Genomic DNA, 57,671 nt, shown 5'->3' on the forward strand with positions numbered 1-57,671 from the left:
GGATTTTTTTCCATGAGTTTCCATGGGTGAGGCTAATGGGATAACTTGTGCCATGCCTACTGATGCGCTCGTGTAAAGCCGTCACAAAATTACTATAAGCCATCCTATTGGCTTTTACCGAGGCAATATCTATTTCGTTTGTCTTAGGACGTTCGAGTTCTTCTCCGTCCCTTTCGATAAAGAACGTCACGCTCTTAAGATGGATATGTTTCCTGTCTTTAAAATAAATATCGATGGTATGCCATGTAATATCCGAAAGCCCTAAATGAATTTTATGGATGTCTTCATAATAAAATTTATGTTGTTCTGTCAGACCATTTTTTGTCTGCACTTTACAGTATATGCTATCTTCGTGCAGATAACAGCTGATCCGTTTTCTGTTGCGGGCGATGTAGTGATAGTATATGGGAAATGAATGCTGCATAACCTATTTCCTTCGAAAATAATAAATATTATACTGATTACCGAATGGCTTTCCTGGCATTGGATATTTTTGATCAATATTCCTGCTGGGCTTATTGTTCTACTGTTCAGCAAGCGATTGTTGCTCAAGGGCGATACGAAAAAAGGAAAGATTGACCTTACCTGCGCATTGTTGGCCATCACTGGCCATTCGCTATAGTGCACTTCATTCCTTCTTTTTGGGCATAGCAAACGGAGACATAGACAGGAGATACCCAAGCGTTGTATATTGAAATAGAAGAATGCATATCGTCTATTGCTTATTGATCGTCCGCAAGGCTTTTTTTATGATGTACTTTGTTTCTTTGGTATCATTCTCTTGTTCCCAACGTTTGCAAAGTTGCTGAACAAATGCGGGCTGCGTTTTACTTGCATCATTTAACCAATTCCCCACACTATCCCGTACATATTTTGCTTTATCGGATTTTAACCGATCCAATATAGGCAAACCTAATTCAGGATGTTGTTTGAGCATTTCAATATGTTCGCACCAAACTCCCCTGGGCCGGGTTGCTTCCGTTGTAAATCTTCTTATATTTTCATCTTGATCTGATGTCCAACCGGAAAGCAGATTGATGCTTTCATCAAGATTTTCAGCAATTTTGGCTCTCACGGCCAACCAACAGATCTCTCTTACGCCAAAATGTTTATCCGCCGCAAAAGGCCGAATCTGTTTTAGCGTTTCGGAAAGGTTCAGATTTTTATTTTTTCCGATTGTATACGTTGCCCAGCAGCGAACAAGGTCAGCACGATGACCTGACAGGACTGCTAAAAACTCATTATCATTATTTTGCATCGTTTGCTCAAAAAGCCCTATTCCGATAGCCTCGTTTACCGTATTTACGGTTTGCTTTTTCAGCTGGTCAATTTTTATGCGAAGAGGGCTTAAATAGGCTGATCTTCCATTTTGTGCAAGTAGATTTTCCAATAAAAGTTTTTGGTCTACAGCCAACCATTCCACGAGGTTGACCGTCTCCATTTCTCCACGATTTAATTGTTCCAAAATATCTCTTGGAATATCTTTCGTGCTTCGCTCTCCTTTTCTTTTCATGTCGTTTACAATTGTTCTATCAATTCCTTAATATCTAATCTATTCATGTAATTGGTATCAGCAAACTTGTAGGTAATTTTACCGGTTTTATCTATGACAAAAACAGCCGGAACGGGCAGTTCATTATTATCATTTCCGTTATAATCCGATAGCTTTATTCCCAAATCACCATAAACAGGAATCACATAATCCTGGAGCTCAAAAGAGATACCAAGCCGTTTGGCCAAGGCATTATCTTCGTCCGTCAATACGTCAAAATCCAATTGATAATTGCGTTTTAATTCGTTGCTATAATCTCTTGCTTGCGGGGAGACGGCGACGAGGGTTACGTGCTTATCAGTAAGCTGTTTCAGATTGTGTTGTAAAGCTTTTAATTCGAGATTGCAATACGGGCACCAACTGCCACGAAAAAAAGCTACAATCACTTTTCCTTTCCTCAAAAGCGTATGTAGTTCCACAATTTCATTGGCCGTATTTGGCAGGCTAAAATCAGGAAATATATCGTTTATGCCAGCACTGTTTTCTTCGATATTAATGATGTTCAAATCCGCAATAGATTTAGAGAATGCCGCTAAAACTTCCGTGGGTAGTTGATTGATCAAGTTTTCGTTCAGTTCTTCAATTTGATTTTTTAAATTTTTCATATATTGTTTTATATTTTTGCAAAGTTTTGAAAGTAAATTCAGAACTGCAATACCGCATATAATTATCCCTATGGGATAAAAAAGTCAATTTTATGAAATTAGAGGAAAGAGCAATAGAAGAAAAAATCTGTCCATTGGAATTTGCCGTTAATACGATCAGCGGGAAATGGAAAATCCCGATTGTATGGCGAATCAATGAAGGTGAGAAAAGACCAAGCGAAATGCTACGGGGTATCGCCAAGGTAGACAGACGTGTCTTAAACCAGCAGTTGAAAGAATTGGAGCGGGACGGAATTTTGTATAAAAAGAACTTTAATGAATTACCACCACGTGTCGAATATTCACTTACACCACTGGGCGAAAAATTAGTATCGGTACTTTGGAAATTGAACGATTGGGGAAAGCTTTTAATTGCTCAATAGCCAGTTCAGAAAAAACCTTTAATTTTTGGGGGCACACTTGGTCTACCTTCAATCGTCATGCGATTCGAACCGTCCACTTCCTTGCTCAATGTTGATGCGAAATACGATTAGCGAATCACGGAGTTGCGGGTTTATTGCATGCGCAGGGTGGCGTCCCGGTTCATTTGTATTGGGCATAATGTGCAAGATCAATCCTTGCATGACCTGCTGTCGCTCCATATCGCTCAGCTCTTCAAAATTTCCCCACAGAATGACACTTTTCCACTTGAACATACTCTCTATTTCGTCAACCTGAAAACAAACCCGAGGATTTGCACGTAGCATTTCAATTTTTTTACCCTCTCCTGCCTGAGCATATATCGCATTATTATGGTAAACATAGTTAACCGGGACAATGTACGTCTCGCCATTCACATGGCAGCCTATCCGACCTATAAACTTGCTCTCCAACAAAGTGATAATTTCTCTTTTACTCAATTCTCCTAACATATTGATTCGTATTAAATTATATAAAAACTCTAGCTATGCTCTCCTCATGAGCTTGTAAATTTCAAACCAAAGTACAGATACACCTGCAACGGCAAGAGCAATCGCCAGTTCAGATCCACTGAGCGCTGCGACCTCAAAGAAAGCAGCAACTGGCCTACAATACAAGATGACAAATAGCAAGATCAATACAACTAAAGAAATCCCCAACAATAGAATATTACGATTTTTAAAGCTTTCGATGATACTATAATAGAAGGAGCGGTTGGCATAGCTCAATAATATATTCGAAAAGATCAGGGTACAGAACACCATCGCCCTTGTTTTTTCCTCGCTCCCGCCGTGCTGGACAGTAAGCTGGTAACTAAATAAGACCCCAAGCGTGATCACCACCCCTTGGATGATGCTTATGCCCAGTTCCCTGATACTTAAAAAAGTCTTCCCCATCGCCCTTGGAGGTTGATTCATCGTATTTCTTTCGATAGGTTCATTCTCATAAACGACAGAACAGGTAGGTCCCATGACCAGTTCCAGAAAGATCACATGTACAGGGGTAAATATCTGCGGGTAGATCCACCCCAAAAACAAAGGCAAGGATACTGTCAGAATGATGGGGATATGAATGGAAATAATATACTGCACAGCCTTTTTGATGTTGGTATAAATCCGGCGGCCGGCAGCGATACCAACGATAAGTTTTTGCAAATCATCGTTGGTGATGACCAGTGCCGCCGCTGATTTGGCGATCTCGGTTCCCTTTTTTCCCATGGCCACACCAATATGCGCTGCTTTTAACGCCGGGCCGTCATTTACCCCATCTCCGAGCATGGCCACAACCTCACCACTCTTTTTCAATGCATTGACAACCGCAAGTTTGGCTTCTGGAAACATTCGGGTAAATAGCGTGGTCCGCTCAGCCAGCTTAATAATATCATCTTCGGTATTCCCAATGATTTCGCTACCATTTACAGCCGGCGTACCGTTGACAATTCCTGCTTGCAATGCAATCGCGTTTGTTGTTTCAGCGTTATCGCCAGTAATTACCTTTACCTTGATTCCGGCCGTATAGATTTGCTGAAAGACCTCCCTTATCCCCTCTTTGGGCGGATCATAGAACACCGTGAGCCCTAAAAACTCAAACGTAAAATCTTGCTGTTTTGCAGGGAAGTCATTTCCTTCAAAATGTGATTTGGCAACAGCCAAAATCCGATATCCTTGCTGAGCAAAAGTTTTAATCACCGCCCTTATCTTATCTCGATCGGTATCGGAGAGCCGTGAAACGCTGAGTATTGATTCGGGAGCGCCCTTGGCCGCGATGATCCGCTGCTTTTCGTTATTTTCAAAAAGGTGTGTCATCATCGGCGGCTTACCTTCCAGCGGATATTCATGAAACAGCTGATAACTCCTTCTTAGATCATTTTTTTGTGTTTTTTCGTATATTTTATGCAATGTGATCTCCATGGGGTCAAAAGGCACTGGCTCGCTGCTCCACATTGCATAGTCAATAAGTTCATGAAGTGCTTCATGCTCAAATTCAGCTTCAGTATAAACCCTGTCGGAACGATAATCATACAGGCTTTTTAATTGCATGATATTGGCTGTAATGGTACCTGTTTTGTCGGTGCAGATGACAGTGGTACTCCCCAAGGTCTCGACGATACTGCTCCTTTTTATGATAATGCCTTCGCGCATGAGCTTCCATGCCCCCAGGGCCATAAAAGTCGTAAATGCCACAGGTATTTCTTCGGGTAATATGGACATTGCCAAGGTCAGCCCATTGAGCAGACTCACTACGATATTGTGCGTATCGAGGTAACTAAACAGGCAGACGAGCAGGAAAATAACAATTCCGACGATTGCCATTGCTTTCACAAATTTCTGGATCTGGATCTGCAAGGGCGAGATCTCTTCTTTAATCGTTCGTATGGATTCGCCAATTTTGCCTACGCGTGTTTCTTTGCCTATCCTTTGTACCTGAAAGACAGCTAGTCCCGACACTGTTATTGTGCTGCTATAAACGAAATTATCGGCTGTCGTACTATCCTTGAACACGGAGAAGCTCTCTCCAGTGAGTGATGACTCGTTGACAGAAAAGTCGTTGCTGTGTACGATTACTCCGTCCGCATTAATCATGCGTCCCTCTTCTGTGATACAAAGATCGCCTACGACAATTTCCCGCGTAGGAATCTTGACCACCTGTGCATCCCGGATGACCACACTCAGGGGCTCATTGAGTTTTTCAAGCTCTTCCAACGCTTTCTTGCTACGGTTGTCCTGATAAAACGAGATCGCAGTGACCGCCACGATCGCCACCACCATAAAAGCTGCCTCAGCATAGTCGCCCACAATTACATAGATCAGTGAAATAACTATCAGTAAGATCAGCATAGGCTCTTTTAAAATACCCAGCAGCAACTCCATCCAGGTACTTTTATGAGTTGTCGTCAACAGATTATACCCATATTTTGCCCTCGCCTGACTTACTTCGTTCTGGCTGAGACCTTTAAGATGATTGGGGATATTATACGTCATAAAGTGGATATTAAACTGTTAAAACTAGAACCTGGGGAGATACGTGAGCGCAAATCGATCATCTATTGAACAATCTGATTGGAGTTTTCGCTGGCTTTCATAATAAATTTATTTTATGGTTTGACACATCAAAGTTAGATTTATAATAATTTTCAGACCATGATCACTGCTATTGGTTGTCATGATCCTGATCACTTTATTTCCAGCAGCAGCAATACGATCTGATCCGGAAGCAGCAGATTTTCTACTTTTATCTACTGACTGTATAAGAAACAATATTTTTCAAAATATGTTCTTCAAGAGGATATGCTAAATGAACAATGATTTAAATACATTTAGTTTGAGTAACGATATTTCACCTTGCGCACCGTTCCATTTCAAGGGTTCCATATTCAGGATGATCTTAGCTATTTCCGCTTTAGAAGGCATACTTTCATTCGCGGCATAGTATCTATCCAGACTGCTGAGAAAAGTGTCCTCTTTCAATAATCACTTTTTTTTGAACGATATTGTTTCGAGTACTGTTTATTTTGAAATCAAACTCATAAGCATATGAAAAGAATATTTCTGACCCTAGCAATTGCATTATCGATTGTTGCTGTCCAAAGTTGCGGCGGCGGTGCAAAGAATGACAGTAAGGAAACGGCAGACAGTATCAACGAGGAAAAGTCGCCTGAAAATATGGATGATAATCAGGCGGCTGCGACGCCTCTGTCAGTCAGCGAAGAAGATGCTAAATTTGTCACTGAAGCGGCAAATGGCGGGATGGCCGAAGTAGAACTCGGGCAGTTGGCACAGCAAAAAGCACAGCATGCCGATGTCAAAGCCTTCGGAGAAATGATGATCAAAGACCACAGCAAGGCCAATGACGAACTGACTACACTCGCCCGGGGAAAAAACATTACTGTCCCAGCTACAATAGGCGCTGAACAGCAAAAAGTAAAAGATGATCTGGCTAAAAAGACGGGAAGAGAATTTGACAAAGCCTATATCGATGATATGGTGGAGGATCACGAAAAAGACGTGAAGCTTTTTGAGGATGCCAGTAAAAATCTGAAAGATGCCGAATTAAAGGCATTTGTGGATAAGACCCTACCGACTTTGAGGACACATCTGGAGCACAGTAAAGCGGTAAAAGACAAATTGAAGTAATAATATTTGGTGCCCCGCTCCAAGCTAACTCAAGTTTTAAAGTGTTTATTATATAAATGTCACGAATGGCGATTATTCGTGGCATTTATCATAAATTATGGATCAATTGGATAAAAGCGATTATGTATTTGAATTGATATTCTTACAAACTATCTATGAGATACCAGCTCAAAATAATCCCGACAATAAAAATCAGTACTGCTGTAATGGTAATCCCGAAGGAGCCCTGAACAAAATTTTCATCTTCGATTTGCCTATTTGTTTTACGGTACTTAAAGAAGGCCAATATGACTGTCAATGCACCGATAATCACAATGGTTACCCCCACAACGCCCGAATATCCATGATGTGATTGGGGGACTGCTCGGGTGTTCAAAACCAACTCGATCTGACGAATAAAGAGCGAAAACTTAACAACCACAAATCCAAAGCCCATTATGCCGAGGCTTGTTCGGATCCACGCCAAAAATGTCCTTTCGTTAGCAAGGTGGTCACTCACTTTTTTTTGTACAATACTATTTGCCATAAAAATAAATTTTGTTCAATAACTAAGTTAGGGATTTTAAAAGCTTTGATCCAAATAGATTACGTAGGGAAGATGAAAGGTCCGGCAAGACCTTTCATCTAAAAAAAGGACAGTATACCTACTTATCCAAGGGAAGTTTGACTCCCTCCTTTATTTCGTCATTGGCATGCAACAAGATCTGATCGCTTTTATTTAGCTTACCAAAAACCTCAGTAGAATCATGCGTGGATACCCCTTCTTTGATATCCACAAAATGTGTCTTACCATCTATGAGCTGAATCACATACTGCCTTTCTGTCGAACGTACAATACTATTGGATGGCACCAATAAAGAATTGGCTCCGGCAGACAATGGAATATCGACCTCACAGTATAAACCGGGTTTGAGTTTATTATCCGAGTTGGCGACATCGACCTCTATCGCTTCAGACTGCATGGCGCCCAACGAATTAGCTGAACGGGCTATCATCCCTTCAAACACCTTATTCGGGGTGTTATTAAAACGATAAGCGACCTTTTTCGAAAGATCTACTTTATCGACATAGGTCTCGGGGATCTGCACTTCCAACCGTAATTTATTGAGATCCTGCAGGATCAACAGGGGTTGATCATTTCCTTTTCCTGGCCCGACCAGCGCTCCTTCAGAGACGTTACGCTGCACGATGACACCATTGAATGGCGCTTTGATATTCAGGTAAGATTGCAACATTTCAACTTCTTCCACATTCGCTTTTTCCGACATGGCGACCGCTTCGTCAGCTTTCATCTTTGATAGCGCATTGTCCAGATCAAGTGGTGATACTGCCCCTTCCTCCTGTGCGGCATTTTTGAGCCTTTTATATTTATCCTTACTCGCAGATGCGGTCTCCTGTGCTTGTACAAAACGTGAATGCGCGGCCTGTACTGCAGCGAGCATCTCTGGTGCTTCCAGCTGTATCAGCAGCTGGCCCTTTTTGACAATTGTCCCTCTGTCCACATGGATGTGCTTGACAAAGCTGTTCATTTTGGCATAGATATTTACCTCATTAAAGGGTTTGAGCTTACCGGGTAAACGCACACTGCTGGACATGACTTTCTCTTGTATGACTGTTGTCTGATAGGTACTGGCTTTAGCCGGATTTTTCGGCGTCAGGTCAATCGGCTTTTCGGTATGACCACAAGCGGAAAGTAAGCCTGCCAACAATAATAAATAGCCTATTTTTTTCATCCGTTTAATTTTCTTATTCATTACTCAATTTTATCTTTAGGGCATACATGCTGCCTTTGGCGGTTATATCTTTAAATACGATTCTCATCCTGTTCTGCATTCTTTCTTTATCATCGCAGTTCCTACTGTTGGGTTTCGATTCGGAAATCCCACTGTGTTTTTTTAGTTTACACTATACGCGTCTTTTTCCATCAGCGGCTTTCGATGATCGGGCTCGTCCTGTGGCAACAGTGATTCGGAATCGAACGTGGATTTTTCCTTCATCCACACAAACAGGAGCGGCAGAATAAAGAGGGCGGCAAACGTGGAGGCAAAGAGACCACCGATAACGGCCCGGCCCAATGGAGCGGCCTGTTCACCCGTCTCCCCCATTCCCATGGCCATGGGAATCATTCCAGCAATCATCGCCATACTGGTCATCAGGATGGGACGTAGTCGCGTTGTTGCGCTGGCCAGGGCAGCAGTCCTAGCATTGCGGAAGTCCAGCCGTAGCGTTTCAGCATTGGACACAATCAAAATGGCGTTGGCTACGGAGACCCCAGTAGACATAATCATACCCATATACGATTGCAGGTTGAGTGTAGATCCAGTGAGTAAAAGCATCGCCAGCGAGCCCAGGATCACTGCAGGAATAGTGACCAATGCAGTCAGCGAAAGCTTGACACTTTGATAATTCGCTGCCAGCAGCAGAAATATAACAACAACTGCGCAGGCCAGCCCCAATTGCAGACTTCCCATAGTATCGAGCAATAGCGTCGACATCCCTTTCATTTCCACCACAACACCGCGCGGTGGAGCTGGAAGTTCGCGAATAGCTTGTTGCACATCAGCTGTTGCTGTCCCCAGGTCCTTCTTATGGATATTTGCCATCACTGTCAAATACCGCCTTGGCCCCTGCCGGTCATATTCACCCGGTAGATATTGTGTATTGAAAGTAGCGATATCGCCCAGGGTTGGTGTGAGCTGCCCTTTTACCAGCGGAATTTCGCGCAGCTCGTCCATCGTATTCATGACATATTCAGGCACCTGCACCTGTACCTGATAGGTGTAGGTATTGTTTTCATCAAGCCATTGGATCTTCTGCGTAAACCGGCTTGAGGAAGTGCTGGCCGTTACCGAGCGAGCAATATCATCCATCTGCAGACCAAGCTGGGAGGCTTTGAGCCGGTCGATGGCAATGGAAATGGTCGGCAGTCGCAGCGGCTGTGCGATCTGCACATCACGCAGATAGTCGATGTGCCGCAATGAGGTGACAACCTGATCGGCATAGACCTTCAGTTCGTCCATTTTCTTACCGGCTATGCGCACCTCGATCGGCGTTGCAGCGCCTTGGCTCATAATCTTTTCGGTCATATCAATAGGCTCAAAATTTAGGCGCAATTTGGGCAGTTTATAATGGATATTACGCCGTAGGGCATCTTTGAGTTCGTCCATATTCACATGATAGTCCGCATTCAGGTTCACCTGGATTACAGCTTCATGCGTCCCGGTATTGAATACATAGAGGTTGCTGACCCCATAGCTGCTGGGCACCAGACCAACATAGGCCGAACTGATGGCGACCTGATGGTTGACCGTACTATCGATTACCTGCAGCACCTGTTTGACAGATTCCTCGGTGCGCTCCAGACGGGTGCCATCCGGTTCCTTGATACGCAGCTGAAACTGCCCATTGTTGACTTTGGGCATCATATCCTTGCCGATGTACACAAATGCCGCTGCCGCAAGCGCCAGCGTGAACACCAAATAACCGATGATGACTTTGCCTTTATGGCGCATCGAGCGATATAAGCTGAAGCGATAACGTTTTTTGATTTTATCGAAGAAGCCCGGCGAGTCGGACTTGAAATGACCGATATGATGCTCTTTGAGTAACCAGTTGGATAAGATAGGCACCAAGGTCTGGGCCATAAAGTACGAAGCAATCATCGTCAATCCAATGGATAAAGAAAGTGGCAGAAACATCGCCCGGGGAATTCCCGTCATCATAAAGGAAGGTGCAAATACGGCCAAAATACAGAACAGGATCAAAAGCAGCGGCACGGCAATCTCCTGACAGGCATTATAGATCGCCTTACGCTTGTGCGTACCCTGTTCCTGATGCTGGTGTATGCTTTCGATGGTCACCGTGGCCTGATCCACGAGGATACCGATGGCCAGGGCCAAACCACTCAAGGTCATGATATTGATGGTCTGGCCGAACAATGTTAGCAACAGGACGCCGATCAGGATGGATACCGGTATGGTGACGATCACGATCAGGCTGCTCCGCCAGTCGCGCAGAAACAAAAGTACCATGAGGCCGGTAAGCAAAGCACCGAGCCCCCCTTCATGCAAAAGACTCTGCACCGAATTCATAACCGCTACTGACTGGTCAAATTCATAAGACACCTTCACATCTTCAGGGAGCAGATTCTGGATTTCAGGCAGCTTGGCCTTTAGGCTGCTGACCACTGCCCAGGTGGACGCGTCCGATGTCTTAACCGCAGGAATATAAACAGAGCGCCGTCCATTGATCAGTGCATAACTTACCGTCACGTCCGAGGCGTCAGATACGCGTGCGACATCTTTGATATAAATCGGAATCCCATTTTTTGTCAGAATAGGGATATCAGCAAAATCTGCGACATTCTTGATCAGGGAGTTGATGGTGGTTACATACATCGTATTGTTGAGGTGCAGGTTACCGGATGGTGACATCACGTTAAATTTCGACAACGCCATCACCACTTCATCGGCGGTCAGGTTGTAGCTCCGCAATTTATTTGGATCCACATTGACCGTTATCGTCCTGGAATTGGCGCCAAAGGGTGGCGGTGCAGAGAGGCCCGGTACCGCAGAAAACATGGGCCGCACCAGCGTGCTTGCCATATCGTAGATCTCCTTGAGGCTTCTTGTCTTTGAAGAAAGCACCAGTTGTCCCACAGGTAAAGAGGAGGCATCAAAACGGACCACCTGCGGCGGCAGTGCTCCGGGTGGGAAAAACTTCATGGCCCGGTTTACCTGCAGTGCTACCTGCGCTGAAGCTTCGGCCATATCGGTATTTTCGTAAAAACTAAGTTTCAGGAGCGTAAGCCCCTGAATATTTTTGGCGGATATATTTTTGATTCCGTTGACATAGAGAAACTGATCCTGCATCCGGGAGGAGAAAAAACCTTCCATCTGCTGTGGGGACATCCCGCCGTAAGATTCAATGACGTAAATTGTCGGTGAATTGAGCTGTGGAAATATATCGATCGGTATGTTCAGTACAGCAAGTACCGAAGAGAGCAGCAGGCTCAGGGTGATGATCACTGTGGTAATCGGCCTTCGTAAAGCAGCTGTGACAAGTGACATAAGTGATTAGTTAAAAAGTTGAAGAAAGCCATCGACATTGTTCTGTGCCACCACCTGGTGGAACAATGCCAGATAATAATTATACTTGGCGGTGATATAATCGCGCTCTGCCTGATTGAGCATGTTCTGTGCAACATTGACCTCCACAATATCGATAAGCCCGTTTTTATACAAGGAAAACTTCTGGCGGTAGGCGGCATTTGCGGCCTTGGTCTGACGCGGAATTTCCTTTAGCCTTTTTTCAGCGGTCGCCACTTCCGTGGCCGACTGTGCAATATTCATGGCGATGTTGGCCTGTTGTTCCTGTAGTTTTTGACCGGCCTCGTCCACCATAAGGCGCTGTGTGTTTAGTTTCACCTTTTTACGGCGCAGATCAAACAGGTTGTAGTTGATTCCCAGGCCAACGAGGTAATTAGCACGCTGCAGCCCAAAGCCATCGGCGAGCGAACCATAACTATTATCGCTATGTACACTGGATGCCCTTCCCCAGACCGCTCCCGATAGAAAAAGCTTTGGACGGTAACTGTTGGCAACCAGCTTTTCTTCCATCTTCGTCTTGTCAAACAACGCATTATAATAGGCGACCATAGGATGCTGACGGCCGCCATCGAGTTCAATGGGCGCGTCCTTTACCTGCTCGAAAAGAATCTTTTCGGCAGTGGTATCTGCTACAATCTGCGCTGGCGAAATACCCGCCAGTGTGGCCAGCTGAATCTGAAGCTGCTGTTGCTGGTTATCCAGTTCGATGAGGCCAAGCTGGCTACGCGATATTTCAGCATCCGCCATGCTGGTATCCACTCCTGCCCGGATTCCACTTTTGACAAGCGCAAATATCGATTGACGTATTTCCTGATTACGGGCTATACTGCGCGACTGAATTCCGATGAGGTCATGCAATTTCAATAGCTGCAGATAACTATAGATCGTGAAGGATTGTAAGTCATATTTCGACTGTTCAAAACGACGGTTCTCTACAGCCACCTCCGCCTTCGCAAGCTGGTCCTGGGCATTGAATTGACCAAAATTATAGACCTCCCACTGGAAGGCCGCAATGCCAAGATTACTGCTCACAGCCTGATAATTATTATTGGGGCGTATACCACCGTTATTGGTCGGTACCAAGCCAAAACCGAAGTAAGGCCCCGGCACATTATTATTGGATCCGACGTCTGCCTGATACGATAGCTGTAGGCTCGGTAGACGATTGTTTTTAACTTCTGCTGCGCGTGCCTGCTGCACCAGTGTACGGACATAGTCGGTGCGTAAGGATGGCGCATGCTGCGTTACCGAAGAAAGCAGCTGGTTGAGTTTGATAGGCACATGACTCTCCTGTCCATAGCTAAAAAGGCTACAGCAGAGCAGTACATGCCCCATAAGGACAAGTTTCTGAAACATATAAAAAGCTTATTTTAAAATAAATGAATGTTTGCAGTCCCATTGGGACCCACTCAATACGATTAAAACGGCTTTTCTATCATAAAGTCAGCTGAAGATTACGCAGGTATAGCCGTTCGAGCGGCAATACTATTTTAGAAAAGAAGTTATCAATCGAAAACGTGCCCGAATTCGGAAAGAATGTGTTGAAAAAATGAGTAATGAAAAACTCCTTTATTTTGGCGACAAAGTGACGAAGCGGCGTGAGCGTCAGACAGACAGTATCTTTTACATCAACCCAATCCAGGTATTCCTGTTTTCGTTTACTAAAGGCTTTGATAACAGTGATAAACTCATTCTCGCTCTGATTCTTTGCCTGATGATAAAGAGAAAATCCGATCAAAGGCTTCACGATCAGCAGCATCGCACTGATCAGTAAGAGAAATTGAAATATGACTCGTCTTAACATAGGTTGTATGATATCTAATGCACAGCATTTTGATTTGCGTACACTACAAATATAAACAATGACGCAGTAGACTAATGTAACATTGACGTAACGAAAGCTTTTGTAAACATGATGTTGCAATGGCATTTCTGTTACAAAGATCAACTGCTATGAATTTACTCTAATAGAATGCAATTACACCAAATTAGGAATACAATACAGGCACAATACATGAGTCAAGTAATAGGCTACTTATAAAAAAAAGGGACCGACGTATGCCAACGCGGTCCCCAATACAACTATAAACTATTAAATCTATCTTCTCCGTGTGGATCAGTATCCAAAGATTTCATTTAAGCTAAGCTTAGTGATTTTACCAAGTGCTGTAATATTGTCTTGATTCAGGTCTTTCTCCTCTCCGACAATGCAATAGTTATACGGCTTACGGCTTATATTATCGCTGTGAAATTGTTTAAGATCACTGTATGACAATTGAGGAATTTTTTCAAAGATCATTTTTCTTGAATCTTCGGTAAGTCCACGGCGTTGTGCTGCCATATAGCTCGAAAGGATACCGGTCCCCGTGATACGTTCACTGGCCAATGATTTTAATAAATTTGTACGCACCGATTCCAGGCCTACAGCTGATTCAGGCAGTTCATTCAAAAGCTCATTCATACCACCTACAGCATCTTTAAACTTATCAGATTGCGTTCCTATATAAGCACCGACCATGCCATGATTTTCTTTCTTTTGTGGTTGTCCATAGTAAGCATAAGTCGTATAGGCCAATGCTTTAGATTCCCGAAGCGTCTGGAAAACAATACTGCCCATACCGCCTCCAAAGTATCCATTGAAAAAAGTAACCGTCGGAAGTTGGTTTTTATCAAATAACCCTGAATTTCTGATCCAGAATACTTCAACCTGCTTCATGCCATACTGAGCAAAAAAGACTTTGCTCTCGTCGGTCGGCTTTTCTGTAAATTTTACACCCTTTTCTATTGTTGCATAGGCCGTGTTATTGTTTTTTAGCGGTGTCAGATTTTTCACCAACTCATTTACAGTCTGCGGTCCATAATAGAGAATACGGTGTTTCGCATTCGCTAACTTATGCAATACCGCTACGAGGTCCGAAGCTTTCAATCCATCCAATTCTTGATCCGTATAGGTGTAATTAAACGGGTTTTTGGCCCCATAACGAGCATATGCTTTTAGCCCCTCCATAATAGAAGCTTTATTCTCCTTGGCATTGGCGCGGGATTTTTTAATACGGTCAATGAATGCTGTAAATGCCTGCTCATCCGCTATACAATTATGCATCAGATCTTGCAGCAGACCGACTGACTCCTTAAAATTACTGCCCAAACCGGAAATAGAAACACTGCTTTCTTCATTTCCGGAAGAAACTGAAAAGTCTGACGCCAGCTTATAGAATGCTTTGCTAAACTCTTCACTGCTCCTATTCTTTGTACCTAAAAATTCCAGGTATCCGACGGCCAAGCCCAGTAACTTATTGTCCCAGCTACCAAAATCATAATGATAAGTCAGGGAGAACAGTTCGTTATCTTTGTTTTGAACAGCTAATACATCCAAATCCTTCAACTTTGATTTGGAAATCTCCTGATCAAAATCTATCCATTTTGGGCTGATACTCTGCTCTGGCATTGCATTAATCTGTTTCAAAAATGCAGACTCTACATTCCGATTGACCGTAATAGGCGTAATGGCTGGCTTGACTACTTTATCTACATTAGCATCCTGACCTTTTTCCTTGAAGACCGTCACATAATTGACGTCAGAAATGTATTTATTGGCAAAGCGAACAATATCTTCTTTTGTAATCTTAGCTAAGCGGTCCGTATAAGCCAACTCTTTTGCCCAATCCAACTCCGCGTTAAAGCCCGACATAAGCTGTTCTGCGGTACTGGAGTAGTTTTCGAAGAGTTTGATCTGTGCTTTTCTTTCATTATTGATGATAGATGTCAACAGGTCTGCGGAGAAATCTCCTTTTTTCAATTTCTCCAGTTCAGCCAACAACAGTTTTTTGACGTCTTCCAGGCTCTGGCCAGTGCCCGGGTTACCCTGAAGAATAAGCATCGAATAATCTTTTAGAATATAAGGAAATGCACCTGCTCCCAATAATTTCTGAGACTTAACAAGGTCCAGGTCGATCAAGCCGGCAGATCCATTGGTCAGTACATTAGCCATTAGATTGAGGATCTGCGCATCTGGATGTGCGGCCCCCGGGAAACGAAAACCCATTAAGACATATTCCGAAGCAGGGCCCTTGACAGTCCTTGAAATCGGATTTGTAATGGGCTGCTCTTGCTCAAAGGTATATGCTGGTACGGGTTTGGATTTCATACCCGAAAAAGCCCTGTCTATGCGTTTAATCACATCGGTAGGATTAAAATCACCCGACATAATCACGCCCATATTATTCGGAACATAATAGGTGTTGTAATATTCACGGATTGCTTTGAGCGATGGATTTTTAAGATGCTCTACAGATCCCAAAACGGTTTGCTTACCGTAGTTATTATTGGGAAACATGGCCGCAAAAATAGCTTCGATCGATTTTCTATTATCGTTGTCTAAACTTATATTTTTTTCTTCGTAGACTGATTCAAGCTCTGTATGGAATAAACGGAGGATGGGATTGCGGAATCGCTCCGCTTGTACGGTCAGATATTTATCGATCACATTGCTAGGGATATCTTCGACGTAGACCGTTTGCTCAAATGAGGTGAACGCATTTGTACCCTTGGAGCCCATGCTGCTCATCAGTTTATCATATTCATTCGGAATAGCATATTTTGATGCTTCCCCCGATACACGGTCGATTTCTTTATAGATAGCAGTGCGTTCATTAGCATCTGTACTATGGTTGTATTTCTCGTAAAGATTGTCGACCTCGTCCAGCAGCGGTTTTTCCTTGGACCAGTCCAAACTACCAAACTTGTCTGTTCCTTTAAAGAGCATATGCTCCAGGTAATGTGCCAGTCCGGTATGATCTTTTGGATCTGTTTTGCTACCAGCTTTAGTTGCAATATAAGCCTGTATGCGAGGTTGCTTGTTATTTGGGCTTAAAATAACAGTCAATCCGTTTTTCAATTTGTAAAACCGCGTTTGGACCGGGTCGTTGGTCACGTATTTATAGGTATAGCCTCCCTCTGAGGTTTCTTTCCACTGATATTTTCCGACTTGCGCCTGAATACCGGTCGTTATAAACAATAGCGATAGAAAAGCTACTGTTTTCATTTTTCTATTCATAAATAAACAATTTAGAGAACATAATCCTGATAATAGTTGGCAATAATATTTTCAACAATATTAAACTTTAACCAAGCAATTATCAACATAGTTGGCAAAAAACGATAAAATTTATAGAAATATTGATACTAAACAATACAATATTCAGAAAATTCATCATCATGTTATAGAAAAAAAGATTTTTTTCGGCTAACGGATAGAAAGTAAAAGATCAGCCATGTCCAAATAGAATAACTCCCGACCTAGTGTCTATGAAACAGAAAAAGGGTCTATCCACTTGGATAAACCCTCTTTCTGTTGTTGTTATTGATAACCCTGGTTTTGTGTAAACTCGTCTTTATTGGTGATGGCATCCAGCTGCGCTTGCGGTATCGGCCTTACCTGATGGTAATCCTGTATATAGTTTGCGATATCGGGGTTGTGTGCTTTCACGCGTTCAAGCAATTTTCCGGTACGTTTGAGGTCAAACCAGCGGATCTGTTCGCCGGCAAACTCCCTTGCCCTTTCATCCAGGACAAAGTCCAGCGTCATCTGCGCCGGTGTGACTTTCATATCCTCTTCCTTACCAGATTGTGCTGCACGGGCACGGATAATGTTGACCCAGTGTGCGGCCGAATCCCTATTGCCCAGATGCAACTGCGCTTCGGCCGCATTGAGATAGAGCTCCGCAAAGCGGATAACAAACACATCCCGCGCACTCTGTGCTTCATTGGACGAGGGGCGCGTCGGATCCAAAAATTTGCTCAGTGTCGGATACCGCAGTTGGTCTTTTACCTTGCCGTCGCTGGCATAAATATAGTTTCGGTCGTATACCTTATAGGCTTTGCCCACATTGTTTACTATGCGGCGCGTAGCATACACGGCGGTATCGCCCAGTTTGACGGTTGCCGTCGGGTTATTCGAATAGAATACCTCTTTAAACGATGCTGCGTATCGGCTATCCCCTTCGGGATACAGATCCAGTAGAAAACGTGTTGGCATATACCGGTTGAATGGCCGGCCATTTCCCAGGTCACGCTGCATGCCCGTCTCCGTATCGTATTTCATGAGAAATAGCAGGTGCCCGTTGTTGCTGCCCCGGTTATGGCCGAGGGGATTCAATATTTCATCGCTTTTGTCATTTAACGCCAGGTCGGTCGAATAGTTGACCGCGTATACGACTTCTCTGTTTTTCAAGTTGCTCATATTCCAGAGGTCTGCATAGTTTTTGAGCAGTTCAAAGCCAAAGTTCCCATTGATCACCGAGAGCGCATAATCATTGGCCTCCTTATATTTTCCGTGAGACAGGTATACGCGGGACAAAAATGCCCGTGCAGCAGGATTGGTTACGCGGCCATAGTCTTGGGTGGTTTTGGGCAGGTCTTTGATTGCGGCCAGCAGATCAGCCTCAATGAGCGCATAAAACTCTTCCGGAGCTGTTTTATTGGCCGTCGTGATAATGCCATTTGTTTCTGTCGTGCTCAGGTGCACGCCGCCCCAGGTCTGCAGGATATGCCAATTGTAAAATGCCCGTAGAAAACGCAGTTCTGCCAGTCGGATAGTCTTGGTGTCCGGCGCTAGACCGGCAGCGTCAATACGGCCAATACCAGCATTGCAGACATTGACTGCCGAATACAATGCTTTCCATTCGGCCTCCAGGGCTGCATTATTACCCTGAAGATTAATATATTTCATCAGATCGGGAAAGGTGTCGCCTGCCCCGCTCATCCACAGGTCCGTACCCATCTCCGATAAGCTGTATCCCTCTTCCTTGCCATACCACCAGCGTTGATAGGCATAGGCAGCATTTACCAGCGACTCAAAGCCCTCTGGCGTCGCGAAAACAGATTCTGAGGTCAGCCCACTCGGATTGTATTCATCCAGGATTTTTGAACAGCCTGATGATGCCAGCGCCACCACTGAAGCCATGACAATATTTTTGATAGTTCTTTTCATTTTTTGTAGCAATTAAAATCCAACATTCACACCGAAAACAAACAATTTTGTCATCGGGAAATTTTCAGATCCACCCCTTTCAGGGTCATATGAGTTCAGCAGATCCGATTTTGTCCAGGTAAATGGATTCTTGGCCGTACCATATACCCTCAATTTTTTGATAAAGCCATCTTTTAATATGGACTGCGGAAAATTATAGCCCAGCGATATATTCCTGATCCGGAGGTATGAACCGTCTACATACCCTAGCGAACTGGAGTATAGCGTACTGGCGAGTGAGAGGCCTGAGTTTGGCCTAGGATTGGCATTAGTCGGATTTTCCGGAGTCCAATAGTCGATGATAGCTGTACTTTGCCCTAATCCCTGCGGATCATAGCGCCGCAAAAAATTAGGCTGTAGTGTTTGGCCCCATCGTGCAAACAGCAATATATTAAGATCAAAGCCCTTATAGCTAAAGTTATTGTCCCAGGAGCCGAACCATTTTGGTCTTGGCGTACCTATGATAACGCGGTCGTTGCTCGCATCTATCTTTCCGTCACCATTAACGTCCCTTACACGGATATCGCCTGGTTTCTGATTAAACTTAGCAGCCTCGGCCTCCTGGCCCAGCTGCCAGATACCCAGTTTATCGTAATCATAGAATACCGTCGTTGGCTGACCGATAAACCAGCCATTTCCGATATCATTGGCATTGGTAACCAGTTCGACGATCTCCTCCTTGTTACGTGTATAGGAGATGGAGGTATTCCATTTAAAAGATGCGTCCTGCACGATATCGGCATTCAGCGCAATCTCGAAGCCCCGGTTTCGGGTTTTGCCGATATTCTGAATCACGTTGCTCACGCCTGTTGAAGGCGGAAGTCCTCGTTCGAGCAATAATTTTGAAGTTTTGGAGTCATAATAATCGATGGTACCGGAGATACGTCCTTTCATGATGCCGAAATCCAGTCCCGCGTTTGTCGTCGCGGTGATCTCCCAGCCCAGATTGGCGTTTCCGATCTGGGGCGCAAAGGTGTATCCCGTCGCAGCGCCATCGTCGTAGGCAAAAGCGACCCGGCTTAAGTTGCTCTGTGTCGAATAAGGCGAAACAGCATAGTTACCTGCTCTACCCCAGCTCAATCTGGCTTTTAGTTCGCTAAACCAGGTCTGGTTCTTCATAAACGATTCATCCACGATGCGCCATCCAGCAGCAATAGATGGGAAGAAGGCCCATTTACTCCCCTTGGCCAATATGGACGATCCGTCAGAGCGCCCCGTGGCTGTGAGCAGGTATTTCCCTTTATAGCTATAGTTGACCCGTCCAGCAAAAGAAAGTAAGTTATTCATGCTATATCCCGTGGTAGTGGCCAGGTTTTTCGACGCATTACCCAACGCATAGAAAAGCTGACTATCCAGGATAAGGCCTTCACCTGATGCGTTGATATGGTCAGATCTATTCCAGAGGATGCTATTGACCGCTGTGACCGTCAAATTATGATCGCCAAACGAGTTTTGATACGACAATACATTTTCCCAATTGACTAAATGGCTATTTTCGGTTCCATAAGTGGCCTTGGACGCCGATCCATTACGGTCAATGGTGTACATTCCGGCAAAAGAACCTTCGCGGTTATTATTCAGTGTTACCCCAATAGTTGATTTACCCGAAAATCCTTTCCAGGGCTTTAGTTCGAGATAACCATTGATGAGGGTACGCGTGACGATATTTTGCGCATCATACGCATTCGGCTCGAGGTCGGCGAGCGGATTTATGGCCGAGCCATTTAATGGATAGAGGATCAAGCTGCCGTCATCGTTATAGATTTTTCCCAACGGGCTGATCTTATTGGCCTGATTTAAAGGGTCGCGGGCCGCCTGAATTTTGTAATGTGTCACCTGCGACTGCATCCCCGCCCTAAAGTAGGTACCTAGTTCTTGATCAATATTCAGCCGGCCACCAAATCGGTTTGAACGATCCTGTTCGAAGATTCCCCTTTCATTTAAAAAGTCGCCAGAAAAGTAGACCTTCGTTTTCTCAGTCCCGGCATTGATGCCGACCTGATAATTTTGTTGAAATCCATCCTTGACCAAAAGATCGAAGTAGTCGGTGTATTCGTTATTTTTTATCGCATCGAGCTCGGCAGTATTAAAGATGGCAGCATCATCCGATTCGCTGTTCCATTTACCTGTGGTGCGGTATGCTTCGCGGCGTAACTTCACCCATTGGTCCAAATTCATGACCTTCGGATAGCGCGCTACCTTGGATATACCGGCATATGCGTTGAAAGAAATTTGTGCTGCTCCGGTCTTACCTTTTTTTGTCGTGATGATGATCACACCATTGGCACCTCTCGAACCATATATGGCGGTCGAGGAAGCGTCTTTCAGTACCTCCATAGATTCTACATCATTTGGGTTTATATCCTGAATATTGCTGTACTGGATCCCATCCACAATATACAAAGGGCCATTTTGAGCCGTTATGGAGCGATTGCCCCGAATCGTGATATTGACCCCTGAGGATGCCGATCCGCTGCTGCGGGTCACATCCATCCCCGAGACTTTGCCCTGGACTGCCTCCAGCATATTTGCCGATGGTACTTTGGCAATTTCGTCACCCTTGACCGAAACAACAGAGCCCGTGAGGTCACGTTTCTTAACCGTACCGTAGCCTACGACGACGACTTCATCGAGTTGTGAATCATTGGACTGGAGGACGATCGAGAGTGCTTGTCCAGGCACGATCGTCACATTCTGGGCATCTGCCCCCAGATAGGTGACAGACAGTTGTTTGACCTCTTTGGGTAGTTTGAGTGAAAAACTTCCATTGACATCTGATGATGTCGATATGGAGTTGTTGCCCACCGAGCGAATTGTCGCTCCAGACAGCGGCTTCCCCTGGGAATCTTTCACTGTCCCTTTGACACTTTGTTCCTGTCCCCATGCGTTGGGCGCGCACAAAACAAGCATCACGCTTAGGGCAGTAGGCAGTAGGATCCTACTCTCCCATTCAATTTTTGGTCTCATAAGGTTTTAAAGTTTATAATTTTATTATTTCCCTTCGCGGTCGTGCAACCGATTGCATTTTGAAATTAAGTATTTATCCTACAAACTGCTAAACTTATTTACGCAATCGTTACCGGCGAGACGAACCCTTTTTCCCAATGGATCTGGCTTTAGATATCTTCCTCTCACGCTAGAATTTATTGATGAAACATATACTCTTGCTAAGGTCTGATACGATAGAAAGCAAACAGGACAATAGGGTAAATTTAACTCCATTTATTAAAAGTTGATCTTGAATATTTGAATAAAAGAAAGGAAATGGGCCAATCTTCAAGCATCACAACAAAATCATGCGCACGAAAGCGTGCGCATGATTTGCTCTACTCATTTATTTCGTTTACCTAATTTCGCCAGTAGCCTGCTTGTCGCTAAACTGACCAGCGTACCCAGAGCAGCTGTCAGGACTGTTTGCAGTACATCGCCTAGTGAGATACTGGCCCAGATGGAACAGATGGTGCCACCTATTGCCGAGATGCGGATATCATTCAGCTTCATTGTCACCGCTCCTTTCCAACTTGCCCATTTTTTGGGAACTGTCCGATACTTCCGGTGGCGGCTCCTCCTCATCCAATACCGTCTCCAGAATCCCCAATCCAATAGCCACATATTTCAACACATTACCCACCTTGCCCGGTAGTTTGACAGGCGCAGCCATTACGAGCTGTAGCACCTGACCTATTCTGTTCAAGATCTTTTTCATGATTATTTTTTTAAGAATGATCAATTATCCGGCAGCAAGCTCCGCTCAGCCCACCTGTACTTCGACAGGCCCCTGCGCCATCTGTTCGGTTACCAGCGAATACAATTTTTTGTAAGCAACCCCCGAAGCCAACAGACTATAATCGCCATCCTCCAATACGTACTGGGAACCTACAAGTACACAGCCAGCGGTCTGCTTATAACTATTGCCTTTATGGAAGTAGACGTACCTAAAATTCGGTATATCAAGTATTTCAAGCATACCACGATGTAGCTTTGGGTAATCGTCGTAGTAACGGCCGTTCATCCCGCCCTCACGATTAAAGCCTAAGGAATAACGTCCTGCCGGGATAGCCGTCTCGCCTCTTATTTTTACCGGCCGTGGAATATTTTCGAGGCCATAACAGACAAATTGGTTGTTGACATATATCTCTGATAATGTGCTGTGTTTACCCTGTTTGATACGCATTACTTTTATTACTGATTTCATGCTATTGGTTTTATTATAAAAGACCGAGGTATTGACTCCTGGAATACAGCTTTTCTTCACGGTCATGTAGGAACAGGTAGAGGTGCACTGGCTTTCCATGCAGGATGGATGGCAGATCGATTGCCATTTGGGTATCCTGTCGGAGAACCGGCTGCTCATTGATGGCTGCTTGCGCGCTGGTGATATCATATGCACAGAGGATGACCTGATCGTCCCATTGGTTATAGTCCTTGATATTTGATTCGGAGGCGTCCCATGTCAATAGGACTTTATTGACTATCCGTGCACAGTTATTCACCGCCAATGGAGACAACATACCATTGCTGATCTTGGCAAGCGAGGGCTCTATCCTAAAGTCCGGGAATTCGCCTTTGATCACATTGGTCAGGGTATGTGACATTGCCCGACCAAAAGCTTCCTGCACCGAACACTTACTGTTGCCGTAACCTTTCAGGATCAGTGGGTAAAGCGGATTTAAAAATCTGCGTGCCAGCCGAAAACGCTCCTGTACCGCCTGCCGACGTGTCGGATCTTTATCCTGCTTTTTAAACTCAGAAATCACTCGCATATCTTTTATCGTTTTGTATTCAAAAATCAGGAGGAGTGCATAACTCCTCCTGTCCAATTAATCCCCTAGCGGTTAGGCCAGGTCCAGTTCGCCCAGATAGCTACTTTTGGATATTTTAGTCGCTTTGCGGTCCGTAAAGAAGATCCAGATATGGCCTTTGCCACCCAGCAGATGGGACGGAATTTCGATGTCAATGGTACCGTCGGCACGTGTCGGCGGTGTTGGCGCCGTCATAAACTCGTCCTTTTCAGGCTGGTAGATCAGGATGATGACCTGATCATCGGCCTTGGTCTTGTAAAGGCTGTTGAGCGTGGTATCCCAGTCAACGGAAAGTATTCCTCCCGCTACAGTTGCGGCCATGGCTCCACCGTTCAGGTACGAGCCTGTACTGATTTCGATTTTACTGTAATCCAATGCGAAATTTGGATAGACACCCGTTATTGCCTGTCCGATATTGAGCTGCATCGCTACATTGGTGGGTGCCATGGTTTCCGTTTTGGAGAGCCCAAATCCGACCTTTAAGATTGGGGTGATCGGCATCAGGAATTTGGAAATTGTCAGGAAACGCTCCTGTTGGATCAGCTGCTCTTCGGACATCCCTTTCGTACGCTTTTTAGGCAGACCTTTGAGGTAATTGATAGATTTCCAGGACGAGGCTATCACCGCGCCCACTTTACCACTTGCTTTGCCGATTACACCATTTTTGATTGTTGCCATTTTGTTTTTTTTAAGTAAGTTAAAAAATCATAAAACATTCACTCATACCGGTATGTATTGCTTTACTTCGACAAACATACTATCTCCATCCCCCACTTGTCAAGGGCCGAAAGTAGGTCGACGGAGACTTGTCGGAGGCATCCCCATTTTTGTCGGAGGGCTGTCGGAGAACGAGTAAAAAAAAATGGCCGATAAGTGCAAGCTCGGCCCTTGTTTCGGATCAGGTTGCTACCTGCTTCGGATGAGCAATAGATCATAGACAGACGCTGACCAAACCTTTACCAGTGTCTGACCAGAGAATGCTTGGTCAAGGCTTGGCCAGCATGGTCCTAATCATCGGTCCGCCCCGCAGGCTTTCCGAAGCAGGTCCGCATACCATCCGAAGCTAAGGCATCTGCCTAGGCCACCGTTTATATTCGTTGATATAGAGTTGTACCACGTCTTTTTTTAGGAATAGATCCGCATTGCCCTCCTTGCGGGCAGCTTTGAGTAGACCTTTCGCGATACGCCGTTCGACGGTACGCACACTTTTGCAGAGATAAGATGCGACTTCGGTGATTGTCATCGTACCCATGATCTTGTTGAGTTCGGAATAATGCTGATCCTGCAGGAGCTCTAGAATACGGTCAAGCTTTTGATGATATAGATCAGTGACAACCGGCGTCATTGAAAATTTTTTAAACGAATAAACAAATCGAGTATTAGGAGAGTTAACTGTCGTGGAGGCAAAGCGGTAGCTGGATCCTTGGCATGAAGGACGTCCATTAGAAAAAAACATACATTGGTTCTTTAGGAGACGACATACCGCCGAAATCCCAAATGGGCATGCGATATTCTTAGCGTCGCCCATTTCAGTAAGTCTGGTTTATAATCGGGACAACTGTCAGTCTATTACCACATAAGTATCCCAAACCTCGTGTGGCAAGTGTTCCTTATTTTTCCAAAAATCGCCTACATAATCTTTTATCCGGGGGCCTATACTCCCGATTTTTACAATTTCATTATCTTTCATATTTGCATACATGGCCAGTTTTGTCTGCCCCTGCAGCTCCACCAATTGTCCATTTTTTGGGTAAGAAAGGTTGACGTGTAGTAGATTGACCGAAATAGTCTTACTGATCTTGGGGAAATAATGTCGTAGGTCATGTTTCTTGAGATATTCCATAATTCCATTAGCCTGTACTTCCGATCCATCAGTCAATATGACAAAAGCCTGGCCTTTGGCATGAGAGCGGATAAATACGATCGCGTGTAGCTTAAAGTACCCACGTTCATTGCGTTGTGCGGCCGCCGTTATCGAGCGTTTAAGATAAAATAAGAAATAAGCCAATTCCAGTGGTGCATTAGCTGTATCGACAATCACAAATCGCTCACTGTCTGCCGAAGGCGACCGCATATTTTGTTCGAGCCGCATGAATATATTGGCCAGCTCTGTTTTCACAAAATCTTTGGTGTCACGTGCATAGAAATCGATGACCGTATTGATCCCATGCATCCAGTGTAATTGTGGATCTGCCTGATCAGCGTGTAGCACAAGTGCCTTAGTACTATCTGACTTTCTCCTGCGCTTGTCTGCAAGCCGTTCAAACCAAAAGGCATATACAATAGACATAAAGATAAAAAACATATAATGCCTCGATAGATGTAAGGAAAACACCTTCTTGTGGTCAAATTCAAAATAAAGGCCAATTGTAAAGGCAATGAAAATGGTTAGACCAAAAGATAAAGGACCAAAGAAATAGAGAATTTTCCACCAGCTCCGTTTCCATGTATATTGTGCGTCTCGACCACGGTAACGGCCATTCTTTTCGATCTTGTAGAAAAGTATGGCTAAAAAGGCCATTAAGGCGACTGTGAGGAAATAGCGTATTCCAAATTTTTCATCAAAGATGGATCCATTTATCCAAAAGTATTCCTTGATCGAAATCCTATTGTACAGGAAAGGAAAAATGATTATAAAAACATAAATGAGCCAATTAAGGCATAGATGCGTAATGAACAGCGTAATTTTCTCTTTCAACAACTTCATAAATGTTACTTTTCGTCAAATTCTAATCGGTTAAGCAAGTTAAATCTAATTAATTTGTAATTATTCTCCCCAATTTCTATATTATTTTTACAATTTTCTTAATTATTAAGTCGGTGTTATTTTTTAATGACAATCAATAAATCTACGCCAACGTTTCTGTTTTTTTACCTTAGCCCAAAAACGGCGTTCTAAACGCACTAATCCCGCCCCTTAAGCTTTTTAAGGTGGAATCGCAGTGTTTAAGCGTAATTAATTAGTCAAATTTGAGTTATCAAAACGAAAAATAATTATGATTAAACAACCTTTTACACAAACTGGCGTCGATAACGCACAGACGGAATTTATGACGTTAACAGCCTTAGAGCAATCCACTGTGCTCAGTCTGATCAGAATAGATTTTGATGCCTGGATGAATCAATGGTTTGCCTTGACCATGAGACAGCAACAGCAGATTGAGACGATGGATCCAGATTTTAAGCAGAAAATTGCAATCGCAATAGCCAACAACTATCAAGCGGGCTACATCGTCAATTTTACGAAAGAAGCCCCAGGAGAAGATATTCCTGACCGCAAGGAAACCCAAGTATTTGGTCTTGAAGACTGGCAGGACCTGAATGATAGCGCTAATGGAAAAACTTTACGGATACCGCTTATGATTAGGATCAGTTACGGTACATAGTTACAGGTATGGAGCAGTTCCGATAGCCCTGCTCCTTCCTTTACCTTCCAAAATCGCCAATATTTACCTAAACCACCTTATTATGAAAGAGAATACACATTTTAAACTAAGTCAGCGCTTCCAAAAAGTCGATGACATACCCCGGGATTTTATTCCACATTTAGAGCTTGCGGCTGCACCTCCAATAGCCTATCGCAATAACGTCGGCCATATACTTCACCAGCAGTTTGACGGTCTTGTGGGCTTTATCAACTGTTTGGATTTTGACCTTAAGGCTACGGAGCGGATCCCTATAGAGATCAAAGGAAACGACATACATATGCTCTATCTCCCAGAGGGCGAACAAGGTATTGTCCTTTCGGACAAAAAAACGCATATCGATCAAGCCATTGCACCGCAACGGGGGCGATTTTTTTATCTACCCGAGGGAGAATATGAGCTATGCGTACCATCCGGCCGGCACTTCGTATTTAATTTTTACTTTCGGGGATCAATATTCCGGGATGGCAATGAGAAGCCATTTCCTTATTTATATGAATTGATTGCCGACTTTCGTAATGGATCCGATCGGAGTAGCAGCAGTATAGACTTTAAAGTTGGCAATCGCACGTGCTTACTGATCAAAACCATTTTAAGCAATCTTAAAATAGGCGACCTCGACAGTGAAGTCAATATCCTCTGGGGTATCAAAAAACTGATCAAGCTTTCGAAGGAAAAGATCTTTGAGGAATACGACAAAATTTCTGAATCGCATTTAAAATCCAAAGAGGCCTATGCATCCATTAAACAGGCTGTAGCTGAGTACGGGCAGGACTTCAAACTGAGTGACATTGCTATGCGACTCAATATCAGTAAGGACTATCTGCATCTTCTTATCCACAGCTATTATGGCCAAAGTCCCCATGAATTGAAAATAAATTTTATGCTTGATCTCGCCAAGAAGTATATTGTAGATGGTATGCATACCGATGCTGTCGCTTATGAACTGGGCTACTCGGCTCCCAGTAGTTTTACTCGTTTTTTTAAAAAACGGACAGGAATATCACCTACTGAATTTTTTAGACGTAATAACCAATAATTATTTATAAATCTTTATTATTAAATTAGTAATTGTAATCTACAATCATGAAAGAATTAATTCAAAGAGTTCTGGGATTTGCTAAAGCTCTCAGAAAATTTTTTGAAACGGAACCACTTGACGAGAAAACGATTATTTCGAGAAAAGTCTGTGTTAAATATAACGCTCGGAAATATGGTCCCTTGAATATTTTTATCAAAACAGCGGCATCCTATTTTCCTGAAAATTATCAGCTTGATGAAGATCTACTCAAGGCAGCAAATGCTATCGATGACATTTATCATCCACTGCATATGCTTTATTACCTTTTGTCTAATGCGAAAAAGGTAGATTCACCACGGCAGCCATTACCAATTAAAAAGAGCTATAGCTATATGATATGGCAGATCTTTAATCTATCAAAAGTGAATATTGTGGCCACCCTCCCCAAACACCCACGTTTAATAGAAATTCGTGAAGAAACGTTGGAATTGTCCGCGGCTAAAGCCGAGATACTGATCTTGACCAGTGGAGGTGATTATTTTGAAGTGAATCATCTTCTTTCTAAGATTGACCTGACAAATAAGTATGTAATTATCTGTTCCTCTTTTGACGAAGCCAAGATACGTGATCATGTTCTTTATCGTGTAGATCGTAAAATTTCTCCAACTTTTGGAAGCGAAAGGGAATGTCTTTTATTCATGGATGAGATTATCCGGGAAGCAACCACAATTCCTCTGAAAGCTTAGCCCTATCATCCCCTTACCTAGGGGATTTTTTATTGCTACACCCTATCATTATTTCAAACCTGTATATACCCGACTCCAGATTCGGTCAAGTCCGACTGCGTTTTACTCGCGAACTTTGGTATAAGTTAACGACGAAAAAGTTAGCGGAATAAAAACGAAGAAATAATAAAAGCCAGATAGTAAATAATAAAACGCGGGCTTAAAATAATAAAACAGCTGATTGAAATAGTAAACGGCCCTTAGAAACAGATTTAAAAATTACTGTAATACGGCATAAGCATTAGCTAAATAATAACACAAAACACAACAGCGGAATTCTGATGCCAGGTTGTCAGAAGGAAGGGCGAGTCTGCCAAAAGATAAGTATGAAGCTAGCTTCCCTACCGACGGCAACGCACAGAAAAATCGGTCAGAACAGATAGCAAAAGATAACGAATAAATCAATTTTAAAAATTAAGGTTATGAACCTAATTCACAACATCAAAAAAAATATCGTAGCTGTACTAGGTATGGCGATGATAATCGGATTGTCAGCTTGGTCGCTCACATCCGAAGGTACGGAAAAAAGCAAACCTGAAGTCAAACAGGCTAGTATGTATTGGTACCCTGTCAATCCGGCAACAAACCAAACGTCGAGTGCAGCAGCTTTTCATGATACCAAAGATAATGTCGTCAACGCTCAGGACTGTAAAGACGATCCAAACGAACCAATCTGTTTGTACGGATCGACCAATCCCAGTCTTCCAGTAGGGACGAATATCGGTACACCAACAGATGCAAACAGGATCTTAGAAAGCCATTAAAGATCTACAATAACAACAGGAAGGAAAAACACCTTCCTGTTGTTGTAACTTTTAATAATTATTCTTTTAATATCAGAACATCGATTTCCACCATCTCTTCTGTCAAAGCTAATCCAGCAGGTTCCAATACTGATTGCATATCAGCAATACTAATATTGTCCAATACGTTACCCTTTATTTTAAAATCAATATAATCTTTGATTCCTGTTAAGTCAAGGAAGGGTGTCTTAAACTTATATTCCGAGATTGTCTTAAAATAATCCGAAAGTGAAGCAAATGGCTGATTGACAAGTTTCCGCCATTCCGATAATGTTGCCGAACGAGTTTCCGTCATCATAAAAGAGTTTTCTGATTTCCCTCCCCTAGTCTTTAACTGAAACTGTCGTTCATTCCTTCTCAAGACCAAATGCGGAACTAACCTTTTCTCAACAGAAACTTTGAGTCCAAAATAACGTTCCAGATCTTCACGCATCAACTGCTTTGGATCCCTTATATCTGAATGGGGCATACGAGATACATAGGTATAAATATTCTTGTCTACCCATTTGGCATCATTAATATTCGTTAAGTTTTCGGGCTTGAAATATTTGCTTTGAGCACTTACTTCCAATATTAGTCGCCCAGGAAGAAATACGTCCACTGTGGGATAGTAATTTTCATATGCTCGCTGGTATAAAAAGGAGATTGTACCCGTTTCCGAAAACTCCTTACCATGCATATTTTTAATGACAATCCGAGCGCCGCTCGAAATCGTATTATTAAAGATATAGGATGAGAATATCGGCAGACTGTCCCATTTACTTTCAAATAAGGTAGGGATATAGTTTTTCTTTACTTCTCTCTCAAAGCCGGACAGATCATTGCGAAGCAATTTCTCAAAAGTACCTTTATCTTTATTAAGACGATCTACTGTCTTTACTACCTTACCCTCTTTATCCAAAATTACATAAAAAGGCATTCCTTGATGCGGGAAATAGCGATTCAGCAATGTATCGTTTGTAATGTAGGGGATTTTGGCTGTGGTAATATGCTTTCTCTGTTTAAAAAACCGGTCTACCGAATCCACATCCAATCCTTTGTTGACCGCTAAAAACTGGATATCGTCTTGAAATGCATCTTGTATTTCCTGTACAAATATAAAGCCTTCCAGACAGGGCGCACAGCGTGTTCCCCAAAAATCGAGAATAACATATTTTCCGCGGTAGTCTCTCAGATCGACCTGATCACTGCTGTGGTTCCAGACCTCTTTGAATATCGTCGTTGGCAGGTGATCACCGATTTTTAGTTCCTGCCCCTTGCCCAAAAGGACGAATAAGTTTAGTATTGTTAAAAGCGCTAATTTGATTTTCATAATTTTAATTTTTAATACCCCGGATTCTGTTTAAGACTAGTATTTGTATTCAGTTGATTTACCGGAATAGGGAACAAAGCTGCATCCTTTTTCCAGTTTGGCTTTATCGGAGACAAAGTCACATCCAGTAGCTTGTTTCTTTTGAGATCCAACCAGCGGTGTCCCCACTCAGCAAATAACTCCCGTTCCCTTTCATCCGAAAGTTCGAGATGAAGTGCTTCAACATTGATGGATGCAGCGAGGGGGGCAATGCCGGCACGTTCCCGAATTTTATTGATATAACCGATTGCCCTCCCCGCATCACCCAATTGCAAGCAGGCTTCAGCTGCGATCAGGTACTGCTCAGGCATGCGCAATACAACATTGTACTCCGTAACTGGAGCTGTCGTACTTCTGTTTTTATACTTATTGGGGTAATAATAGCTTACACCGGCTATTATGTTAGCCCCCAACCAATCCCTCAGTCTACAGTCCTCTGCGTCAAATAAGCTTAAGATTCGCTCTGAGAGCGTAAAAGTGGGCGCCGCTGTTGGTCTAGCCGGGACAAAGTTTATTCCTTCTGAGGAGTTGGCAGACTCGTTTTTACTGGCTATCTCCCAAATTGTTTCTGGTGCGCCAATAGCAAATGCCTGCTTGAGATCGTGCTGTAACAAAGGATATCTTTTGGCATTTATCAATTGCTCCGATCGTTGTAGCGCCTTGTCCCAATTACCCATCGTCAAGTATACGCGTGCCATAAAAGCTGCCAGTACATCCTTATTCGGCCTTGCCTTTCCGGCACTGGGATAATCAGTTCCGATTACACTAAACGCATCCTCGAGGTCATCGAGCAGTCTCCTTAGAATATCTTTCTGATCACTTGCAGGCAGATACTGATTTTCCTCGTAGTCAGTGTTCAGCACAAGGGGTATATCGCCAAATAGCTGAGTCAAATAGAAATAAATAAATGACCTTAGGAACAGTAGTTCCCCCCTAGCCTGATTTTTAAAGCTTTCTGCCAGCATGGTCGATTTAGAAATACCTTCCAACATCGAATTGATCCGATAGATCAGATGATACGGTTCATTCCAAAACACCGAGTTTACAGCGCTATTGTCCGCAGTTAGTGCATTGGCATAGAAAAGCTGATAATTTACGTTGGCCAAACTATAGGTCAACTCATCTGTATACAGTCCAAGATATATGCTCATCGCTCCATTGGCAAACGATAGATTGCTATTACGCATCTGTACATAAATTCCATTCAATGCTGTCAAGGCATTTGCCTCGTTGCTGTAGACGGCTTCATTTTCGATCATATTGGGCGATTTATCTACCTCCAAAAATTTTTGACAGCCGCAGAGCAGCAACATCATCAATACAGCTATTTTCTTCATGATTACGTTGGTTTTATAAGTTAATATTTAGTCCCATTGTGATGGTACGGAGTGGTGGTAAAGCCATCAGATTTTGCGTTTCGGGATCACTACCTTTATATCCGGTCCATGTGTAGACATTTTCCGCTTGCATAAAAAGTTTCAGATTGGTCAGTCTTAAGCACTTCAATATAGGTTGCGGAAATTGGTAGTATATCGCCACATTTCTCAGCCTGATGAACGAAGCATCCGAATAGATCGCATCCGACTGGCGCATATTGAAGGCAGCCGTAAGCGCATCAGTATCCCCCGCAGTATATCTTTGTATTGGAGCGATATCACCGGGCTTCTGCCACCTGTCTAGTGCAATCCTTGGCTGGTTGACCAAGCCATAGCCGGGTACCACAGCCCCCAAGCTGCCCAGGTAATTTATCCCTTTCTGCTTTCTAAAATCAACTCCCAGATAGATCGAAAAATTGCCATAATTAAAAGTATTATACCATCCCCCCATAAATTTAGGGTCTAGATCAGTGACCATGATCTTGTCTTCCTGATTGAGGAGTAGGTCGCCATTGATATCCGCGATCTCGTAAAGCCCCGTCTCGCTATTTACCCCAAGATATCGGTAAGTTCGTCTGATATTTAAAGGATCGCCGATGATGTAGCTGTTTTTATAGGACGAGGACGATAATCCTGGAAAATCAACCAGCTTATTGCGATTCAATGAGAAATTCACACTTGTCTTCCATGAAAAATTCTTGTTGGCTACCAATTGACCATCCATTGTCGCTTCGAGTCCACGGTTCAGTACAACAGCATCCAGGTTTCTTAAGATAGATGCAAATCCCGTCTGATTAGGAAGTGTATAATTGATCAGCTGGTTATCCGATTGATTGCGATAGTATCCAATGGAAAGAAAAAAACGGTCTTTAGCAAACCCCATATCAGCTCCTATTTCCAGCTTTCGATTCCGTTCCCATGCATAATTCCGGTTGAAAAGAGACACGGGCCTGATCGTTGGCACCCCTTGGTAGGTCCCGTTTGACTGCGGTTGCCAAATCTCGAGATACTTATAATCCCCGATTTGATCATTTCCAGTGACACCATAGCTCGCCCTCAACTTAGAAAAAGAGAGAATAGACTTATCCACCTTAAAAAATGGCTCTTCGGAGAGTAGCCAAGCCAGGCCTACCGCTCCGAAATTAGAGAACCTTGCTTCCGGGGCGAATCGGGAAGAGCCATCCCTCCTGCCGCTGATATTGACAATATACCTGTTCCGATAATTGAATGTGCCCCGGCCATAAACACCCATATACCGATAATGGGATTTATCGGTATTGCCATATTGATAGCCCGCTGCTGCCAGACTCTCCAGTAGGATGTCCGACTGATAATCCATGCCGTATATCCGAGTAGATTCCGTATATAAATCTTGTAGAGTACCCCCAAGAAGCAGCGCCACCTTCCAGTCGCTCCAGTTGAAGTTTTTAGACAGCTGGGGCTCTACAATCCAGCTGCTCGATTTCTTATGGCCAAACTGACTGCTTGCCAGCATTCCTGAATAGGGATTAATGGATCTGGAGGGAAACAGCGCTTTTTCATCCCCATTGATCAGGCTGTATCCACCATTTACTTTGAGTATGATTTCCTCGGGCAATATATAATTCATCTGAAGGCTGCTGTTTAAATGCTGAAATGTGGCACTATAACCTTCTTCCTTAAATTTCAGCGGATTTAAATCCGGATAGCCAATTGAATAATAGTCGACACCTTCTTCCTCCCAATTGAGACCGCTGTCATTGTAGATTTTTAAGGTCGGTATCGTATTCACAAACGCAGACAAATCCGTTGCATTCAGATCACTATTTGAAGCAGTAAAGGCAGAAATTGCCGAGAGCGTAAATTTTTGATCTTTAGACCTGATTTCACCGCTCGTAAATAGGCCATACCGGGCAGCATTGAGATCTTTTGACATTAAGTTGCCTTCATTTCTATAGCTTCCTCTGAACAGGATATTGCTCAATTCAGACCGCTGTCCATAAGATAATTGGGCATCTAATACGCTAGCCGTATTTCCGATCAGCAATTTTTCAAAATCCGTATGGCGAAGCGTATCCCAAAGCATCAGATCGGGTGCGTTTTGCGCCGTAGGATCCATATTATCCTGCCGAAACGCTTCGCGCCTCATCTGCAGATACTCTTCCGTACCCATCATTTTCATCGAACGGTTTGGTCGCTGCAGTCCTTTATAGAGATTGAAGTCTAAGGTCTGGCCTCTATTTTTAGCCTTTTTGGTGGTAATGAGGATAACCCCATTAGCACCCCTGCTTCCATATATTGCAGTCGCATCAGCATCCTTTAGTACCTCAATAGATTCGATATCACTGGGATTGATCAGATTGAGCGGGCTCATTCCTTTACCAGCTTCGGTACTTCCCGAAGATGAGCCCAGCTGATTCAGATCATTATTTCCAGCCGAGAACGGTATGCCATCTACAATAAACAGGGGATCTGAACCTTGGCTAAATGAACTCTGCCCCCGCAGCTGTACCTTAAATCCCGCTCCGCTTCCGCCATTATTTTGCGTAATAAGCAGACCGGGCACCTTACCCCGCAGTGCTTCTAAAGGGTTAGCTATGGGCTGATTTGCAATTTGGCTGGCCGACACCTTGGTTACAGCACCTGTCGAAAGCCTTCGGGTCGTGGTTCCATAACCGATTACGACCGTTTCATCCAGTCTATTATCCATAGGTATCAATTGTATTTCGATTGATACCCCTGCCGTATAATTCAATGACTGTGTGTTATATCCCAAATGGGAGAATACTATTTTACCTTTCTTCGCTTTCACTTCGATGGTAAAGGAGCCATCACTTTTGGTGGATGCCCGCCCCTTTTCATCGGCTATGCTGACGGATGCCGCTGCTATTGGTTTGCCATCCGAAGCGGATACCACTGTACCAGACACTGTTAAAAGCCCATCGGCCCCGCTGTCCTTGCGGGGCGTCTGAGCCGATAAACTAAACATAGAAACTAGTACGAACAAGATTACAAGTAGTGTAATCTGTATAACTGGAATATTCACTACCTTATCCAATAAGGCAGTGGATAGATTAGATCTTTTTATCATCTGCTTATGGATTAGGTATTATTCAGCAATTCTATTAAAGAAACTGTGGATCCTTTGTTTGGCTTCCAGGTCGGCCATAATGACGTCGGCAGTTTGCGCAAAGGCAAATGGCACCGCATCGATACCGATCTTACGAAAGTGCACCAGAAAATAAGCCATCAGCACACGGCACACTTTCATCAAGAAATCATTCATCTGCTTCACATCGGCAGCATCTTCCTGAGCTGCACACTTTCTATAGTTCTCGAAGAGTGCCCATAGGCTTTCCTGGCAGTCGTTAATGGTATGTTGGGACCAGAACTCCCGAATGGTATTTAATGGATCGTATCCATTATCGTATATTTCATAACATGCTAGCTTAAAAGGTAGCAAATTGTTTGATTTTTGGTTCATTTTTGAGGTATTAAAACGATCAGCATCGCAAAAAATAGAGCAATACTTCTCCTATCCCGCGCGCGCGTGCTCGCTCAGGTCCATAAAATAGTTTGAAAAAATGTTCCGAGTTAGTTGTCTAATAATTGGTTACACAGCAGATGATATAGATACACTGACAATCTTCGGATTTGGTCATAAAGACTCTTACTCCTAAAAAATTAAGGGGGGATTGAAATGTTTGGATGTTTGTTTTTAATAATCATAACTCGCTATTGGTTAACGAGTCCTGCCTGCATGAAGTAGCTTTGATAGATAAAGGGCTACATGCTGTGGCCACAAATTAAGTTTCTGACGCCTAACGTAACACAGACTAACAGTAGCCCCATATCTATCTTATTAAGCAAATATAATAAAAGCTTTTATATAAGAATAGACATGGGTATTCATAACTACTGCCTTGCGTTACGGCGTCAGAAAATGTAGCCGCAAGACTCTTTGTTTTAAATACCTAAGGTCTTTCCGAAAGCATCTGCTTTCTTCCTATACAAAGATAAGAAACAAATCACAAAAAAAGAATTAAATGTCACTTTTTGTAATTCGATACTGCTCCATATTTGACCTATGACCAGTATAAATAGAAAAGTAATTACTGAAAATATCCTGAAGCTAATTGACAGTAATGGTATTGAAGATAGTGATTTTGCAAATCTTATTGAGAAATCAACTAGAACCCTCTCTAGAATAAGAAAGGGGCAATCTTTATTTAATATAGATGCGATTAATGTTGCAAGTTCATTTTTTGACAAATCATTAATCGAGCTGAATAATCAAGACATTGTAATCGAAACGGACTCTCGTAATAAGTTAAAACACATTCATAAGAATAATGTTGCATATTCTATACTTTTAGAGAAACGGCCAAGCATCACCTATGCAATAATTTATTACCTATTGAATAACAAAGAGTTTTGTTCAAAAGGTATGATAGTGGATAAAATCAAGAAGTTTTTTGAATCTTTAGGATGGAATTATTCTAGTTCATATATATCTAGCTCTATGACAAGAAATAGTAAATACATAGCTATCGCAGGCACTGAGATAGTTGACGGCAATGAGGTAAATGTTTATAAATCTAAATAATTTTAGCCTTTTTGAAAGATTTCATTACCGCATAACGATGGATCATGCTTTCTTGAAGTAAACTATATGAAAAAGAAAAAGGTTTCTAGCATTATCCAATTGAGAGATAAGTTAAATGATAATCATGTATTTGCAAATGAGCAGTTTGCTAAAATGGGATTTTTACGTATAAAAGTTACTGATTACATTAGCAACGATTTTCCGGGTTTTGTAAGAGCTGAATTTAGCGATATCGAAGGAAAACTACATACCATCGAAGAAAAAGTTCCGGTTCTTTCTGAACAAGATTGGGATGAAAATACAGCCTATCCTTTTTGGACGCTTGTTCCCGGACATATATTGGAACGTCGTGTTGAGATCTCAATTACTAAAACAGGAAAAGAAATAAAAACAAAGATTGTCAAAATATCTCTTGAAAAACCATGGGGTATTTATGATACCAATGATGAAACTATTTTTGAAGTCTTTGATGGGGATATTGTGGGCTGAGACAGAAAAATTATGGAAAGCAAAGTGAAAATTATATGGTTAATCAGTTGGATTGGTCGTTTGATTATGGATAAAATGCAGGAGATCTATAAGGGTTTTCATATGCAGATGCTTACTGCTGATGGAGAAGCTATCGACTTTTATAAAAAGAACGGCTTTGAAAGAGCAGGACAAACGGAGCCGATGTGGATCTATTCCGGTGGTGATCATTAAAATTGAGGGAAAAACAAAGTTCGAGCAAAAGTATTCAGTAATAATGGAATGATACAAATATCACATAGTAATTCCCTTTTAGATTCTAATTCACACATGACGGGGAATTGGTTTTATTATTTATTTACGAGCAAACTAACTGAATATAAATACGATACTACTTAGACTATAAAGTATGAGATGGCAATACGTTTTTAAACATTGGGGCTGCACATTATTACTTGGCGTCATACTTTTTATTCTGACAGCAGGATTAGGTGCTGAAGAAGCAATGGTGATTACACTTATGCTGCCAGCAGTAAGTCTTGTCTTCTCTATACCCACCCTAATTATTTATATTGTAGTCTTCCACTGGCTTAAAAAATATAGTATAATGGACACAAAATGGGTAAAACTAATTTTGGTTACTACCACGATTCTGGGAATTGGTATCACAATCTGTCTGTTTGATACCGCTGGAGTTATGCGACCAATAATGTGTTATTCAATCGCTGCAATTGTTTCCAGTTAAATTTTTAAGTTAGAAAAGGATGATTTGGAGGTTCAATAACTACTAAATTCTATAGTTTTTTTCTTAAAAATCACACATCTGTTTGTATGTGCATTAAAAAAATGGAATCCTTTGATTTTTTAAAATATAGCATAATTTCTTATTTCGATTGAAAAATAAAATTCCGGTGTACATCTATAGAAATTTAAAGGTAAAGGAAGAAAACAGGATCAGTGATCCAAACGGTTCGCTCCTTTCATTTACGGCTGACAATATAGTTCAAATAAAAGCTTTCGAGAATAATCCTGAAAAATTGAAGAATATCATTAGAGATTTAAGATAACTATTAATACAAATTAGCAATGGAAAGGCCTCATAGCAGTATAGCAACCCTTTTCGAAACCCCAACTGGATATGGTGGTTGACAATTAACGAATTTTCAGTTCTTTACGAAATTATATATATTGGATTTAAAATAAAGGCTATATATACTTAATCAATATTTTATGGGCGATATATTTGACGATGAGAGGTTATACCCTTATGATGGGGCGATAAAAAAGCATTTCGAGAATCATTATGACAGCGTTTTCATTGCACTCCTCCCCTTCTTTCAACTTGACAGAAAGGAAACTGATAAAGCTAATCTAAAAAAAGCCAAGTTACTATCGCATGAAGAAGCGCTGAAGGAAATTGATCTGTTAAAAAAACTTCCCCAAGCGAATAGGGAAATCTATAGTTACGACAATGACCGATACCCTGCCGATGAAGAAATTTTTAGGAAGGGTAAAGTAACACCTTGGAAAAATATCGTGAAAGGTTCTGGTCTTGCAGGTTATGCGGAACTTAATACGGCCCTAAGGACTTCTATAGGTGCGCTAAACCGAAAATTTACGAGACCGGACCTCATGGAAAAGCTTAACAATTTTACAGACCACGAAAGTATCTACCACCCGACTGAAGGTGCCTTTGGTATACTTTCAAAGATAGCTATCCGTAAAGCTTTCAAACTCTTGGGAAAGAACCAGATCCTGATAACCGACGAGTTTTATGAACAGACCTCAACTGTAGATCTTGATCGACTAACGGAATATGAATTCTGTGATGAGATCGGCGGTAAAGATTATTACCTATATTCGGCTGATAAAGAGATTCTGTTTACCATTGAATGGGATAGCTTCTTCTTTCTCATCGCAACAGATCATAAAAAAATGGATAAGCTTATCGCTAATGATTTGTTTGAGGGTTTTCTCTGTAATGACAAGACAGAACATTATTGGGAATACACCTTGGAGTAAAATAACTATTATAGTCTGAAACAGGCTCAATATAATATAGTACCACAGTCATTTATGAAAACAGAAACTCAAGAAAAATTTGACATAATCATAAAGGAAAGCTTTATTGAATTCTTAAAACCACTTGGTTTTAAAAAGAAGGCCAACAATTTTTATCTGCCGCTTGAGAAAATCGGTCACATCATAAATATTCAAAAAAGTCAATATAGCACTAAAGACGATATCCGTTTCACTATAAACGTCGGAATATTTTCACCCGAGTATTGGCTAGCGTGCTTTAACTATCATAACAAAGATGTACCGGTATACCCCACAGAACCTGAGTGTTTAATAAGAAAAAGAATTGGTTGGATAAGAGGTCTAGACGATACGTGGTATACTGTAACAACGATGACAGATGTTGAAGAACTAATAGCCGAAATGAAATACAATATTTCAAGCTTTATTTTACCATTCTTTGAAAAATTAAACACAGTACAAAAGCTTATCAACGAACTGGAAGCTTCTGAAACCTTACTGCACACTGCCGCTAAAATGACGTTTTTCGCAGAGCTAAAGCTCCTGGATAAAGCCAGAACCGAATACAGGAAAATATCAAAAGAAAATTATAATCGATATCAAATAGCGAGCCTCAAAGAATATGCTGAAAAGCACGGTTTAATTTAATAAAAAAGATTTTTTAATTGACATTTTATACAGCGATCAAGACAGGATGAAGGTATTAGACTTTTTCAGAATATTTAAACGAAAGATTGCATCAAAAACTAAGAGGAATGCATACTTGCCCCTGTCTTGGGACGACGATTATTGTCAAATTGAAATTGTCCCCGCCGAAAATAGGGAGTCTATAGAAAAGAGGATTACAGAAGTAAAAATTCTCGCGGATCAATCAAGAGAGGGTCTGGGTTTTACTGAAATATTCGAAGTCGGCCAGATGTCTATAACGACTTTTTCAAAAGAAATCCTTACAGAGCCGCTGAGTCAACTATTAACAAATTATAAATTTGAAAAAGCAAAAAGCATTAACTATGTCGGCTATAAAATAGCCAACTGCGAAACAACATCGACTAAAGCTTTTGGTTTCTCAAACTTCACTATATTTTTTGATACAGAAGAAGAATTTGTAAAACATATTTGGCTTTCGATCAACGCGACAGCTTCTCGAACGGAAATTTCACGAGAACAATTCAAATTAATTAAAGACGCACTATATAGCTTAGGTGAAGAATACGAAATGGTTTTAGCGGACTGGAATAGCTTGCAATTAATCGATTTAAGGAACAGAAATCAGATTGACAAATATCTTAACGGTTACTGGAAATAGTATTCGAAGATCAATCATCCCTAGTTCCATTTTCATAATGATAATGATCTTGACTTGCGAAAGTAAATTGTTGGATAAAATTGGCTTCCATTTGAGCTTGTTTTTTCACATTGAAAAAATCATTAAATAATGCCCAATCATACAGCCCTTCATCTATTGGATACGCTGTTAAAACTCCTGATAACTTATGTCTAGCTATCCAAATTTCCGCCTTTTCAATTGAAGTAAAAACTCCACTTGAAAACCGCCCTCCTTCTCCATGAAAAACCCAAACTCTATCTAACATATTACCTTTTTTAATTATCCTGGGAATCTAGTATGCAGGACAGTCCGACCTGAACTCTTTTCGATCTGATCGAAATCTTCTATTTTTTACAATTTGGATATACTTGAACAAGCTGACCCCTCAAAATTGAATTAGATTTAGGGATGCATATAGCGTTTAAGGCTGTTATTCAACTGCCATACTGGCTGATGTTGACCCCCTAATTCATTTTTCAGTTCATTGCGCTGGAGCATGCTGACCCCTTAGCAAGTAGTTTTTGTTACTTAGTGATCAAACAATTCGGATCACTGATGGCTGGAAAACCAAAACGAATGAGTCAGATAAAGCAATTAATCAGATTGTACCAGAGCGGTAGCGGTATAAAAACAATCGCTCGCATCCTTGGTATGAGCAAGAATACGGTGAAGTCCTATCTTAAAAAGATGGCCGACGGCGGTTTCAATACGGAAGAACTTCTTAAACAGGAGGATCCCCTGTTGGAAAAGTCGTTCCACGCAGGGAATCCTGCTTACAAGGCAGACAAGTTTGAGTACCTAAAAAGCCGTCTTGACTATTATGAAAAAGAACTTAAGCGTACCGGAGTTACCAAGCTGCTGCTCTGGCAGGAATATATAGAAAGTGATCCCACGGGTTATAGCTATCCACAGTTCAACTATCATTTAAGGCAACAGCTTATCTCGCGCAAGGGCAGCATGGTGATTGAACATACCGCCGGTGATAAACTATATATTGACTTTTCCGGAAAAAAGCTCCATTATATTGACAGGTCCACCGGGGAGCTGGTCGCCTGTGAGGTATTTGTGGCCTGCCTGCCCTTTTCAGACTATGCATTTGCCATCGCTGTACCATCTCAGCAGACCCCCGACTTTTTTTATGCACTGAGCAGCTGCCTGGAGTCCCTTGGCGGTGTGCCAAAGGCCATTGTCCCCGACAATCTCAAAGCAGCTGTCATCAAGGCCGATAAATATGAGCCGGTCCTGAACCAGTCCATGGAAGACTTTGCCAATCACTACGGCACAGCTGTGGTTCCGGCGCGTGCAGGCCGCCCAAAAGACAAATCATTGGTAGAAAATCAGGTAAAAATGATCTATACCCGTGTTTTTGCACCACTGAGAAACAGGCAGTTCTTTGATATCCATACGCTCAATGAAGCTATAAAGGTCTGTATGTTAAAGCACAACCAGACCCGGATGCAGCAAAAGCCATACTGCCGAGAAGAGCGGTTCTTAAGTTCCGAAAAATCAACATTGGGCGAACTTCCCAAAGAACGCTTCGAGCTGAAGAGCTACGCTGAACTCAAAGTTGGAGATAACGGACATATCTATCTGCAGCGCAATAAACACTATTACAGCGTACCCTTCGCTTATATCGGAACAAAGGTAAAGATCATTTACACACGTAATATGCTCTCGATCTATTGTCGGGGCAAACAGATTGCCGCGCACATACGCAGTTACAGGGAAAATGCGTACACCACTCTGGCGACACATTTAAAGTCCGAACATCAGGCGTATAAGAACCGCTCGCATGAAACGTACCTGACAAGGGCAAAAGCACACTCTGCAGAGTTCGCCAAACTTCTGGAGATACTCTTTGAGCGGGCGCATTATCCCGAGCAGTTATTCCGTACCTGTGACGGACTGTTCAGGCTAAAACGGGACTTCCCGGCAGAAGAATTTGACAAAGCATGTAGTTACGTACTAAAAAATAAACTATATACCTACTACTACTTTAGGAATGTACTTGAAAACGGAACAGCAAACAATCAGGAAGAAACTTCCGTAAAAAGCTCCCTGCCGGAGCATGCCAATATCAGGGGAAGAGCGTATTATGCAGGCAGCCAGCCGACACTGTTTGATCAGTCAAACGATGGACCCGCAATATTGTGATGGGCAGGAATGAACAGAATAAAATAAACAAATAATAAAATAAGATGAATATTGAAACACAGATGAGAGCGTTACGCTTACATGGTATGGAGCGTAATTGGAAAGCATTGAATGAAACCCGTCGCAGTACAGAACTCACCCTTTCCGAAGGACTGTCCCTATTGCTGCAGGCAGAATCAGATGAAAGGGATGAAAAAAGGTTTGAGCGCCTCAAACAGAATGCCGGGTTCCGCTATCAGGCTTCGATAGAGGAGATAAACATGGTCGCTACCAGAGGTTTGGACAAGGGATTGATCACTACGCTGGCTACCGGCGAGTACATCAAAAAAGGAGATCCGATACTCATCAGCGGTGCTACGGGCTGTGGGAAGAGCTTCCTCTCTTCAGCATTGGGCCATCATGCCTGTGCCCAAGGGTATAAAGTCCTGTACTTTAACCTGCAAAAACTACTCCTAAAGACTAAAATGGCCCGCCTGGAAGGTACACTGCATAAGCTGATGGACAGGATATCAAAAACAGACCTGCTTATTGTCGATGACTTTGGCCTGGTAAATCTGGACCAGCAGCAAAGGCTGGATCTGATGGAAATAATTGAAGATAGACACGCTAAAGCCTCGACAATAATTGCCAGTCAGCTACCTGTGGCCAGTTGGTATGATGTAATCGGTGAAGATACAATTGCAGACGCAATACTCGATAGACTGATCCATGGATCTTACAGAATAGAACTTAAAGGCGAAAGTCTAAGAAAAAAGAAGTAATATTGTCAGGTCATCAGTTGGACTGAGATACTAACTCGTTAGAGGGGTCAATATGTCCAGCGGAGGGGTCAACATCAACATTATATCCACAATTATTAAAAATAACCATTTCGATGTGCTCACATTCGTTTACATCCTTGACAGATGTAAGTTTCTGTCGTAGTCGATACGATTTAAAGGAGGCAGTTTGGCTAGATCTCCTTTTGATCTAAAAATAACCTTTATTAAACTCACAAATTTTAATTGTGCTCAATATTTCATTTTGTAGGAAATGTTCAATGTTGTTCGCCTTTAAACGATCTTTTTTTGCAAGTTTAAATTTGATTGTACCATAATTTAGTTTAGAAAACTCTATCCTTAATTTCTCAATTTCTAATTTATGCACATGTTCTCCATCTTCTAAAAAATTATCCAAAAGCAATAATTTCTGACATAAAAAGTATACTTTATCGTCTTCCAAAATAACATCTCTCTTGAAGGAAGATAATAATGAATCTTTAATTTTATCCCACAAAGACTCTTCACCAATAAAAATTAACTTATTCAATTTTTTAACATCTAATCCCAAATTATCAATGAGATAATTTGCAACTTTTTTAGGAGAAATTTGGCTTCGATAAAAATCCCTCAGATTATCAAGATGTTCCCACCTACTTCTATCTAATGAAAGGTCAACTTGATTCAAATAGGCATATAAAAATACTACAAACGAATAGTTAATTTTCATCTTTCTAATTCTGATATATTTGCAATATCCACCAATTCTTATTAAAACTGGCTTAGTTCTTTTCAAATCTAATGGAGCACTTCAATGTATGAAAGCTGGCTCGGCTGATCAATGTTACGATTTTTCATCATAACTGTTTTAAATCCTTTAAAGTAAAATTTTGAAAAGTACAGTCCCATTCATCCGCCCCATAAACGAACAGTTCTAAACTATGCAGTTTAAAATCTGCTATATTTCCAACAAATCCAATACCTGGATCAATTCCTTCGGTTATTATGATTTTGTCTACCGACAAAATATCCTCTGAAATTGGGAGGATATCTTCTTCGTCATAATACTTGAAAAATATATACTGCCCTACGCCGGTACATTCCCTTTTTACAACATATAATTTTTCTATATGGCTAGTTAAAGCCTGATATTTCTGTGCGAAAACAGAAAGCAATTCTGATTCTAAAACTGTCAACTTATTCATAACTATACTAAACTTCGTAGATTTTCTAAATAATACAGCATTATTTTTCAATTGCCTTAGAATAATCATAATACTAAGCAGAAACATCTGACTCTCCTTTCTTGAGATTTGCTCGATATCTACACTAAGCCCTATAATAGCATCAACTTGAATTGCCTATGCACGTTGCTTGAGCAATTCGCTCAAGATCCGTTGCATTTCAGATTGTGCATGGATAATTCCGGAAGGTAATGCATATTATTCCTTTTTTTTAATTGTCTTAAAAATAAACAGCAATTTGTCGAGATCTTTAGTTGATTTTGCATTGCCAAACATGTGAAGCATCTCATTCCACCCCTCGCCGCTTTTACTATACATTATGCTTTGAACTGAATAGTCTCCATTGCAGTTATAAACGGTCCAACTTACATCTTGATCAAATATTTCATTTTTCAGATGCTCGGTTTTGCAACTTTTGTTTTTAGCTGGAAATTGGCTAGGATGATTACCGAAATACAAGCCGCCCGAAATACCTGTATGATTTGTAGTGTCAGCAGGATTAAAATAGTAAACGGAAAAATCTTCTCCATTGGTTTCACCTATAGCATAATCTGTGGGTAAAGAAATAGAATACTTACTTTTTCCTAATTGCCTTTCTTTTAATGACTTTATAAAAGTGGTATCTGCCGAGCTATGTACAGATTTATGATCATTATTTTGTCCGCAGCTGGTCAATGTTAATGTTGTCAGCAGGACAATCATTGTGAATTGTATCTTCATATCTTGGTTATCTTTATAACGATTGGTTGCTGTAAATTAATATGCTTAAAGATATTAACTTTTAAGATTATCACAAATTGCGATGCTAAGGTATTGTGATTTGAAAGAGTGGTTGGATATTGGAAACCATAATGGAATAGATAACGCTAGCCAATTTCGATTGATTTTGGTATTAGATTGAGGATTAGGCAGAATTAGTAACAGTGCACCACATCAATTTATTGAACTTTTTGTATATTGGCTGCATAAACCCATATTATCTAGCTTTATATATTCCCCAAAATGAAAAAAATATTATTGTTCATAGTTGTAATTTTGTTCTGTCAAAGTTTAAGTGCTCAGACTGTAGATGAGTTAAATGCGCTAGGTATAAAACATGCTAAAATAGAAAAATTTGACGAGGCTTTTTCAGCTTTCGATAAAGCAATAAATCTGTATCCTAATTCACCCGGAGCCTATGCAAATAGAGGCAACATTTACCGGTTTCGTAGGAATTTTGACCTTGCAATAGCTGATTATTCAAAATTTCTAGATTTATCTCCTGATAACATCAATGTGCTCTATGCTAGAGCGGGTGTCTATAAAGAAGTTGCTGCATTTGACAAAGCAATTTCTGACTATTCGAGGATAATTGAAATAAATCCATCACATCCTGACATTTATTTTGACAGAGCATATTCTTATATAAGATTAAAAGATTAAACTATGACCTACGATTTTTTCGCTGATAAAGCTGACAAATTGGATATACTTGACTTCATTTTCAAGGACACTGATTTGCACGTATACGACTTGGATTCATTATACGGGCAAGGGATTTGCCAATACAAAACTATTAACGAAATATCATCAAAATTTGACCTTGACAATGGAGACAAATTTGCTGTTACTTTTCAACTTTGGACACCAAGACATAAAGGTAAACCGCTATTCAGAAAAATTGACCTTAACCCCAAATATTGTAAAGGCCACACTTTTCGGTATTCAACAGAAGGTTGGGGACTTATTCAATTATATTTCGGTGGACTAAAAAACAGCGAACTTAATCAATCTCACATCGGACATTTTAATGAAAGAGGAGCATTGAAAAACGAAAGTTCAACTACATTCAACGGAAAAGTAAATGCTTGGGACTGGACAGAAATTCAAGCAACATCAAGAAAATTAAAATATCAAATTCATAATAAACTGGCAGTAAGAAAAATTGAAAGCTTCGGTATTTTATCTGGCGCGGACCAACTTGAAACACAAGGAATAAAATTAAGATGAAAGTACAACTGACAGAAAGCCCAACTGGTAACAAAGGCTTTGCGCCAGGCGATGCTTGAGACTGTGCAATCAAACCCCTACATCCTATTTTACATTTTCCGGACGCTAAAATCGGTCTTATACATCTCAACACTACTAAGAATTGCATGTAAGTGTCCCAAAAAATCCAACAGCTTAAAAGCCCTAGACGAGCATAATAATATCATAGCATAGTTGTGTTTTCCAACATTACTTGAACGGGAAATCGATGTCTCGATGTCTCTATCTTATGTACTTCATCTGGCGTATAGAACGATGGGGCTTTTACACGCCAGACGCTAGTTGCATAACTGAACTCCTTATTTTTATTTACACACTTAGTGGGACAGTCCCGATTAAATACCAGGGTGATTTGGCTATTTCGGAGTAATGACTATTCCTAATTCCAGTTTCATAATAATAGTTACCAAAGTAGTTTGGTAACTACTATTTAGATTTGCCTAAGCATCATTAATCGCATAATTATAGAGTAATTTTGCCAGTTCTTCATTAGAAAGGAACCTGTTTTGATGATTATGTGCTTCTTCAATGGCATCTAAGAAATAATAAAAATCAAATAAATTATAGTATTTTATTCCATTATCTGTATATTCTGTTCTCCCTCCAGTTTGCTCAATTTCAAAGTATCTCAATTTATTATCAATATTCAATGGAATCTCCATAAAAATCTCGATCACTTCGGATCCCTCATTTAACGACTGCAGAAGGCAGAATTCTTTGAACGAACCACCACCCCTAAAAAAATCAATTAACTCTAAAAGCTTCATCTAACGCTGATATTTTATGTTAAATTTAAACAAATCTTAAAACACATGGCAAAGAATTAAAGATAACAAAAACAGCTAACTCATATTTATTATGAAAAAGAAAAAGGCTTCTCGCATTGTTCAGTTGAGAGATAAACTAAATGATTACGGTATATTTGCTAGTGAACAGTTTGTAAAAATGGGATTTCTTCGCGTAAAAGTTACAGCTTACATAAGCAACGACGTTCCTGGATTTGTCCGATGTGAATTCACTGATATAGATGGTAACCTGCATATTATTGAAGAGAAAGTTCCTGTTCTATCTGACCAAGATTGGAACGAAAATACAACCTATCCTCTTTGGTCGTTGATCCCTGGGAAAATATTAGACCGGCGCATAGAGATTTTCACGACCAAGACCGGGAAAGAGAAAAAAAGAACGATCATTAAAATCTCGCTTGAAAAACCGTGGGGTATTTATGACAGCAATAATGAGACTATTTTTGAGGTGTTTGATGTGGATGTTGTGGGGTGATACAGAAAATTTATGTACGATAACGTAAAAAATATGGTTAATCAATTATACGAATTGAAAGTAAGAGACAGACAGGGCTTCATTAAATTTCTTGATCTGCTGCATCAGGATTTGCTCCAACAGCCTGAAACTTGGGAAAACAAAACCTTACCTGATTTTCTGGAAGCTTTGGCCTCATACGCAGAAGATATCCAAGGGTATTATGATAACACAGGTGCAAATGTAGATGCTGAAAAAGCCGCATGGTCAACATTTGCTGATATTTTCAAGGGAGCTAAAGTTTACGAGTAATAGTAAGCATTTCTTTCACATATTCGCATATTTACGAGCGAAGAACATTGACTTAAATATACAGACAAAAACTACAGAATAATATATGAACATAAAGCTTAGTGTTGACAGAGATTTGAACGCAAACGATATTCTACAACTATATAAAGCTAATAAATGGAGTGCGGCCGATAAACCGGACCTGCTATTGAAAGGCCTCTTAAATTCGCATTCTTTAGTTACTGCATGGGCTGGTGCAACATTAGTAGGTCTGGGGAATGCCATTTCCGATGGATATCTCGTGGTTTATTACCCGCATTTACTCGTACTACCCTCCTATCAGGGCAAAGGGATCGGCCGTTTGATTATGGATAAAATGCAAGAGATTTATAAGGATTTTCATATGCAGATGCTCACCGCCGATGGTAAGGCTATCGACTTTTATAAAAAGAACGGCTTTGAACGAGCAGGTCAAACAGAACCAATGTGGATCTATTCTGGCGATGATCACTGAGAGAAGGTTAAGGTTATAAAATATATGGCAGAATTTAAAGTAATAATACCCGATGAATCCTATTCATTGCTTAATTTTCGACAAGATGATTTACCTGGAGTAGCCGTCGTCAATACTGCTTTAAAGGAATTTGAACCAAAAATAGTTTTCTCATGGCATTTATCAATTATGATAGATTTAGACGATTTAATCGACAATGGAATGCCTTCAAAAAGTGAAGTTGAAGTAATTGACAACTATGGCGATTATTTAGATAATGAAATAAAAGGAAAAAATAAGAAAAGGCCTAACGCTTTATTTCTTGCAAGAATAACCTGGAATAAAACTCGAGAATTAATTTGGAGAGTCTACGATCCTGAAATCTCAAATAGCTTTCTGCAAGAAATTATTACATCCAACTCCTCCCCTAGACAGTTTGACTATCGAATCGATCCTGACGATAATTGGGAATTGGCAAAATGGCATTTGACAGATTGGGAGTAGTAAATTCTTAAAGAATTGGATATTTAAGGAATACATCGAAATCGCCGTATCTATAGAATTCTTAAAATTTATGAATAATAATGAGCAAATAATACTTTTTCATATGTGTATATTCGGGTGGAAGGGAAAAAACTGCTATGATGTGTAATAACCACCACTTCACTCTGCTGCATTTTAGCGGGCTAGGGTCTGATAGTGTATTTTCCTTTACAGCATTTCTTACTACCTGTATTTGCGGAATATCTTCTACTTTAGCTTCCCTTAAATTCATAATTTTAAATTCTTTGTTAACTCCCCTCAATAGCCTTCTCATAGCAATAGAATTTTCCCTTTCGAAAATAAACTTCCCCAACCCGCGCATATCCTTTCTTTAAATAAACCACATTCGCAGTGTTATTTAAGGAGTATGCATCCAGTCGAATGGATCTATAAGAACAAATGGAAGCATATTGCTCCACATATTCAATCATTTTGCTTGAAATACCACGCCCCTGGGCAGCCGGCTTGACAAATAACCGATGGACAACAATAAAGGGTGATGATGTCTTCCAGTCTATGTCGTTATATTCATCATCGTATTTCTCGTTAAGTGTCATATAGGCTAATAGCTCGCCTTTATGCTATTTCAATTTCTATAAGTCAATCTTTTCCTAATAGCTTTTTAACCTGATTAAAGCTATTGTCAGAAACCTGATCATTGACACAATTTTTTAGGTAGATCGCATAATTTCCATAAAATGGTATACTGGAACGATTACTACAATTCTTGATATGATTCTTCCTAATTTTAACGCCATCAGTCGAAGATACAAAGATCGCTGAATTGGAACAGTCGCTGATCGTATTTGCCTGGATCGTAATATTGTGATGTACACCCGCGGGCTTATCAATCCCTCCTATTTCATGTCCTGTCTTAACGGCTATGGCGCCATAACCTGTCAGGGTATCGTCCCATCTGAGATAGTTACCGCAATTATCTATCCTGTTGCCTGTTATAGTGGCCTTTTTCACGGTTGTCGCTTCAAACCAGCGCTCCATATCACAGGAAAGTAGGATCGCCGGACCAGAAATATTCCATATTTTATTATTGCTGATCACAACTTTCTTGGACTGAACTACAAAACCCCGAGCACGGCTGTTTGAAACCATGCAATCCCGTATAATGGTTGATGGTGTACGTGTATCTTTTGCGGCAAAATCACCTACATTGACATGCTTTGGGATAGATTTTAATTGATACTGACCTTTGCCGCGAAACTTGACCTTTGCTTTGCCCTTGGGCAAGCCTGTCTTACCGTCCAAAAATTCGATAATATCATCCTTGAAGGCCCAATCATCTTCGACGGGAGCTTTCGTCCAGCCATTGATCAATAAAACCGAGTCAGCACTGATCTTGCCGATATGGCACAAACGACTGTGTATATTAATGGCATCATCGCCCAATCCAACAAATTCACAATGCTCAGCCTTAAACGTACCCGCCATTGAGGCTACATGTATTCCATCCGCACTAATCGACATCAAACGCCCGGAAGTTGGTTTGGGCTTCATACGAATACGCTCCAGCGTCATATCCCCGGAGCGATGACGACTATTTGCTAGATCTGATACGTACATCGCAAATGCAGGCCATTGCCAGATGGTGATATCGCGCATCGTTAATGTATTGACACCTAAAAAACTAAAGCAGGGATTGCCCGTAATCTTTAGTCTTAGATTGATAAGTTCGCCTTTGCTGAGTTTATGAGCCTCATCATTATAAATTTTCAGACGTAAGGTACTTAGCTTTTCAATGTGTGGCCAATTTCCGTTCTTAAGATGACAATGTGTGGAAATATGATAATTGGGTGTTCCATCAGCATTATAGCTGAGCTGATGCATGATCTTGAGCTCAGCTAAACGATCCGCATATTCAGAAAACTCAGGTAAAAGATCTATTTCATAGAATGACCCGTCTGGACTGTCACCAGTCCCTACGACTGTACCATTGACACTTACGGGCCGGTCTACATCAATAAAAAGGTTACGTATAATAAGATCTTTGCAGTCGCTGACTTCCAATAAACTGGTCCAGCTGGCATTGGAACTGAACGGATCGAACCCGGTAGCCATAAGCGTGGACGTTTCCTTACCGAGGCTACCATAGATCTCAATTCCGATCTTGCCGGAGAGTCTCAATGACGATGAAAACGAGTAGGTCCCCGCTGGAAAGTAAATTTTATCACCATCTTGGAGACGATCTAAAATCAACTGTAAAGCCTGACGGTCGTCTTGCCCGTCATTTGGTAGCACTCCAAAATGCGTAACGTTTATAATTTTTGCATTTAAATCTGTCCAACCTAACAGTAATTGAACCAGTATGCCAAGTATGAAAAAGGTTAATCGGGTCATAAAAAACGGCTTATAAGATCAATACTATAATATAGATTTTAAAAGATTCCTGACTTCGCTCGCCCAAATCCCATAAGCTTCTTGGTTGATATGTGTGCCATCAGTAGTGTACTTAGCCTTGAGGCCTATAGGCGAACTAAGTTTGGTATTTATATCCAAATAGTAAATTCCTTTGCTTTGACAATAGGCATTCAAATAGCTGTTGAGGCTATCGACCTGAACCTTACTCTCCGGATTATCCTGTTGGTACAAAATGGACTGGACGACGGGTACAATCTGATGTTCTTTCAGCCCATCTATGAGCGAACGGTAATTGCTCTTGGTACGTTCCAAAGGAATCCCCACACCGATGTCATTAATACCGCCCTCGAGAAAACATACACGAGGTTTTAAATCAATAACGTTTTCCTTTAATAGCCAGACAAGATGTGAGGTGGTAAACCCAGGGAAACCGCTATTTTTGACGTCGCTACGTCCTAATAATGTTGCCCAATCTCCCCCTTTGGTAATCGAATCACCAAACATAACGATCGTTATCTTTTCATCATGTTGATCCGACATCCATTTAAAGGCTGTTAGAATCCCGGCCAGCAAAACTGAGCAAAGGAATAACAGGAGCGCCTTTGGAATACACTTCCTATTCATAATTTCTACTTTTAATTCTATGGTTAATCATTATTTAAACCGCTGTACTTTTAAGCGTCGTACCTCATCGGTCGTGCTGAACTCGGAATTTTTAGCTTCAACTTTCCAATAAATATTTCCTTGTTCGCCCGATTTAAAATGCATCGTGTTCATCAGTGAATCCAGAACAAAGTGAGTCAAAAAATATTTTTCACCTACTCCGGCAGATATCACTTTTCTTTCAGTGGTCAGCGTGGGGTCTACAGCAAGAAGAAGATTGTAATCTATATAAGGTCTCTTTGAAAAATACTCGAATCCGACCAGCATACTTGGATTATTCTTATCCAATATAACCAGTGAATCTGCCACCGGTTTGAGCAATACAGTCGGCTGAAACCCGATCTCATAAAATTCATTATCGTTTTTGCAGGAAAAAAACAGATTGATGCTAAGGAAAACGAAACTGATATATATATTATTTTTCATAATGGCTAACTTAAATTTAGTTCATGATACAACGTACATTGTAGTGAAAATTACCTCCGCCTGCGCTGCTCCTTGATTGTGTATTGATATCCGGATTACCGGGATCATTGTAAATAATCACCGCTGACGCTTCACCCGAGCGGTCCGCTGAGAGTGTTTCCCATGAATATTGATATCCTTTTAAGGCTGGCGACGAAGTCCAGAATCCGCACATAGTCCCCGGATCGGTGAGAAACGAAAGCCCTTCATTCCAATAAAATCCTGAAGGCACAATATTGAATTTGACCTCATCTGTAATTGCTCCATTTTGAATCCAGAACTGTGGGTTTTTGACTTTATTACCTGAGTTTGGTCCGAGGTAATTGATGACTTCTTTCCACTCTGCTAACGCAGGAACATGCCAGCCATCTGGACAAATACCCTGAATATGTTCACCAGCCAGGGTTTTCTCCCGTGCAATGGCTTCATCACGGACGACTGTGCCCCATGAATAAAATCCACCTGCAATATTCCGAATAGCAGCTGGACTGTCTTCAGGTGCTAGTTTTCGAGGTAGCGGAAGGGCTGTACCATCTGCATATACTTTTGCCCTAAGGTTATCCGACATCATAGTAACAAGTTTGCCTCCGGGCAAGACAAATTGCAATGCCTTGTAATGTTCTTGGTCACGGGGGTCGACAAAGCTGGATACTGAAACCAAGGCATCAAAATAGCGCCATACGCTCTCGACCTTGCCTTGATTTCGCTGTTCTAATTTCCAAAAAAAGCGACCTGAATTTTTAAATGATGGGTTTAATTTCTTCAGATCATCCAAAAATTCCTGATTGGTAATTTTATAGCTGGCTTTTGCTCCCACTTCGTATCGAATTGGATTGCCAAAATTCTCGTCAACGTCCAACATCAACGTGTAGGTCGCTCCCTCCCGCTGTACCCAGCTGAATTCCTGCATCGTCTCATTGTCAAAATAATCAATTTTAATCTGTGTGCTATTCATCGGTAACAGCTGTTGTACCCATGTAGGATTAACATACTCTATCTTTTCTGTACAGGAAATGAATAATAGGAGCATGAATAAATAGATGGATTGTATCTTCATACGTTTCAGTTTTAAGGAATTGAACATTAATATCCTGGGTTCTGTTGTATATTGGGGTTAGCATTGAGCTCTTCATTCGGTATCGGCCAGAGATAATCTCTGTTCGGATTAAAAGACCTACGGTCAACGACAATAGGGATATATTGCCAGTAGGCTGTAAGATTACCATCGGAATACCAGGAAAGCTTGGATTTATCATAACCTTGTGCATCGACCATAACGGTTTCAGCAATTTTCCAGCGTCTAATATCAAACCATCGTCTTCCTTCGGCAAAAAGCTCTACTCGTCTCTCATTGCGAATTACTTCTGTCATAACGGCTTGGGAAATATTGGGCATCGCTTGAGATACTTTCACCATCCCAACACGTGATCTTACTCTATCGAGCAGTTCGTAAACTTGAGCCGTGGGGCCATGAAGCTGATTCTCTGCCTCAGCCCAGGCAAGCAACACTTCTGCATAACGCATCACAATCCGATCTGTAGTTTCATTGGTCAATGTTTTGAGATAGGGATCAACAAATTTACGGACAGTAAAAGATGTGGCGACATCCCAGTTGGCCGGTATGTAATGTGCCTGATACCAACCTTGGCCATCCAATCTAAACTCGGAACCGGGAACAACGATGGATAACTGCAACCGCGGATCACGATTGTCAAAAGGGCGGTCTTTATTGTAACTAGGGTCGCCTGCAACAAATGCACCATCAGTGGTACGGATGTCACGGATTGGATATCCATTCGTAGTATAATAACTATCAACCATCTGGAGAGTCGGCGTAAAGTTGTTCCAATTGCCAAAGATTTTAGAAACCTCGCTGCTCTGCAGATCTTTGGCATAGTTGATCTTAAAGATAATCTCGGGGTTATCTTTTTGCTCAATACCGGCTGGCTGAAAAAGCTCAAAGTAATTAGGATACAGCTGATAACCCAGTTTTTGTATTTGCTGGGCCAGGGAAATGACAAGCTCAGGCTTGTTCATCCATTCGGCCACCCGAAGTTTCAACATCAAAGCCGCGCCTTTGGATGCACGCTCTCCTCCTAACGCGACCGGAAGCTGGTCTATGGCATAATCAAGATCGTTGTTTATAAACGATAGTACCGCATCCAATTTGCCCCGTTCGGGATTGTTTAAAACGGTCTGTTCGTCCAAAATGGGTACCTCACCATAAAAACAGACGAGGTCAAAATAGAAGTATGCCCTTAAAAAACGCGCTTCAGCACTGATTTTGGCCTTGTCCGAATTAGCAATCGCATCTGCGCCTGCGAGCCCTTTGAGCAATGAATTTGCACGTGAGATACCTCTAAAGTTATATTTCCATTTGACCAATGTAAAATCACTATCACCCGTCTGCGTTCCGGACGCAAATTGTGGCGCAGGATCCCAGGAATGCGAATTGAAGGAATTATCACTCATATTGTCGTAGACATAAGGAACCATCTTATCAGGACTGTCATAATACAATTGATTGTATACTCCGTTTAATAGCGTGTTAGCTTGCTCCGCTCCTGTCAGAAAGCTTTCAGGGGTTACTTTGTCCTCGGGAACCGTATCCAGATAATTTTGGCAGGAAGCAGATAGCATTCCTGAAATAATAAATGTATAAAGCAATAGTTTTGAGTTCATGTCGATTAGTTTAGAATGTCAAATTCACGCCAACGGTGTAGGTTTTCACTTGTGGATAGTTTCCAATCCTTGTTCCTTCTCTTGGATTGCCCGAAGCTTCCGGGTCAAAACCTTTATAGTTTGTCAATGTCAGCAGATTTTGTCCGCTTATAAAAAATCTACAGCCTTGGATCGAAAGCCTACGAAGTGCCTGATCAGCCAGGCTGTAACTGAATTCTATGTTTTTGACCCGAATATATGAGAGGTCTTCTACGAAATAACTGGACTTTAAATTGCTTCGTTGATTGTCAAAATAGACACGCTGATAGGTATTATTGGGCTGCTCGGGCGTCCACCTGTCCATAAGCCAGCTAGCCCCATTATACCCTCCGTTAAAAAATGGTGTAACGAGCTGTCCTGCACTCCATCCTCTGCCCCCCTGTGTACCCTCCAAAAGAGTACGCAGCTCAAAAGCCTTGTATTGAACATTAAGGTCGGCAGAAAATATATAATCTGGAGAAGTATGCCCCAAAACCACCTTATCCTTATCATTTATAATACGATCACCATTCTGATCTTTCAGCCTAACATCTCCGGGTTGAGCTCTCAGGCCTGCGTATGAATTTAACAAGGAATATCCATCCTCATCGAAAGTCCGGAGGTGCTGCTGAATCTCACTCTCACTCTGATATATACCTTCGGTATCGTATCCAAATAACGAAGTGGACTCTACGCCTTCTTTTAATATTGCACCGTCGAAAATAATCGGACTCATTCCCTTCAGATCAGTGACGCGATTCTGATTGTGGGCGACGGCTACATTGGCCTTGAAGAGCCATTCATTGACTTTCTTATGGTATCCCAGCGCCACCTCAAGTCCTTTGTTGCGCATTTTACCAGCATTCTGGAAGGGAACATCTGTAAATCCAAATGTACTGGAAATAGGCAGCTGCAGCAGGATAGCACTTGTATTTTTGATGTAGTAGTCTGCTGTTACACTAAAATCCTTAAAAATCTGTAGGTCAATACCGATATTAGTCTGTGTCGTCTGTTCCCAGGTAAGCCCCTTGTTGGCGATCACCGATACGGCAGCACCTACGTTGTCGAGATTGTTAAAAATATAATTGTTCTGTCTTCCTCCCAATGCTAATATATCAGCACCAGCATAGGGGTTGCCAATATTTTGGTTGCCGAGTATCCCCCAGGATCCTCTTATCTTTAGATCCTGAACGAAACTAATATTCTTGAAAAAACGTTCTTGCGACAGACGCCATCCGGCAGAAAATGAAGGAAATGTACCCCATTTGTGGCCTCGTGCAAATTTGGAAGCGCCATCGTACCGCAAGTTACCCTCAAATAGATATTTGCCCTTATAATCATAATTTAACCTACCGAAAAATCCAACGGAGGTTTCCTTGCTTCCCCAATCATTATTTTTGGCAGACGAAGGGTCGCCGACACTAAAGTAAGGAAGATTGGCGGACAGCCGCCTGATTGATGTCTGGAAATAATTACCTTTCCATTGAAATTGCTGAAAACCTACCAGAGCTTTAAAATGATGATTTTTTGCTAAATCATAAGCATAATTGAGGTTTGCCCAGCTGGAAATAGTACCATATTTATTTGAGCTTTTGCTAATGGAAGATTCTCTAGAATTGTTTTTTCCAATGATGCTGGTTCCGTCCGCGGCCCTAGTAACCAGAAATAGATCTACATTTGGCGCATAAGACAGCTGCCGATCATTATTGGTCACATAGCTCAATGCACTTTCAAATGTAAGCCGGGGCGTAAGGTTAACAGTCAAATTGGCGATTGTATTCAAATTGCTATTATCAAAGGTCTGCCCTCCCCCTGCTTCTTTAATTGCA

Annotated in this window: 58 protein-coding genes and 1 pseudogene (2 of these 59 running past the window's edge); 22 read left to right on the forward strand and 37 right to left on the reverse strand. The window is 41.6% G+C overall.

What is annotated here, in order from left to right; translation table 11 throughout:
* On the reverse strand, nt 1–424 hold the 5' portion of the coding sequence (locus tag ABTV71_RS15265) for a hypothetical protein (protein ID WP_433900124.1). It extends 182 nt beyond the left edge of the window; the window shows 424 of its 606 coding nt (coding positions 1–424); it begins with the start codon at nt 422–424; the stop codon falls past the left edge of the window.
* Here ABTV71_RS15265 and ABTV71_RS15270 point away from each other — a divergent pair.
* A complete protein-coding gene (locus tag ABTV71_RS15270) occupies nt 416–622 on the forward strand; it encodes a hypothetical protein (protein ID WP_433900125.1) in 207 nt (68 codons plus the stop codon). The genes ABTV71_RS15265 and ABTV71_RS15270 overlap by 9 nt on opposite strands.
* 93 nt (nt 623–715) lie before the next feature.
* On the opposite strand, the gene ABTV71_RS15275 is transcribed toward ABTV71_RS15270, so the two are convergent.
* Both ABTV71_RS15275 and ABTV71_RS15280 read right to left on the reverse strand, forming a co-directional pair.
* Nucleotides 716–1,513: a DNA alkylation repair protein gene (locus ABTV71_RS15275; RefSeq protein WP_433900126.1), complete on the reverse strand. Its 798-nt coding sequence runs from the start codon at nt 1,511–1,513 to the stop codon at nt 716–718.
* Nucleotides 1,514–1,518: 5 nt separating this feature from the next.
* Nucleotides 1,519–2,157 (reverse strand): peroxiredoxin-like family protein, encoded by a 639-nt coding sequence (locus ABTV71_RS15280; RefSeq protein WP_433900127.1) that lies wholly within the window; start codon nt 2,155–2,157, stop codon nt 1,519–1,521.
* A 92-nt stretch (nt 2,158–2,249) separates the two neighbouring features.
* Here ABTV71_RS15280 and ABTV71_RS15285 point away from each other — a divergent pair, with 92 nt between their 5' ends.
* Entirely contained in the window at nt 2,250–2,579 is a 330-nt protein-coding gene (locus ABTV71_RS15285; RefSeq protein WP_121126181.1) for a winged helix-turn-helix transcriptional regulator, read from the forward strand.
* Between the two features lie 48 nt (nt 2,580–2,627).
* Here ABTV71_RS15285 and ABTV71_RS15290 read toward each other — a convergent pair whose 3' ends face one another.
* The 3 genes from ABTV71_RS15290 to ABTV71_RS15300 all read right to left on the reverse strand — a co-directional run bounded on the left by ABTV71_RS15290 (nt 2,628) and on the right by ABTV71_RS15300 (nt 6,083).
* Nucleotides 2,628–3,068 (reverse strand): pyridoxamine 5'-phosphate oxidase family protein, encoded by a 441-nt coding sequence (locus tag ABTV71_RS15290; protein WP_433900128.1) that lies wholly within the window; start codon nt 3,066–3,068, stop codon nt 2,628–2,630.
* Nucleotides 3,069–3,101: 33 nt separating this feature from the next.
* Entirely contained in the window at nt 3,102–5,597 is a 2,496-nt protein-coding gene (locus ABTV71_RS15295; RefSeq protein ID WP_433900129.1) for a cation-translocating P-type ATPase, read from the reverse strand.
* A gap of 309 nt (nt 5,598–5,906) precedes the next feature.
* Nucleotides 5,907–6,083: a hypothetical protein gene (locus ABTV71_RS15300; RefSeq protein ID WP_433900130.1), complete on the reverse strand. Its 177-nt coding sequence runs from the start codon at nt 6,081–6,083 to the stop codon at nt 5,907–5,909.
* Between the two features lie 66 nt (nt 6,084–6,149).
* Between ABTV71_RS15300 and ABTV71_RS15305 the strand changes: the two genes are divergently transcribed.
* On the forward strand, nt 6,150–6,749 hold the full coding sequence (locus ABTV71_RS15305; RefSeq protein ID WP_433900131.1) for a DUF4142 domain-containing protein: 600 nt from the start codon (nt 6,150–6,152) through the stop codon (nt 6,747–6,749).
* A 142-nt stretch (nt 6,750–6,891) separates the two neighbouring features.
* Here the strand turns inward: ABTV71_RS15305 and ABTV71_RS15310 are convergent, their stop codons facing one another.
* The 15 genes from ABTV71_RS15310 to ABTV71_RS15380 form a co-directional block, all read right to left on the reverse strand.
* A complete protein-coding gene (locus tag ABTV71_RS15310) occupies nt 6,892–7,275 on the reverse strand; it encodes a YidH family protein (RefSeq protein WP_433900132.1) in 384 nt (127 codons plus the stop codon).
* A gap of 118 nt (nt 7,276–7,393) precedes the next feature.
* The gene (locus ABTV71_RS15315; protein WP_433900133.1) at nt 7,394–8,503 is read right to left on the reverse strand and encodes an efflux RND transporter periplasmic adaptor subunit; all 1,110 of its coding nucleotides are present in this window, start codon (nt 8,501–8,503) and stop codon (nt 7,394–7,396) included.
* 141 nt (nt 8,504–8,644) lie between these two features.
* The gene (locus ABTV71_RS15320; protein ID WP_433900134.1) at nt 8,645–11,818 is read right to left on the reverse strand and encodes an efflux RND transporter permease subunit; all 3,174 of its coding nucleotides are present in this window, start codon (nt 11,816–11,818) and stop codon (nt 8,645–8,647) included.
* Nucleotides 11,819–11,824: 6 nt separating this feature from the next.
* A complete protein-coding gene (locus ABTV71_RS15325; protein WP_433900135.1) occupies nt 11,825–13,213 on the reverse strand; it encodes a TolC family protein in 1,389 nt (462 codons plus the stop codon).
* 79 nt (nt 13,214–13,292) lie between these two features.
* Nucleotides 13,293–13,661: a hypothetical protein gene (locus tag ABTV71_RS15330; protein WP_433900136.1), complete on the reverse strand. Its 369-nt coding sequence runs from the start codon at nt 13,659–13,661 to the stop codon at nt 13,293–13,295.
* Nucleotides 13,662–13,973: 312 nt separating this feature from the next.
* Complete coding sequence (locus tag ABTV71_RS15335; protein ID WP_433900137.1) at nt 13,974–16,913, reverse strand: M16 family metallopeptidase; 2,940 nt, start codon at nt 16,911–16,913, stop codon at nt 13,974–13,976.
* A gap of 303 nt (nt 16,914–17,216) precedes the next feature.
* Nucleotides 17,217–18,848, reverse strand: coding sequence for a RagB/SusD family nutrient uptake outer membrane protein (locus ABTV71_RS15340; protein WP_433900138.1), 1,632 nt, complete (start codon nt 18,846–18,848; stop codon nt 17,217–17,219).
* 12 nt (nt 18,849–18,860) lie between these two features.
* Nucleotides 18,861–21,854 carry a SusC/RagA family TonB-linked outer membrane protein gene (locus ABTV71_RS15345; protein WP_433900139.1) on the reverse strand — a complete coding sequence of 998 codons (2,994 nt, stop codon included), beginning with the start codon at nt 21,852–21,854 and terminating at the stop codon, nt 18,861–18,863.
* Between the two features lie 363 nt (nt 21,855–22,217).
* On the reverse strand, nt 22,218–22,388 hold the full coding sequence (locus tag ABTV71_RS15350; protein WP_433900140.1) for a hypothetical protein: 171 nt from the start codon (nt 22,386–22,388) through the stop codon (nt 22,218–22,220).
* Nucleotides 22,375–22,593: a hypothetical protein gene (locus tag ABTV71_RS15355; protein ID WP_433900141.1), complete on the reverse strand. Its 219-nt coding sequence runs from the start codon at nt 22,591–22,593 to the stop codon at nt 22,375–22,377. Before ABTV71_RS15355 ends, ABTV71_RS15350 begins: the two co-directional genes overlap by 14 nt.
* Nucleotides 22,594–22,638: 45 nt before the next feature.
* Entirely contained in the window at nt 22,639–23,082 is a 444-nt protein-coding gene (locus ABTV71_RS15360; protein ID WP_433900142.1) for a DUF5675 family protein, read from the reverse strand.
* A 13-nt stretch (nt 23,083–23,095) separates the two neighbouring features.
* Nucleotides 23,096–23,707: a DUF6266 family protein gene (locus ABTV71_RS15365; RefSeq protein ID WP_433900143.1), complete on the reverse strand. Its 612-nt coding sequence runs from the start codon at nt 23,705–23,707 to the stop codon at nt 23,096–23,098.
* A 15-nt stretch (nt 23,708–23,722) separates the two neighbouring features.
* Nucleotides 23,723–24,367 carry a DUF6266 family protein gene (locus tag ABTV71_RS15370; protein ID WP_433900144.1) on the reverse strand — a complete coding sequence of 215 codons (645 nt, stop codon included), beginning with the start codon at nt 24,365–24,367 and terminating at the stop codon, nt 23,723–23,725.
* 385 nt (nt 24,368–24,752) lie between these two features.
* Nucleotides 24,753–25,034 (reverse strand): hypothetical protein, encoded by a 282-nt coding sequence (locus tag ABTV71_RS15375; RefSeq protein WP_433900145.1) that lies wholly within the window; start codon nt 25,032–25,034, stop codon nt 24,753–24,755.
* A gap of 216 nt (nt 25,035–25,250) precedes the next feature.
* Nucleotides 25,251–26,396: a hypothetical protein gene (locus ABTV71_RS15380; protein WP_433900146.1), complete on the reverse strand. Its 1,146-nt coding sequence runs from the start codon at nt 26,394–26,396 to the stop codon at nt 25,251–25,253.
* Between the two features lie 289 nt (nt 26,397–26,685).
* On the opposite strand from ABTV71_RS15380, the gene ABTV71_RS15385 reads away from it, so the two are divergent.
* From ABTV71_RS15385 to ABTV71_RS15400, 4 genes are all read left to right on the forward strand, one after another.
* On the forward strand, nt 26,686–27,075 hold the full coding sequence (locus ABTV71_RS15385; RefSeq protein ID WP_433900147.1) for a hypothetical protein: 390 nt from the start codon (nt 26,686–26,688) through the stop codon (nt 27,073–27,075).
* Nucleotides 27,076–27,157: 82 nt separating this feature from the next.
* The gene (locus ABTV71_RS15390; RefSeq protein ID WP_433900148.1) at nt 27,158–28,153 is read left to right on the forward strand and encodes a helix-turn-helix domain-containing protein; all 996 of its coding nucleotides are present in this window, start codon (nt 27,158–27,160) and stop codon (nt 28,151–28,153) included.
* Nucleotides 28,154–28,200: 47 nt separating this feature from the next.
* Nucleotides 28,201–28,881, forward strand: a complete 681-nt coding sequence (locus ABTV71_RS15395) for a hypothetical protein (protein ID WP_433900149.1) — start codon at nt 28,201–28,203, stop codon at nt 28,879–28,881.
* A 461-nt stretch (nt 28,882–29,342) separates the two neighbouring features.
* Nucleotides 29,343–29,684, forward strand: coding sequence for a hypothetical protein (locus ABTV71_RS15400; protein WP_433900150.1), 342 nt, complete (start codon nt 29,343–29,345; stop codon nt 29,682–29,684).
* Nucleotides 29,685–29,742: 58 nt separating this feature from the next.
* On the opposite strand, the gene ABTV71_RS15405 is transcribed toward ABTV71_RS15400, so the two are convergent.
* Genes ABTV71_RS15405 through ABTV71_RS15420 form a run of 4 tightly spaced genes read right to left on the reverse strand, consistent with a single transcriptional unit; the run spans nt 29,743 to nt 35,913 of the window.
* Nucleotides 29,743–31,035 carry a TlpA family protein disulfide reductase gene (locus ABTV71_RS15405; RefSeq protein WP_433900151.1) on the reverse strand — a complete coding sequence of 431 codons (1,293 nt, stop codon included), beginning with the start codon at nt 31,033–31,035 and terminating at the stop codon, nt 29,743–29,745.
* A gap of 11 nt (nt 31,036–31,046) precedes the next feature.
* Nucleotides 31,047–32,411 (reverse strand): RagB/SusD family nutrient uptake outer membrane protein, encoded by a 1,365-nt coding sequence (locus ABTV71_RS15410; RefSeq protein WP_433900152.1) that lies wholly within the window; start codon nt 32,409–32,411, stop codon nt 31,047–31,049.
* A 13-nt stretch (nt 32,412–32,424) separates the two neighbouring features.
* Nucleotides 32,425–35,520 (reverse strand): SusC/RagA family TonB-linked outer membrane protein, encoded by a 3,096-nt coding sequence (locus tag ABTV71_RS15415; RefSeq protein ID WP_433900153.1) that lies wholly within the window; start codon nt 35,518–35,520, stop codon nt 32,425–32,427.
* Between the two features lie 18 nt (nt 35,521–35,538).
* Nucleotides 35,539–35,913, reverse strand: coding sequence for a hypothetical protein (locus ABTV71_RS15420; protein WP_433900154.1), 375 nt, complete (start codon nt 35,911–35,913; stop codon nt 35,539–35,541).
* 603 nt (nt 35,914–36,516) lie between these two features.
* Between ABTV71_RS15420 and ABTV71_RS15425 the strand changes: the two genes are divergently transcribed.
* The 7 genes from ABTV71_RS15425 (at nt 36,517) to ABTV71_RS15455 (ending at nt 40,849) form a co-directional block, all read left to right on the forward strand.
* Nucleotides 36,517–37,035, forward strand: coding sequence for a hypothetical protein (locus ABTV71_RS15425; protein ID WP_433900155.1), 519 nt, complete (start codon nt 36,517–36,519; stop codon nt 37,033–37,035).
* Between the two features lie 66 nt (nt 37,036–37,101).
* Entirely contained in the window at nt 37,102–37,524 is a 423-nt protein-coding gene (locus tag ABTV71_RS15430) for a hypothetical protein (protein WP_433900156.1), read from the forward strand.
* A 12-nt stretch (nt 37,525–37,536) separates the two neighbouring features.
* The gene (locus ABTV71_RS15435) at nt 37,537–37,737 is read left to right on the forward strand and encodes a GNAT family N-acetyltransferase (RefSeq protein ID WP_433900157.1); all 201 of its coding nucleotides are present in this window, start codon (nt 37,537–37,539) and stop codon (nt 37,735–37,737) included.
* Between the two features lie 175 nt (nt 37,738–37,912).
* Nucleotides 37,913–38,248 carry a hypothetical protein gene (locus ABTV71_RS15440; protein ID WP_433900158.1) on the forward strand — a complete coding sequence of 112 codons (336 nt, stop codon included), beginning with the start codon at nt 37,913–37,915 and terminating at the stop codon, nt 38,246–38,248.
* A 485-nt stretch (nt 38,249–38,733) separates the two neighbouring features.
* Nucleotides 38,734–39,525: a DUF2711 family protein gene (locus ABTV71_RS15445; RefSeq protein ID WP_433900159.1), complete on the forward strand. Its 792-nt coding sequence runs from the start codon at nt 38,734–38,736 to the stop codon at nt 39,523–39,525.
* 54 nt (nt 39,526–39,579) lie between these two features.
* Entirely contained in the window at nt 39,580–40,191 is a 612-nt protein-coding gene (locus tag ABTV71_RS15450; protein ID WP_433900160.1) for a DUF4304 domain-containing protein, read from the forward strand.
* A gap of 46 nt (nt 40,192–40,237) precedes the next feature.
* Nucleotides 40,238–40,849 carry a hypothetical protein gene (locus ABTV71_RS15455; RefSeq protein WP_433900161.1) on the forward strand — a complete coding sequence of 204 codons (612 nt, stop codon included), beginning with the start codon at nt 40,238–40,240 and terminating at the stop codon, nt 40,847–40,849.
* A 10-nt stretch (nt 40,850–40,859) separates the two neighbouring features.
* Here the strand turns inward: ABTV71_RS15455 and ABTV71_RS15460 are convergent, their stop codons facing one another.
* A complete protein-coding gene (locus ABTV71_RS15460) occupies nt 40,860–41,135 on the reverse strand; it encodes a DUF7710 domain-containing protein (protein ID WP_433900162.1) in 276 nt (91 codons plus the stop codon).
* Nucleotides 41,136–41,446: 311 nt separating this feature from the next.
* Here ABTV71_RS15460 and istA point away from each other — a divergent pair, with 311 nt between their 5' ends.
* Together istA and istB are read left to right on the forward strand one after the other, a co-directional pair.
* Nucleotides 41,447–43,024: an IS21 family transposase gene (gene istA, locus ABTV71_RS15465; RefSeq protein WP_241254831.1), complete on the forward strand. Its 1,578-nt coding sequence runs from the start codon at nt 41,447–41,449 to the stop codon at nt 43,022–43,024.
* Nucleotides 43,025–43,068: 44 nt separating this feature from the next.
* Nucleotides 43,069–43,785: an IS21-like element helper ATPase IstB gene (istB, locus tag ABTV71_RS15470; RefSeq protein WP_121127451.1), complete on the forward strand. Its 717-nt coding sequence runs from the start codon at nt 43,069–43,071 to the stop codon at nt 43,783–43,785.
* 208 nt (nt 43,786–43,993) lie between these two features.
* Here the strand turns inward: istB and ABTV71_RS15475 are convergent, their stop codons facing one another.
* The 3 genes from ABTV71_RS15475 to ABTV71_RS15485 form a co-directional block, all read right to left on the reverse strand.
* A complete protein-coding gene (locus tag ABTV71_RS15475; protein WP_433900163.1) occupies nt 43,994–44,512 on the reverse strand; it encodes a hypothetical protein in 519 nt (172 codons plus the stop codon).
* Nucleotides 44,513–44,639: 127 nt separating this feature from the next.
* Nucleotides 44,640–44,987 (reverse strand): hypothetical protein, encoded by a 348-nt coding sequence (locus ABTV71_RS15480; protein ID WP_433900164.1) that lies wholly within the window; start codon nt 44,985–44,987, stop codon nt 44,640–44,642.
* A 237-nt stretch (nt 44,988–45,224) separates the two neighbouring features.
* Nucleotides 45,225–45,746 (reverse strand): hypothetical protein, encoded by a 522-nt coding sequence (locus ABTV71_RS15485; RefSeq protein WP_433900165.1) that lies wholly within the window; start codon nt 45,744–45,746, stop codon nt 45,225–45,227.
* 282 nt (nt 45,747–46,028) lie between these two features.
* Between ABTV71_RS15485 and ABTV71_RS15490 the strand changes: the two genes are divergently transcribed.
* Both ABTV71_RS15490 and ABTV71_RS15495 read left to right on the forward strand, forming a co-directional pair.
* Nucleotides 46,029–46,448, forward strand: coding sequence for a tetratricopeptide repeat protein (locus ABTV71_RS15490; protein ID WP_433900166.1), 420 nt, complete (start codon nt 46,029–46,031; stop codon nt 46,446–46,448).
* Nucleotides 46,449–46,451: 3 nt separating this feature from the next.
* Nucleotides 46,452–47,015, forward strand: a complete 564-nt coding sequence (locus ABTV71_RS15495) for a hypothetical protein (protein ID WP_433900167.1) — start codon at nt 46,452–46,454, stop codon at nt 47,013–47,015.
* A 479-nt stretch (nt 47,016–47,494) separates the two neighbouring features.
* On the opposite strand, the gene ABTV71_RS15500 is transcribed toward ABTV71_RS15495, so the two are convergent.
* Nucleotides 47,495–47,821 carry a hypothetical protein gene (locus ABTV71_RS15500; protein ID WP_433900168.1) on the reverse strand — a complete coding sequence of 109 codons (327 nt, stop codon included), beginning with the start codon at nt 47,819–47,821 and terminating at the stop codon, nt 47,495–47,497.
* Between the two features lie 91 nt (nt 47,822–47,912).
* On the opposite strand from ABTV71_RS15500, the gene ABTV71_RS15505 reads away from it, so the two are divergent.
* From ABTV71_RS15505 to ABTV71_RS15520, 4 genes are all read left to right on the forward strand, one after another.
* Nucleotides 47,913–48,335 (forward strand): hypothetical protein, encoded by a 423-nt coding sequence (locus tag ABTV71_RS15505; protein ID WP_433900169.1) that lies wholly within the window; start codon nt 47,913–47,915, stop codon nt 48,333–48,335.
* A 33-nt stretch (nt 48,336–48,368) separates the two neighbouring features.
* The gene (locus tag ABTV71_RS15510) at nt 48,369–48,626 is read left to right on the forward strand and encodes a DUF7660 family protein (protein ID WP_433900170.1); all 258 of its coding nucleotides are present in this window, start codon (nt 48,369–48,371) and stop codon (nt 48,624–48,626) included.
* Nucleotides 48,627–48,711: 85 nt separating this feature from the next.
* Entirely contained in the window at nt 48,712–49,119 is a 408-nt protein-coding gene (locus ABTV71_RS15515) for a GNAT family N-acetyltransferase (protein ID WP_433900171.1), read from the forward strand.
* A gap of 24 nt (nt 49,120–49,143) precedes the next feature.
* A complete protein-coding gene (locus ABTV71_RS15520; RefSeq protein ID WP_433900172.1) occupies nt 49,144–49,602 on the forward strand; it encodes a DUF695 domain-containing protein in 459 nt (152 codons plus the stop codon).
* 287 nt (nt 49,603–49,889) lie between these two features.
* Here the strand turns inward: ABTV71_RS15520 and ABTV71_RS15525 are convergent.
* From ABTV71_RS15525 to ABTV71_RS15555, 7 genes and pseudogenes are all read right to left on the reverse strand, one after another.
* Nucleotides 49,890–50,207, reverse strand: a pseudogene (locus tag ABTV71_RS15525) (GNAT family N-acetyltransferase); the annotation flags it as partial.
* A gap of 34 nt (nt 50,208–50,241) precedes the next feature.
* Complete coding sequence (locus ABTV71_RS15530) at nt 50,242–51,993, reverse strand: glycosyl hydrolase family 28-related protein (RefSeq protein WP_433900173.1); 1,752 nt, start codon at nt 51,991–51,993, stop codon at nt 50,242–50,244.
* Nucleotides 51,994–52,017: 24 nt separating this feature from the next.
* Nucleotides 52,018–52,638, reverse strand: coding sequence for an SGNH/GDSL hydrolase family protein (locus ABTV71_RS15535; RefSeq protein WP_433900174.1), 621 nt, complete (start codon nt 52,636–52,638; stop codon nt 52,018–52,020).
* Between the two features lie 30 nt (nt 52,639–52,668).
* Nucleotides 52,669–53,103: a hypothetical protein gene (locus tag ABTV71_RS15540; RefSeq protein WP_433900175.1), complete on the reverse strand. Its 435-nt coding sequence runs from the start codon at nt 53,101–53,103 to the stop codon at nt 52,669–52,671.
* 16 nt (nt 53,104–53,119) lie between these two features.
* Nucleotides 53,120–54,199 carry an FISUMP domain-containing protein gene (locus ABTV71_RS15545; RefSeq protein ID WP_433900176.1) on the reverse strand — a complete coding sequence of 360 codons (1,080 nt, stop codon included), beginning with the start codon at nt 54,197–54,199 and terminating at the stop codon, nt 53,120–53,122.
* A gap of 26 nt (nt 54,200–54,225) precedes the next feature.
* Nucleotides 54,226–55,824 (reverse strand): RagB/SusD family nutrient uptake outer membrane protein, encoded by a 1,599-nt coding sequence (locus tag ABTV71_RS15550; RefSeq protein WP_121123130.1) that lies wholly within the window; start codon nt 55,822–55,824, stop codon nt 54,226–54,228.
* 10 nt (nt 55,825–55,834) lie between these two features.
* Nucleotides 55,835–57,671, reverse strand: the 3' portion of a protein-coding gene (locus ABTV71_RS15555; protein WP_433900177.1) for a SusC/RagA family TonB-linked outer membrane protein. 1,280 nt of this gene lie beyond the right edge of the window; only the last 1,837 of its 3,117 coding nucleotides appear in the window; the start codon falls outside the window, past its right edge — the gene reads right to left on this strand; it ends in the stop codon at nt 55,835–55,837.

This window comes from Sphingobacterium puteale, from assembly GCF_050986225.1.
Lineage (GTDB): Bacteria > Bacteroidota > Bacteroidia > Sphingobacteriales > Sphingobacteriaceae > Sphingobacterium > Sphingobacterium puteale.

Bases quoted from the DNA above. Each gene is read 5' to 3' on its own strand.
- ABTV71_RS15530 (WP_433900173.1), bottom strand. From the start codon at position 51,993: ATGACCCGATTAACCTTTTTCATACTTGGCATACTGGTTCAATTACTG.
- ABTV71_RS15480 (WP_433900164.1), bottom strand. From the start codon at position 44,987: ATGAATAAGTTGACAGTTTTAGAATCAGAATTGCTTTCTGTTTTCGCA.
- ABTV71_RS15335 (WP_433900137.1), bottom strand. From the start codon at position 16,913: ATGAATAGAAAAATGAAAACAGTAGCTTTTCTATCGCTATTGTTTATA.
- ABTV71_RS15390 (WP_433900148.1), top strand. From the start codon at position 27,158: ATGAAAGAGAATACACATTTTAAACTAAGTCAGCGCTTCCAAAAAGTC.
- ABTV71_RS15350 (WP_433900140.1), bottom strand. From the start codon at position 22,388: ATGAAGCTGAATGATATCCGCATCTCGGCAATAGGTGGCACCATCTGT.
- ABTV71_RS15425 (WP_433900155.1), top strand. From the start codon at position 36,517: ATGACCAGTATAAATAGAAAAGTAATTACTGAAAATATCCTGAAGCTA.
- ABTV71_RS15320 (WP_433900134.1), bottom strand. From the start codon at position 11,818: ATGTCACTTGTCACAGCTGCTTTACGAAGGCCGATTACCACAGTGATC.
- ABTV71_RS15310 (WP_433900132.1), bottom strand. From the start codon at position 7,275: ATGGCAAATAGTATTGTACAAAAAAAAGTGAGTGACCACCTTGCTAAC.
- ABTV71_RS15370 (WP_433900144.1), bottom strand. From the start codon at position 24,367: ATGGCAACAATCAAAAATGGTGTAATCGGCAAAGCAAGTGGTAAAGTG.
- ABTV71_RS15490 (WP_433900166.1), top strand. From the start codon at position 46,029: ATGAAAAAAATATTATTGTTCATAGTTGTAATTTTGTTCTGTCAAAGT.
- ABTV71_RS15295 (WP_433900129.1), bottom strand. From the start codon at position 5,597: ATGACGTATAATATCCCCAATCATCTTAAAGGTCTCAGCCAGAACGAA.
- ABTV71_RS15420 (WP_433900154.1), bottom strand. From the start codon at position 35,913: ATGAACCAAAAATCAAACAATTTGCTACCTTTTAAGCTAGCATGTTAT.
- ABTV71_RS15280 (WP_433900127.1), bottom strand. From the start codon at position 2,157: ATGAAAAATTTAAAAAATCAAATTGAAGAACTGAACGAAAACTTGATC.
- ABTV71_RS15435 (WP_433900157.1), top strand. From the start codon at position 37,537: ATGGAAAGCAAAGTGAAAATTATATGGTTAATCAGTTGGATTGGTCGT.
- ABTV71_RS15520 (WP_433900172.1), top strand. From the start codon at position 49,144: ATGGCAGAATTTAAAGTAATAATACCCGATGAATCCTATTCATTGCTT.
- ABTV71_RS15540 (WP_433900175.1), bottom strand. From the start codon at position 53,103: ATGAAAAATAATATATATATCAGTTTCGTTTTCCTTAGCATCAATCTG.
- ABTV71_RS15455 (WP_433900161.1), top strand. From the start codon at position 40,238: ATGAAGGTATTAGACTTTTTCAGAATATTTAAACGAAAGATTGCATCA.
- istB (WP_121127451.1), top strand. From the start codon at position 43,069: ATGAATATTGAAACACAGATGAGAGCGTTACGCTTACATGGTATGGAG.
- ABTV71_RS15375 (WP_433900145.1), bottom strand. From the start codon at position 25,034: ATGACGCCGGTTGTCACTGATCTATATCATCAAAAGCTTGACCGTATT.
- ABTV71_RS15270 (WP_433900125.1), top strand. From the start codon at position 416: ATGCTGCATAACCTATTTCCTTCGAAAATAATAAATATTATACTGATT.
- ABTV71_RS15415 (WP_433900153.1), bottom strand. From the start codon at position 35,520: ATGATAAAAAGATCTAATCTATCCACTGCCTTATTGGATAAGGTAGTG.
- ABTV71_RS15385 (WP_433900147.1), top strand. From the start codon at position 26,686: ATGATTAAACAACCTTTTACACAAACTGGCGTCGATAACGCACAGACG.
- ABTV71_RS15395 (WP_433900149.1), top strand. From the start codon at position 28,201: ATGAAAGAATTAATTCAAAGAGTTCTGGGATTTGCTAAAGCTCTCAGA.
- ABTV71_RS15340 (WP_433900138.1), bottom strand. From the start codon at position 18,848: ATGAAAAGAACTATCAAAAATATTGTCATGGCTTCAGTGGTGGCGCTG.
- ABTV71_RS15285 (WP_121126181.1), top strand. From the start codon at position 2,250: ATGAAATTAGAGGAAAGAGCAATAGAAGAAAAAATCTGTCCATTGGAA.
- ABTV71_RS15355 (WP_433900141.1), bottom strand. From the start codon at position 22,593: ATGAAAAAGATCTTGAACAGAATAGGTCAGGTGCTACAGCTCGTAATG.
- ABTV71_RS15500 (WP_433900168.1), bottom strand. From the start codon at position 47,821: ATGAAGCTTTTAGAGTTAATTGATTTTTTTAGGGGTGGTGGTTCGTTC.
- ABTV71_RS15510 (WP_433900170.1), top strand. From the start codon at position 48,369: ATGGTTAATCAATTATACGAATTGAAAGTAAGAGACAGACAGGGCTTC.
- ABTV71_RS15400 (WP_433900150.1), top strand. From the start codon at position 29,343: ATGAACCTAATTCACAACATCAAAAAAAATATCGTAGCTGTACTAGGT.
- ABTV71_RS15305 (WP_433900131.1), top strand. From the start codon at position 6,150: ATGAAAAGAATATTTCTGACCCTAGCAATTGCATTATCGATTGTTGCT.
- ABTV71_RS15290 (WP_433900128.1), bottom strand. From the start codon at position 3,068: ATGTTAGGAGAATTGAGTAAAAGAGAAATTATCACTTTGTTGGAGAGC.
- ABTV71_RS15360 (WP_433900142.1), bottom strand. From the start codon at position 23,082: ATGAAATCAGTAATAAAAGTAATGCGTATCAAACAGGGTAAACACAGC.
- ABTV71_RS15485 (WP_433900165.1), bottom strand. From the start codon at position 45,746: ATGAAGATACAATTCACAATGATTGTCCTGCTGACAACATTAACATTG.
- ABTV71_RS15515 (WP_433900171.1), top strand. From the start codon at position 48,712: ATGAACATAAAGCTTAGTGTTGACAGAGATTTGAACGCAAACGATATT.
- ABTV71_RS15445 (WP_433900159.1), top strand. From the start codon at position 38,734: ATGGGCGATATATTTGACGATGAGAGGTTATACCCTTATGATGGGGCG.
- ABTV71_RS15325 (WP_433900135.1), bottom strand. From the start codon at position 13,213: ATGTTTCAGAAACTTGTCCTTATGGGGCATGTACTGCTCTGCTGTAGC.
- ABTV71_RS15535 (WP_433900174.1), bottom strand. From the start codon at position 52,638: ATGAATAGGAAGTGTATTCCAAAGGCGCTCCTGTTATTCCTTTGCTCA.
- ABTV71_RS15505 (WP_433900169.1), top strand. From the start codon at position 47,913: ATGAAAAAGAAAAAGGCTTCTCGCATTGTTCAGTTGAGAGATAAACTA.
- istA (WP_241254831.1), top strand. From the start codon at position 41,447: ATGAGTCAGATAAAGCAATTAATCAGATTGTACCAGAGCGGTAGCGGT.
- ABTV71_RS15495 (WP_433900167.1), top strand. From the start codon at position 46,452: ATGACCTACGATTTTTTCGCTGATAAAGCTGACAAATTGGATATACTT.
- ABTV71_RS15315 (WP_433900133.1), bottom strand. From the start codon at position 8,503: ATGAATAAGAAAATTAAACGGATGAAAAAAATAGGCTATTTATTATTG.
- ABTV71_RS15440 (WP_433900158.1), top strand. From the start codon at position 37,913: ATGAGATGGCAATACGTTTTTAAACATTGGGGCTGCACATTATTACTT.
- ABTV71_RS15430 (WP_433900156.1), top strand. From the start codon at position 37,102: ATGAAAAAGAAAAAGGTTTCTAGCATTATCCAATTGAGAGATAAGTTA.
- ABTV71_RS15330 (WP_433900136.1), bottom strand. From the start codon at position 13,661: ATGTTAAGACGAGTCATATTTCAATTTCTCTTACTGATCAGTGCGATG.
- ABTV71_RS15405 (WP_433900151.1), bottom strand. From the start codon at position 31,035: ATGAAAATCAAATTAGCGCTTTTAACAATACTAAACTTATTCGTCCTT.
- ABTV71_RS15410 (WP_433900152.1), bottom strand. From the start codon at position 32,411: ATGAAGAAAATAGCTGTATTGATGATGTTGCTGCTCTGCGGCTGTCAA.
- ABTV71_RS15550 (WP_121123130.1), bottom strand. From the start codon at position 55,824: ATGAACTCAAAACTATTGCTTTATACATTTATTATTTCAGGAATGCTA.
- ABTV71_RS15380 (WP_433900146.1), bottom strand. From the start codon at position 26,396: ATGAAGTTGTTGAAAGAGAAAATTACGCTGTTCATTACGCATCTATGC.
- ABTV71_RS15475 (WP_433900163.1), bottom strand. From the start codon at position 44,512: ATGAAAATTAACTATTCGTTTGTAGTATTTTTATATGCCTATTTGAAT.
- ABTV71_RS15450 (WP_433900160.1), top strand. From the start codon at position 39,580: ATGAAAACAGAAACTCAAGAAAAATTTGACATAATCATAAAGGAAAGC.
- ABTV71_RS15345 (WP_433900139.1), bottom strand. From the start codon at position 21,854: ATGAGACCAAAAATTGAATGGGAGAGTAGGATCCTACTGCCTACTGCC.
- ABTV71_RS15545 (WP_433900176.1), bottom strand. From the start codon at position 54,199: ATGAAGATACAATCCATCTATTTATTCATGCTCCTATTATTCATTTCC.
- ABTV71_RS15460 (WP_433900162.1), bottom strand. From the start codon at position 41,135: ATGTTAGATAGAGTTTGGGTTTTTCATGGAGAAGGAGGGCGGTTTTCA.
- ABTV71_RS15275 (WP_433900126.1), bottom strand. From the start codon at position 1,513: ATGAAAAGAAAAGGAGAGCGAAGCACGAAAGATATTCCAAGAGATATT.